A 57,038-nucleotide genomic window follows, 5' to 3' on the forward strand; every position below is an offset into this window, starting at 1 on the left:
GTTGTCCTTGTCGATCAAATTGCCGCCGTGCGCCCACAGCGCCCAGTGCACCCAGCCATTGGCGTCGCCCGAGGCATGGCCGAGCGCCATGCCGCCCGGGGTGCCGTTCTTGTTCATGGCCTTGAAGAACTCGGACATTCCCGCGAGATCCTTCGGGAACTCCTTGAAGCCGGCCTTTTCAGCCGCCGAGACGCGGTAGTTGATGAGACCGCCGGTGGCCGCCACGGGAATGCCGATCCACTTGCCGTCGAGCATGCCATAGGCCTTGCCCGAGTCGGTCCAGCCGCCGCACTTCTTGCCGAGGTAATCGGCGACGTCGGTCATGTCGACGCACTTGTTGGAGAACAGGAAGGGCAGCGTGTAGAGGCCCCACACCATGTCGAGCCCCTGCCCCGTATTGGCCGCGACCGAGGCCTTGGGCTGGACGTCGTCATAGGATTCGTTGGAGACGTTGATGGTGACGTTGTTGGCCTTCTGGAAGGCGTCGACGATCTTCATGAAGGCCACGTCCTCGGCCTCGACGAAGCGCTTCCAGCGCATCATGTTGATCTTGGCGCCGGGCTCGGGCTTGAAGGGCGAGGTCTGCGCCCAGGCCTTGGCGTAGCCGAGCAGGTCCTCGGCCGACATGGTCGCGGCAGCCGCCAGCAAGGTCGCGCCGCCCTTGAGCAGAGACCGTCGATCGGTGGGGAAATGAGCCATCTGAAGTTTTCTCCCGTTGAGTATTTTGCTTGTTTTGTTTGTTGTGTCGTTGCGTCGAGCGGCCGGCTCAAATCCTCCGGCCGCTATCCTTGTCGAACAGATGCGCCGCCGACGCGCGCGGGCGCAAATGGATCTTCTCGCCGGGATTGACCTCGTGGCGATCGCGGAACACCGCGATGATGTCCTGGGTGCCGATGCGGGCGACGATCTGCGTCTCCGAACCGGTCGGCTCGACCACGACGACCTCGGCTTCGATGCCGTCGCTGGCGAGCTCGAGATGCTCGGGCCGCACGCCGTAGACGACGGGGCGGCCGTCGGAGGCAGCCGGCGCGGTGAGGATCGGCAGCCGGGCGCCGTTCTCGGTCTCGACATAGACCGAGCCGTTGGACTTGAGGTGGCCGTTGAGGAAGTTCATCGCCGGCGAGCCGATGAATCCGGCCACGAACTGGTTGTCCGGCTTGTCGTACAGATCGAGCGGCGAGCCCATCTGCTCGACGATGCCGTCATGCATCACGACGATCTTGTCGGCCATCGTCATGGCCTCGATCTGGTCGTGGGTGACGTAGACGGTGGTGGTCTTGAGACGCTGATGCAGCTCCTTGATCTCGGTGCGCATCGCGACGCGCAGCTTGGCGTCGAGGTTCGACAACGGCTCGTCGAACAGGAACACCTGCGGATCGCGCACGATGGCGCGGCCCATCGCGACGCGCTGGCGCTGGCCACCGGAGAGCTGGCGCGGATAGCGGTCGAGCAGCGGCGTCAGCGCCAGGATCTCGGCGGCGCGCGCGACGCCCTTCTTGATGTCCTCCGGCCGTGCGCCGCGCAGCTTCAGCGAGAAGCCCATGTTGTCGGCGACCGTCATATGCGGATATAGCGCGTAGTTCTGGAACACCATCGCGATGTCGCGCTCTTTCGGCTGCACGTTGTTGACGACGCGCTCGCCGATCGAGATGGTTCCGGCGGTGATGTTCTCGAGCCCTGCGAGCATGCGCAGCAGCGTCGACTTGCCGCAGCCGGACGGCCCGACCAGCACGACGAACTCGCCATCCTCGATCGGAATCGTCACGCCGTGCAGCACTTCGAATCCGCCGAATGATTTGCGCACGTCGCGAATTTGCACCGACGACATCAATTTCCTCCTCAAAGACCGACAGCATTGGCTGCTTGCCGGCGGCATTCTGACCGTTGTTCTCGGCCGTTTGATCAGGCCGCTTGTCGTTTTGTAGTCCTGGTCGTGCAGTCTTGTTTTTGATGGTCTTGTTGGCTCTGGTCGTTCCGACCGGCTCCGAAACAGGGCCAGTGCGGCCGACATTGTCCGCAGTTCAGTTCGCTTCCGCAATGCCTCGCTTAGCAACCGCGTGATAGCGCTGTCAATATCGCTTGTGTACCAGACCGCCTATGCTATGAGCGAGGCATGGGACGGAAACGCATCGAGCCGGGCAAAGTCCGGCTGACCGAAGTTGCGGCACTGGCGGGCGTCAGCCCGATCACGGTGTCACGCTTCTTCCGTAATCCCGACACGGTCTCGGCCGGCCGCCGCACGAGGATCGAGAGTGCCGCCAAGGAGCTCGGCTATGTGCCGAACCTCGCCGCGCGCGCTCTCGCATCGCAGCGCACCGAAGTGATCGGCGTGCTGATACCCTCCCTCACCAACAACGTGTTCTCCGACGTGCTGCGGGGCATCTATGATGCGTTCGAAGGCAGCCGCTACAGCATCCAGCTCGCCAACACCCGCTACAGCGTGTTGCAGGAGGAGCGCCTGCTGCGGTTGTTCCTGATGCAGAAGCCGGCCGGCCTGATCGTGACCGGTCTCGACCAGACGGCGGAGAGCCGGTCGATCATCCAGGCAGCGGACTGTCCCGTCGTGCAGATCATGGAGCTCGGCGCCAACCCGATCGACATGATGATCGGATTTTCGCACGTCGATGCCTGTTTTGCAGCCATTTCACACCTTCTCGCGCAGGGCTGCCGTCGCATCGGCTTCATCGGCGCCCGCATGGACCCAAGGGTGCAGCGCAGGCTGCAGGGCTATCAGAACGCGATGAAGGAGGCCGGCTTGTTCGACCCGCGTCTCATCGTCACGGCGCCTGTTCCGACCTCGACCACAATGGGCGGCAGCCTGTTCTCCGATCTGCTGATGAAGGCGCCGGATCTCGACGCCGTGTTCTGCGCCAACGACGATCTCGCGCTCGGCGTGCTGTTCGAATGCCAGCGCCGGCACATTGCGGTACCCGAGCAGATCGCGATCGTCGGCTTCAACGACATGGAATTCATGGCCGCGGCGGTTCCGACGCTCACCAGCGTGCGTACCAATCGCTACGAGATGGGTCGGCGTGCGGCGACGATGATCATGGACGCCGTCGAAGGCCGTCCCGTGGCGCAGCGCGTCGTCGATCTCGGCTTCGAGGTGATCGAACGGCAGAGCTCGACCTTGCAGCGCGCCGCCGCAAGTCCGCAGCCCGCGTCGGGGCGCGCTTCCGGAACAAAATGGTAGCGCAACCAAAAGCCATGAACTAGAACCACTCGAACCAACGACGACTTGAACGAAAGACGTAGGCGATCTTCGACAGCGGGCCGATGGCGCGCAGACGACGGACCGGCCTCGCCACGTTTGCACTGCGGGAGAAAACACATGACGAACTCGAACGGGCATGCCGGCAACGGCGCTGACAAAAGCCGCAAGCTGCGCTCGCAGGCGTGGTTCAACGATCCGCACAATCCGGGCATGACCGCGCTCTATCTCGAGCGCTATCTGAATTACGGCCTGACCCGGGCTGAGCTGCAGTCGGGCAAGCCGATCATCGGCATTGCCCAGACCGGCAACGATCTCTCGCCCTGCAACCGCCACCACATCGAGCTGGCGCACCGCGTCCGCGAGGGCATCCGCGCCGCCGGCGGCATCGCGATGGAATTTCCGACCCATCCGATCCAGGAGACCGGCAAGCGCCCGACGGCCGCGCTCGACCGCAACCTCGCTTATCTCGGCCTGGTCGAAATCCTGTTCGGCTATCCGCTCGACGGCGTGGTGCTGACGACCGGCTGCGACAAGACGACGCCGGCCTGCCTGATGGCCGCGGCAACCGTGAACATCCCCGCCATCGTGCTGTCGGGCGGCCCGATGCTGAACGGCTGGCACGAGGGGCAGCGCACCGGCTCCGGCACCGTGGTGTGGAAGTCGCGCGAGCGGCTCGCCGCCGGCGAGATCGGCTATGAGGAGTTCATGGAGATCGTCGCCTCCTCGGCGCCGTCGGTTGGCCATTGCAACACCATGGGCACGGCGTCGACGATGAATGCGCTGGCCGAGGCGCTCGGCATGTCCCTGCCCGGCTGCGCCGCGATCCCCGCGCCCTATCGCGAGCGCGGCCAGATCGCCTACGAGACCGGAACGCGCATCGTCGACATGGTGTGGGAAGACCTGAAGCCATCCGACATCCTGACACGCAAGGCGTTCGAGAACTGCATCGTCGCCAACTCCGCGATCGGCGGCTCGACCAACGCGCCGATCCATATCAACGCGCTGGCGCGCCATGTCGGCGTCGAGCTCGACATCGACGACTGGCAGAAGGTCGGCCACGACGTGCCGCTGCTCGTCAACATGCAGCCGGCCGGCTTCTATCTCGGCGAGGAATTCCATCGCGCCGGCGGCGTGCCGGCCGTGATCGGCGAGTTGATGCGGCACAAGCGCATCCACGAGGACGTCATCACCGTCAACGGCCGCAGCATGGGTGAGAATTGCCGCGAGGCAGCGAAGCCCGACGGCGACGTGATCTGGTCCTACGACAAGCCGCTGGTGAAGGATGCCGGCTTCCTGGTGCTGCGCGGCAACCTGTTCGATTCCGCGATCATGAAGACCAGCGTGATCTCCAAGGAGTTCCGCAACCGCTATCTCAGCAATCCGAAGGACCCGAACGCCTTCGAGGGCCGCGCCATCGTGTTCGAGGGGCCTGAGGACTATCACGACCGCATCGATGATGAGCAGCTTGCGATCGACGAGCACTGCGTGCTGTTCATCCGCGGCGCCGGTCCGATCGGCTATCCCGGCGGTGCCGAGGTCGTGAACATGCAGCCGCCGGCGGCGCTGATCAAGCGCGGCATCCTGTCCCTGCCCTGCATTGGCGACGGCCGGCAGTCCGGCACCTCGGGCTCACCGTCGATTCTCAATGCGTCGCCGGAGGCCGCCGCCGATGGCGGGCTCGCAATCCTCAAGACCGGCGATCGCGTGCGCATCGACCTCAACAAGGGCTCGGCCAATATCCTGATCTCGGACGAGGAGCTTGCGAAGCGGCGCGCCGAGCTGAAGGCCAAGGGCGGCTTCCCGCACCCCGCCAACCAGACGCCATGGCAGGAGCTCTATCGCAACACCGTCGGCCAGCAGGCCACCGGCGCCTGCATGGAGCTTGCCACGCGCTATCACAACATCGCCGGCACCGTGGGTGTGGCAAGGCATAATCACTAGACCCAACTGCCGTCATTCCGGGGCGCGCGAAGCGCGAGCCCGGAATCCATACTCCCGATCGTGGTTATGGATTCCGGGCCCATCGCTTCGCGATGTCCCGGAATGACGATAACTAAGAAGTCAATTCCCAAGGGAGACTCCATGTCCGACCGTCTCAAGGGCAAGCGCGCCTTCGTCACTGCCGCCGCTGCCGGCATCGGCCGCGCCTGTGCCATTGCCTTCGCGCGTCAAGGCGCCACCGTGTTCGCCACCGACATCGATGAGAACGGCCTGAACACGCTGAAGAGCGAAGGCATTGCCGAGGTCGCGACGCTCGACGTGCGCAACACCGCGGCCGTGAACGCGATGGCCGAGCGGGTCGGCAAGGTCGAGATCCTGCTCAATGCCGCCGGCTTCGTGCATAACGGCACAATCCTCGACTGCTCCGACGACGACTGGGATTTCTCGTTCGATCTGAACGTCAAGTCGATGCATCGCACGATCCGCGCCTTCCTGCCGAAGATGCTCGATCAGGGCGGCGGCGCCATCGTCAACATCGCCTCCGCCGCGGGCGTGTTCAAGGCGGCACCGAACCGCTACGTCTACGGTGCGACCAAGGCGGCCGTGGCGGCGCTGACGCGCTCGGTCGCAGCCGATTTCGTCGGCAAGAAGATCCGCTGCAACTGCATCTGCCCGGGCACGATCGAAACGCCCTCGATGCTGGGACGCGCGGCCTCGGCCGGCCCGAACGGGCTGGAGATGTTCATCTCGCGCCAGCCGATGGGCCGGCTCGGCACGGCGGAGGAGATCGCCCATCTCGCGGTCTATCTTGCCAGCGACGAGAGCGCGTTCACGACCGGCGTCGCGCATACCATCGACGGCGGCTGGACGCTGTAGTTCTGCTCCGTCATTCCGGGGCAGCCCGCAGGGCTGAACCCGGAATCTCGAGATTCCGGGTTCGCGCTGCGCGCGCTCCGGAATGACGACAACAAAGATCGACCGGGGAAACATCATGAACCACATCGACCTTACCAACCGCTGCGCCGTGGTCACCGGCGGCGCGCAAGGTTTTGGCCGCGCCATCACCGAGCGCTTCAAGTCGTCGGGCGCGAAGGTCGCGATCTGGGATCACGACATCGCGCTGGCGGAGAAGACCGCGCAGGCGATCGGTCCGGAGGTGCTGGCGCTGCAGGTCGACGTCACCGACACCCAAGCGGTCGAAGGCGCCCGTGACGCGACGCTGGCCGCGTTCGGCAGCATCGACATCCTGGTCAACAATGCCGGCATCGCCGGCATCAACAAGACGGTGTGGGAGACCGATCTCGAGGAATGGCGCAAGGTGCTGCGCATCAATCTCGACGGTCCCTTCATCTGCGCCAAGGCAATCGTGCCGGTGATGCTGAAGCAGGGCTATGGCCGCATCGTCAACATCGCCTCGATCGCCGGCAAGGAGGGCAACCCGAACGCTGCGCACTACTCGGCGTCCAAAGCTGGCCTGATCGCGCTGACAAAGTCGCTCGGCAAGGAGCTGGCGCAGCACAACATCACGGTCAATGCGGTGACGCCCGCCGCGGCGAAGACTGCCATCTTCGACCAGATGACGGAAGCGCACATCAACTTCATGCTGTCGAAGATCCCGAAAGGCCGCTTCGTGCTGGTGGAAGAGCTCGCCGCGCTGGTGTCGTGGCTCGCCTCGGAAGAGTGCTCGTTCTCGACCGGCGCCGTATTCGACATTTCCGGCGGCCGCGCGACTTATTAGTTTGGTACGTCCCTTGTGTAGGGTGGGCAAAGGCGCCGTCGCAGACGGCGACGTGCCCACCATCGGCTTTCGCCCATAAGGACGGTGGGCACAGCGCGCGGGAGATTTTGCGAGAACACAGGCATGACTGCCTCGCGCCTTTGCCCACCCTACACGTCTCGCTGACGACACGGATTTCTGACCCATGGAGCTTGCCTGATGACCCACCACGGCGGCTGCTTCTGCGGCGCGGTGCGCTTCCGATGCACCGGCGAGCCGATCAACGTGCGCGTCTGCCACTGCCGCAACTGCCAGCGGGCGACGGGTGCGCCGTTCTTCGCCCGCGCGCTGTTCGCGCACGACGCGCTGACGATCACCGGCGAAACCGCGCGCTTCCCCTCCTCCGACGCGCTCGATCGCATGTTCTGCCCGCGCTGCGGCGTCAGGCTGTTCTCATGGCGCAAGACGCGCCCGGTTGTCGGCGTGGCCCTGGCCTGCTTCGACGACCGCAACGCCTTTGCCCCGACCGAGCACATCTGGGTCTCGGAAAAGATGGATTGGGTGCAGCTCAGCGACGGCCTGCCGCAATTTCCGGAGAATCCCGCGTAGCATCGGGGAACCATCGTGCCTATGTAAGGCGGTAACGCGTCCGGAACCCCGATCCTTGAACATCTCGCTCTACGGCATCTCCGTCTGGATCCTGCCGATCATCATCGCCATCACCTTTCATGAGGCTGCTCACGCCTTCGTCGCCTGGCGGTTCGGCGACGACACCGCGTTGCGACTCGGTCGCGTCAGCTTCAACCCGCTCAAGCACATCGATCCGTTCGGCACCGTCCTGCTGCCGGGCATGCTGCTGCTGTCCGGCTCGCCGTTCCTGTTCGGCTACGCCAAGCCGGTGCCGGTCGATTTTCGCAATCTGAAGCCGCTGCGCGCCGGCATGGTGATGGTGGCGCTGGCCGGACCGGCCACCAACATCGCGCTGGCGCTGGCGGCCGGACTGGCGTTCCACGCCCTGCCGCTGGTTCCACCGGAGGCGGCGCGGTGGGTGGCCAGCAATCTGTGGAATATTTTCTCGTTCAACATCCTGCTTGCCGTGTTCAACATGCTCCCGATACCGCCGCTCGATGGCGGCCGGGTCGCGGTGGGCGTGCTGCCGGCGGCGCTGGCGCGGCCGCTTGCCCGGCTCGAGCCGTATGGCATGCTGATTCTGATCGGATGTCTGATCCTCCTGCCGCTGGCGGGTTCCCAATTTGGTCTCAATCTTGATCTCGTGTCGGGGCTGCTCCGCGCCACGACCGATTCTCTGAAGCAGCTGCTTCTGCTATTGACGGGTAATGTCTAGATCTACCCGTCAGGGATGGTAACGAACGAGCCCCGAGGCACTCTTGGTCAAAGCCGCTGATATGATGATCGCACGCCGCGCCGACACCCGCGCCCGTGCCGATTTCGCGACCTGGAAGATGATCGCCAAGCTGAACGGCGCCTCCGGCCTGCCGCCGGCGGCGCAGGACTTCCTGGCAAGCTACAAGGCCCGCCTCGGCGACATGCCGGAGGACGAGGCGACCGAGGCCACCATCCGCGAGATGTACAAGGCCTATTATGCCGAGATGGGCGGCGGCGGCGCCCCGCCCGAGGTCAAGCCGGTCGCCGCCGAGCCGGTGACCGGCAATGTCACCGCCTTCCGCAAGCTGCCGCCGAAGAAGGCGGCGCAAAGCGGGACGACCGCTCCGCGCAAGCTGCCGGTTGCGCTGATCTTCGCCGCGCTCTGCGTGTTCTATGTCGGAGTCAGGCTGTATTGGCAGTGAGGTCAGCCGAACCCCACCCGCTCATTTCGGCGGGTTGAACTTGACCGGCAGGATGAAGGAGAACTCGTCGTCGGTGAGGCCCGCGGGAGGCTTTGGCACGGGATCCGAACGGCGGACCATGCTGAGGGCGGCCTGATCGAACTCCGGATCGCCGGACGTTTCCTTGACGTCCACCGAGACGACACGGCCGAGCCGATTGAGCACGAGCGCCAGCTTGAGCTGGGCAGCGGCCTTCTTTCCGGATGGATACTTCTTGTGCAGTTCGAAATAGGCGCTGATCTTGCGGCCCCAATTGGCCGTCAGCCTTTGCACGTCCTTGCCGATACCGGCATTCGGCGCTTTGGTCTTCTCGGCTTCAGGAACCTTCTCGTCCAGGGCCTTGCGCGCGCTGTCTTCGGAGGCTTCCTGCGCCTCCGACGCCTGTGTCTGGACCGTCGCGACTTTCTGCTCCTCGGTCGGCTTCTTCACGTCAGAGGTCGTGACCTCGCGGTCGGCCTCCTCGGTCGTGGTCGGGACATCCTTCTGCAGATCGGTCTGCTCGACCTCGGCCTTCTGCTCCTGCATCTGCGGAGCGGCGGTCTGCGCCACCGAGTCCTGTCCGACCGGAACCTCGTCGTCCTCGACCTTCGGCGAGCCCATATCGATGTCGATGACCTCGGCGCCCGCCGCGCCGAGGCCGCCGGCGTCCTCATCGTCGTTCAGATGCGTCAGCGCCAGCGCGGCCCCGCCGACATGCAGGATCAGCGCGCCCATGATCGCCAGAAACCAGAGACGGCGCGAGGGGGAGTGCCCGATGTCGAGGTCGCTCATCACAAGCCGGCGCTCCTCACGGCTGCGCGGGCTGGGCCGGCGGCACCTGCACGGCCGCGGCAGGCGGCGCTTCCAGCGCCACCAGCTTGATCTTGGTGTAACCGCCGGCGCGCAGCAGTTCCAGGACGCCCATCAGCTCGCCATAGGGCACCAGCTTGTCAGCGCGCAGGAAGATCGGCCGGTCCTTCGGCTGATCGGTCATGGCATCGAGCTCGCGCACGAGATCGACGCGCTTGACCAGATTTTCCCCGATCGCCAGCGACAGGTCCGGCTTGATCGAGACGTAGGTCGGCTTGTCCGGCTTCTTCTGCGGCGTGGCGCTCGAGGACGGCAGGTCGATCGGCAGGTCGACGGTCGAGAGCGGCGCGGCCACCATGAAGATGATCAGCAGCACCAGGATGACGTCGATGAACGGCGTCACGTTGATGTCATGGGTCTCGTCGAAATCGTCGTCGAGATCGCCTTCGGCGAGCGAGACGGCCATCCTCGGCTACTCCGCCGCCCGGACGTGAAGGCCGGTATGGCTGCGATCGAGATCGCGCGACAGCAATCGTCCGGTGGTGCCGGAGGCGCGGTTGACGAGCTCGAGATAGCCCTTCGTGACCCGCGAGAAGTGATTGTAGATGATCACGGCCGGAATCGCCGCGGCAAGACCGATCGCGGTCGCCAGCAGCGCTTCCGCGATGCCCGGCGCGACCACCGCGAGGTTGGTGGTCTGCGATTTGGAAATGCCGATGAAGCTGTTCATGATGCCCCAGACGGTACCGAACAGTCCGACGAAGGGCGAGATCGCGCCGACGGTGGCGAGCAGGCCCATGCCGGTGCGGACCCTGCGCGCTTCGGCGCGAACGATTTCGGTGAAGCTCGAGGCTGCGCGCTCCTTGATGCCCTCGTCACTGCCGAGCCCGGCCGACAGCCGTGCCTCTGATATCGCCGCCTGCAGCAGCAATGCCGCGACGGTCTTGCCTTGACCAAGCGCAAGATGGGCCTCGGCCAGCGACTTCGCCCCGGTCAGCTTGCGCAGCGCGCCGACCAGCCGTCGGCGCAGGACGGAGAATTCGAGGCTCTTGGCGATCAGGATCGTCCAGCTTGCGATCGAGGCCAGCGCCAGCATGATCATGACCGCTTTGACGACGATGTCGGCCTTGAGAAACATGCCGAACGGCGACAGCTCGTCCAGCCCGGTGGTCACCGACTTGCCACCGCGGGCGCCGGTCTCGATGCCCACCGGGGCGGCAGCCGTTGGGGCGACCTGTCCCGACGCGGGAGGGGCCATCGTCAGGGCTGTGCCCGGCGCCGGCGCGGACAGATCGGTCGAGACCGCCGGGGCGGACCTGGCCGGCTCCTGCTGCGCATGTGCAGGTAGCCCCGCAGCAACAGACAGACATGACAGGACGATTGCAAACCTAACGAGGAACGATGTCATCATATCTCGGCCCATTAGACCTCGGCCCATTGCCGGATCAGATTGTGATAGATGCCGGTCAGCTTGACAGCATCGGGATCGTCCCTCCCGAGGCGGTCAGCCAAGCTCTGGATCGCCGCGTCCAGATCGAAGATCATGCTCCGGACGTGGGCATCCCGTATCATGCTCTGCATCCAGAAAAAAGAGGCGACCCGGGCGCCGCGCGTGACCGGCGTGACCATGTGAAGGCTCGATGACGGATACAGCACCGCGTGCCCCGCGGGCAACTTGACTTCGTGCGAGCCGTAGGTGTCCTCGATCACAAGCTCGCCACCGTCATAGCTGTCGGGCTCGGCCAGGAACAAGGTCATCGACAGATCGGTGCGGATGCGCAGGCCGGTCAGCGGATCGCCGCGCACGGCATTGTCGACATGGATGCCGAAATGGTCGCCGCGCGAGGCGGTGTAGCGGTTGAACAGAGGCGGAAAGATCTGCAGCGGGATCGCCGCCGACAGGAAGCGCGGATTCTTCGTCAGTGCCGTGATGATGCGCTTGCCCAGCACCCGCGCCGCCTCGCCGTCGGGCGGCAACTGCTCGTTGCGCTTGACCATGGCCGACTGCGCCCCGGCCGTCGAGCGGCCGTCCTCCCACTCCGCCTCATCCATGACGCGGCGGAAGTCGGCGACCTCGTCTTTCGACAGAACGTCCGGGATGCAGATCAGCATGATCAGAACTTCGCAGTGGTGACGATGTAAAAGGCGCGCCCCGGGGCCACGGCGACGAACGGCACCGCGCTCCGATACAGCGTGTCGTAGTACAGCTTGTTGGTCAGGTTCTGGGCATAGAGCTTCATGGTCCAGTTCGCGTCGAGCTTCTTCTCGACGAAGGCGTCGAAGCGCCAGTAGCTCGGCAGCTCGTTGCCGGTGTTGGCCGCGAAGGTGCCGCCATAGACCTTGGAGCGGTAGACCGCCTGCCCGCCGATCTCCCAGCCATTGTCGAGCTTGTACTTCGACAGCATGCTGAACGACTGATGCGCGATGTTGGCGAGCTGCAGGCCGATGTTGGAGGCGACGCCGCTCTGCGTGACCTTCGACTGCATCAGCACCAGGCCGCCGAAGATGCTCCAGCGATCGGTGAGCTTGCCTTCCGCCTCGATGTCGATGCCCTGGATGCGGTAGGCCGCGCCCGAGGTGAGCAGGCCGCCGACGGTCTCGCGGGCATTGTCCTTGGTGGTCTGGAACAGCGCGGCTGAGACCAGCAGATGGCGGTCGACCAGCTCCCATTTGGTGCCGAGCTCGGCCGCCTTGTTGCGCTCCGGTCCGAGCAGGACCGCGGTGTTGGCGGGCACGCCGCCGTAATCGGTGCCGGTGGCGTCGAGTTCGGAGCCGAACGGATTGGCCGAGGTCGCATAGGCCGCGTAGATGCTGCCGATCGGCATCGGCTTGTAGACCAGGCCGACATTGTAGTTGACCAGGTCGGCGTTCATCTTGAGGTATTTCGGCGAATTGGTCGACGAGCTCATATTGTAGCCGTCATAGCGCACCCCACCGTTCAGGATGACCGTGTCCTGCCAGTTGGCCGTGTCCATGACGTAGACGCTGTTGGTGTTGACGCCGTAGCGCGTCGGGTTGCCGATCAGCGACGGCGTATTGCTGAATGGGATGTAGGTGTATTGCGGCGAGTACACGTTGACGCCGGTAACCGCGCCCGAGCTGGTCGAGCCGCCGCCGAACAATTCGGACGAGAGTCCGGTGTAGCGATCGATCGAGATGTTCTCGTTCGAGAACTCGGTGCCGAGCACCGCGGTGTGCTTGACGCCGCCGGTATCGAGCTTGAACGTCGCATCGTTCTGGTTGGCCCACACGTCCACCGTCTGGTATCGGCTCTGTGCGCTCGCCGTCGTGGTCCAGAGCAGCGGATTCGGGCTGGTCGTGTTGGGGCCCTGCGGCAACGTGCCGATATAGTTGAGAAGCGAGTGCTCGCCGCGGAACTTGCTGCTGAGGGTGATCGCCTCGTTGACCTTGTACTCGGCTGCGGCAGTGCCGAAATCCTGCCGCGCGGTCTGGAAGTCGCGATTGAGGAAGCCATACCAAGTGCCGCGCGGAATGCCTGCCGAGGTCACGGGGACGTTGCCCTGCTTGTAGTAGGGCACGCCGAAATCCGGATAACCCGACAGATCGGTATGGACATAGTTCGTCGTGATCTTGAGATCGTCGATCGGCGTCCACTTGGTCGAGAGGAAGGCGCCCCAGCGGTCATCGGTGACGAAGTTGCGCCCCGCCACATTGGAGTCCTGGAACAGGCCGCCGGTGCGCACCGAGAAGGTCGGCGAGATCACCTGGTTCACGTCGAGCGTGACGCGCTTCTGCTGGTCGGTGCCGAACTCGGTATCCATCCGCTTGAAGTTCGTATCGCCAGCCTGCTTGGTGACGATGTTGATGGCACCGCCGGCGGTGCCGCGGCCGGCATAGGACGAGGCCGGACCGCGCAGGATCTCGATCTGCTCGGTGAAGAAGTTCTCGCGGATCGACACCGCGGGATCGCGGATGCCGTCGATGAAGACGTCGTTGCGGGCATCGAAGCCGCGAATGAAGAAGCGGTCGCCGAACGCATTGCCGCCCTCGCCCGAGCCGAGCGTGACGCCGGCGGTCGAACGGCCGATCTCCTTGAGCGCGGTGACGTGCTTGTCGGCAAGCACTTCCTTGCTCATCACGGTGATCGTCTTCGGCGTGTTCAGGAGCGGCTCGGGAAACTTGCCCGACGCCTGCACGCGGTTGACCTTGTAGGGCTCGGCTGCGTCCGCGTAGGGGTTGGCGTCCGGCGCGGACAGTCCGCCTGCGTTCGGGAACGCCACCGCGGCCTGCTGCGCCGCCTGCTGACGGGCCGCCGCGCGGCGCAGGGCATTGCGCGCGCGGACCTGCTCGGCGGTCGGCTTGGAGGACGTCGGCTTGGCCCGCGCGATCGGCGCATCGACGTTGACGGGCGGCAGGTCGGACGCCGGTTGCGCCTCGGCCGACGACATCGATGCCACCGCCATCAGCCCGGCCACCGCCGACACCTTGGTGACGGAGGGCCCCTCTCCGCGTCCGTCATTGAACCTCATCGCTGCGACCCCACGCAGCGAACGCGGTGCTATCACCTGTCCCATTTTATTTTCACGCGCCCCAGATCTTCATTCCACATCGCTTACGCGGATCATTCGCAGTGCGACGATGTGTCGTTGGTATCGGGCGCGTTTCAGGGGGTCAATTTGAGGAGCCCTAATTTGGCCTTGAATAGTTCCAGATCAAAACAATTCTAAAAACGCTCAACTAACAACATGCGGAACTTGAAATCGTTCTAAACAGCGCGATTTGACTCGCGCTGTCGTCGAATCAGCACTGCGCCGGGCGTAACCCCCGGCGCAGGTCAGTTCGACGAGCCAGCCGGCTCGTCGGGGCTCGGCGGCTTCATCAGCGAGAACAGCTCGTCCACGGTCTGCACCGCGATCTGGCGCACGCGATCGGAATCATCGATCCCCGCGATCCGCACGCCCTTGACGACGGCCCTGATCTCATCGCGAAAATCGGTCAGGAAGCGCAACGGATCGCGCTGCTCGTTGGCGACGCGCGCGATCAGGCCAGTGACCAGGATCTGGCACGCGAGCATCTTTCCATTCAGTTCTTCCATCGTGAGCTCCCCATTCGCTATCGTCGCACGGCGCATCGTCAGCGACACAGCCTCGCTCCGGTTGAATCCTGCCGCGGCCCGACGGCGCCATGACGGCGGCGGGACCCATCGGCTTCTAATCAGCTCCCATCGGGCGCGACAAGACGGCGAGAATAGGTCGGAGTGCGGCATTCGCACGAGAGACCCGCGCGGCCGGCGAATGGTCCGGCGCGGCGCGCCAGCCGACGATGGCGGCAGAGGATCGCCGCAGACCGCCCTGCTCTCGCGCAGGCCACGCCGCGGCAACGGCAAGCTTCCCCGCCATTTTTCGCACTCAAGATGTTTTATTATACGACGCAACTCAAGATGGGATCAGAACGGTCTGCGCCGCGGCTCGGCTATTTGAGCGCCACCTCGGCTTTCGGATCGGATAGCGTCTTGATCCGATCCTTCAGGTCCCTGAGCGTGGACAGGCTGGTGGCTACGGCCTCGTCCGGAATGTCGTGCAGAACGTCGCCGGCGATCGCATCGCGCAGCTCGTCGAGATCATCGACGAGCTCTCGTCCCGCGGCGGTGAGATGGAGACGGTTCGCGCGGCGATCCCTCGGATCGTGCCGGCGCTCCAGCAGCCCCTGCTCGACCAGCCTGTCGAGCAGACGCACCAGCGAAATCGGCTGCAGTTCCAGCACTTCTGCGAGATCGACCTGTGACATCCCCTCATGCGCGCGCAGCCGAAACAGCACCACCCATTGGGCGCGGGTGGTGCCGCGCTGTTTGGCACGATGATCAATATAGTTGCGCAGGATGCGCGAGCTTTCGACAAGCTGCGCAACGAGCTGACGTCTCATATCCAGCGACATGGCTGTGAACTCCCTTGCGCTTCCTCGAAGCTTGCCGATTGTTTAGGTTTGTCCACGCGCTCGTGTGTTTACACATTAATTGCGTGCGTACTATATCTGGCATGCTGGGAATGGTTTTAAAGACCGGTTATCCTGTTCGTCTCAGCATATGGGCCAGCATGAAGACATCACGAACCCTCGGTTGGATCCTGCTTGTCGCGGCTCTCGGCGGCGCCGGCTATTACGGCTGGCAGCGTCATCAGGGCGCCGAGGCAGCGAAGAAGACCGCTGAGCAGACATCGGCCCGACCGCAGGCGGTTCGGGTCTCGACCGTGCCGGTCGAGAAGACGGACTTCCCGGTCTTCCTCACCGGCCTGGGGACCGTGCAAGGCTTCAACACCGTCCAGGTCCGCACCCGCGTCGACGGCCAGATCGACAAGATCGCCTTCACCGAAGGCCAGCTTGTGAAAGAGGGCGACCTGCTGGTCGAGATCGACCCGAGGCCGTTCCAGGCCGCGCTCGACCAGGCCAAGGCCAAGCGGGCGCAGGACGAGGCCAATCTCAACAACGCCAATCTCGATTTGCAGCGCACCACCAAGCTCGGCGAGTTCGCGACCCGGCAGCAGCAGGACACCCAGCGCGCCACCGTCGCACAGCTCACGGCACAGATCGCCGCCGACGACGCCGCGATCGCCAATGCCCAGACCCAGCTCAGCTACACCCAGGTCAAGGCGCCGATCTCCGGGGTCGCCGGCCTCCGCCAGGTCGACATCGGCAATATCGTCAACGCCTCGAGCCAGACCGGCATGGTCTCGATCGCGCAGATCGAGCCGATCGCGGTGATCTTCACCGCGCCGGAGGAGCAGTTGCCCTACATCAACGAGGCGCAGAAGACCGCTCCCTTGAAGGTGATCGCGTTCACCACCGACGGCAGGAAGCAGCTCGCCGAGGGCAAGCTGATGGTCGTGAACAACCAGGTCGACACGTCGAGTGGAACGATCCGGCTGAAGGCGGTGTTCGACAACAAGGACCACGTGCTGTGGCCCGGACAGTCGGTCTCGACGCGGCTGCTGGTGCGGACGCTGAAGGATGCCACGGTGGTTCCCGACGACGCCGTCCAGCATTCGACCAACGGGCTGTATTCCTACACGGTGAGCCCGGACAGCAAGGCCGAGCTGCGCAAGGTGAAGGTCGGCGTTTCGCTCGATGGCCGTACCGTCGTCGAAGAGGGGTTGACCCCCGGCCAGCAGGTGATCACCGGCGGTCAATTCAAAGTTCAGCCAGGCTCGGTCGTGACCACCGCGGTGGCCAGCTCGGAGCCGGCGCCAGCTAAGGTCCGGCAGGAATGAACGGCGGCATCTCGGCACCCTTCATCAAATACCCCATCGGCACCTCGCTGCTGATGGCAGGTATCCTGTTCATCGGCCTGGTCGCCTACCCCCTGCTGCCGGTCGCACCGCTGCCGCAGGTCGACTTCCCGACCATCCAGGTGACCGCCAATCTGCCGGGCGCCAGCCCTGAGACCATGGCGACCTCGGTCGCCCAGCCGCTGGAGCGGCAATTCGCACAGATCCCCGGCATCGCCCAGATGACATCGACCAGTTACCTGGGCACCGCATCGGTCACGATCCAGTTCGACCTGAACCGCAACATCGACGGCGCCGCCAACGACGTCCAGGGCGCCATCAACGCTGCCTCGGGCCAGTTGCCCAAGACCCTGCCGTCGCCGCCGACCTACCGCAAGGTCAACCCGGCGGACGCGCCGATCCTGATCTTGTCCGCCACGTCCGAGACGCTGCCGCTGACGACGGTCTCCGACTCCGTCGATGCGCAGCTCGCGCAGCAGATCAGCCAGATCTCGGGTGTTGCCCAGGTGATCATCGGCGGCCAGCAGAAGCCGTCGATCCGTATCCAGATCGACCCGGCCAAGCTGGTCGCCAAGGGCCTCTCGATGGAGGACGTGCGCAGCCAGATCGCGATCACCACGGTCGACAGCCCGAAGGGCAACATCGATGGCGAGCGTCGGGCCTACACCATCTACGCCAATGACCAGCTCACCGAATCGAAGGACTGGAACGACGTCATCATCGCCTACCGCAATGGCGGTCCGTTGCGCGTCCGTGACATTGGCCGGGCGGTGACCGGGCCGGAGGATGCCAAGCAGGCCGCCTGGGCCAACGGCAAGCGCGGCGTGTTCCTGGTGGTCTTCAAGCAGCCTGGCGCCAACGTCATCGAAACCGTCGACAAGATCAAGGCGACGCTGCCGCGCCTTGTTGCGGCGATCCCGCCGGCCATCAAGGTCGAGCTGATGTCGGATCGCACGACGACCATCCGTGCCGCGGTCGAGGACGTCCAGTTCACGCTGCTCCTGACCATCTTTCTCGTGGTCATGGTCATCTTCATCTTCCTGCGCAGCTTCTGGGCCACGGTGATCCCGACGATCACCGTGCCGCTCGCGCTGCTCGGCGCCTGCGCGATGATGTGGGGGGTCGGCTATTCACTGGACAACCTCTCGCTGATGGCGCTGACGATCGCGGTCGGCTTCGTCGTCGACGACGCCATCGTCATGCTCGAGAACATCTCTCGCTATGTCGAGGAAGGCGAGTCCCCGATGGCTGCCGCCTACAAGGGGGCCAAGGAGATCGGCTTCACCATTGTCTCGATCTCGATCTCGCTGGTCGCCGTGCTGATCCCGCTCCTGCTGATGGGCGGCATCATTGGGCGCCTGTTCCGCGAATTCGCGGTCGTGCTGGCGATGACGATCTTCGTCTCGATGTTCGTCTCGCTGACGTTGACGCCGATGATGGCCTCGCGTTTCCTGCGCGGCGGCCACCAGGCTCATGGCAAATTCTACCAATGGAGCGAGCGCGGCTTCGAGGCGCTGCTCAGGGCCTACGAGAAGGGATTGGACATCGCACTGCGCTGGCGCTTCGCCACGCTGATGGTGTTCTTCGCCTCGCTCGGCCTGTCGATCTACCTGTTCGTGCTGATCCCCAAGGGTTTCTTCCCGCAGCAGGACAACGGCCTGATCACCGCCGCGTCGGAGGCGTCGCAGGACATCTCCTTCAAGGCGATGCAGTCGCGCCAGGAGGCGCTGGCCAAGATCGTGCAGGATGATCCGGGCGTAGCCAGCGTCGCAATGGCGATCGGCGGTTCCGGCCGCGCCGGCAATACCGGCAATCTGTTCATCACTTTGAAGCCGCGTGACGAGCGTGATGCATCGGCGCAGCAGATCATCGCACGCCTGAGGCCGCAGCTCGAGAAGGTCGAGGGAGCCCGGCTCTACATGCAGGCCGCGCAGGACGTCCGCCTCGGCGGCCGGCCGTCCCGAACCCAGTTCGAGTTCACGCTGCAGGACTCCAATCTCGCCGAGCTCAACGAGTGGGCGCCGAAGATCTTGGAGAAGATGCGCTCGCTGCCGCAGCTGCGCGACGTCGCCACCGACCAGCAGGCCGACGGCACCACCGTGCAGCTCACGATCAACCGCGACACCGCCTCGCGGTACGGCATCTCGCCGCAGCTGATCGACGACACGCTGTATGACGCGTTCGGCCAGCGCCAGGTCGCGCAGTACTTCACCCAGCTCAACTCCTACCGCGTGATCCTGGAGATCCTGCCTGAACTGCAGGGCAATATCGACACGCTCAACAAGCTCTACGTGAAATCGCCGACCACCGGCGACCAGGTGCCGCTCTCGACCTTCGCCAGTTGGACCAACGTGCCGGTGCGGCCGCTGTCGATCAGCCACCAGGGTCAGTTTCCGTCGATCACGATCAGCTTCAACCTCGCCCAGGGCGTCGCGCTCGGCCAAGCCACCGATGCGGTGCAGCGCGCGATGGTCGAGCTCGGCGCGCCGGCAACCTTGAACTCGAGCTTTCAGGGCACTGCGCAGGCGTTCCAGCAGTCGCTGTCGACCGTGCCGCTCTTGATCCTCGCCGCCCTCGTCGTGGTCTATCTGATCCTCGGCATCCTCTACGAGAGCTACATTCACCCGATCACGATTCTCTCGACGCTGCCCTCGGCCGGCGTCGGCGCGCTCGCGATCCTGATGGCGTTCGGCTACGATTTCAGCCTGATTGCGCTGATCGGCGTCATTCTGCTGATCGGCATCGTGAAGAAGAACGGCATCATGATGGTCGACTTCGCCATCGCCGCCGAACGTGACCAGCATCTGCCGCCCGAGCAGTCGATCCGCCAGGCCGCCCTGCTGCGCTTCCGTCCGATCATGATGACGACGATGGCAGCCCTGCTCGGCGGCGTGCCCCTGATGCTCGGCAACGGCACCGGCTCGGAGATCCGCCAGCCGCTCGGCTATGCGATGGTCGGCGGCCTGATCGTCAGCCAGATGCTGACGCTGTTCACCACGCCGGTCGTCTATCTCTATCTCGACAAGGTCAACAACGCCTTCGCGCGCTGGGGCCGTACGCACATCGACCACGAGCCCGAGACCGCGGCCGCAGGTCCGGTCAAGGAAGCGGCGGAATAGTCCGCCGCTTGTCGTCGCCTACTGCCGCGCCATCTCGGCGGTGGCGACGCCCTCGCCGTCCAGACTCTGTTCGTCCTGCATCGTCACGGTCACGTGGGAGAGCCGTCCGGTGAACGCAAACGGCGCCGCATAGTCCGACACCGGGCTGCCGCGGTCATGGCCGATGTCGAGCCCCGACCAGGAGATCAGCGTGTGGAAGGCGAGCTGCGTCGTCAGCGCGCCGGCCTCCTCGCCGTCGATCAGCAACGTGTACCGGCTCATGCCGGTGCGCGCGCCCTTGGCGGGCTCGGTCTGCCGCCTGAGACGTTCGACGCGGACACCCAGGCGATGCGATCCCGCCGGCACCGGGCGTGTCGAGCTGATGATCTCGTGCCGGCCGCCGATGTTGAGATCGTGCACGAGATGACCATCCTTGACGTAGAGGCTGTAGCCCGACGTCGCATCGCCATGGGCGATGAGCACGCCGGATGCGCCCTCTGCATCGATCTCGACGTGGGCCTCGATCAGATAGTCGCGACTGCGCACGTCGGGCGCGACGTCGGTCGGCACATGGCCCATGCCGGCGTGGAACGTAAAGCGCGTGCGCGCGCCGTGGAAACGCGCCGCGTTCTCGGCAAAGCGCGGACCGAAGCGATCGTCGAGCGGCAGCACCTGGTGCGCCTCCGCCTGCTCCCACCACAGCTTCACCAGTGCCGCGAGCCGCTCCGGCTCGGCGGCGGCGAGATCATGCGTCTCGGAGAAATCCTGCGTGAGATGAAACAGCTCCCATCTATCGTTGTCGAACGGCGTGCCCGACGGGTGAAAGGCCACCGCCTTCCAGCCGTCGTGCCAGAGGCCGCGATGGCCGAACATCTCGAAATACTGCGCGACCTGCTTCGACGGTGCCGCCGGATCGGTGATCGAGGCGGCGAAGCTCACGCCCTCGAGCGGCATCTGCGGCACACCCGCGATCGTGGCCGGCGCATCGATGCCGATCAGGTCGAGCAGGGTCGGCACGAGGTCGCAGGCATGGACGAACTGGTGGCGGACTTCGCCGCGCGCCGCGATGCGCTGCGGCCAGGAGACGATGAAGGGATCGCGGATGCCGCCGCCATGGGTGTTCTGCTTGTAGCGGCGCAGCGGCGTGTTCGACGCCATCGCCCAGCCATGCGGGAAGTTCGAGTGCGTATCCGGCCCGCCGATGTCGTCGATCCGCGCGAGCTTCTCGGCGATCGGCTCCGGCTTGAAGTTGAACGGTCCCATCGCGTTGACGAAGCCGAGCGGCCCGCCCTCCTGGCTGGCGCCATTGTCCGACATGACGATCACGAGCGTATTGTCGCGCTGGCCGGTCTTGTCGAGAAAAGCGAGCAGCCGGGCCAGATGCTGGTCGGCATGATCGAGCATACCGGCGAAGGCCGATTGCAGCCGGGTGAAGACGCGCCGCTCATCCTCGGAATGGGCCTCCCAGGGCTTCACGCCATCATTGCGCGGCGGCAGGTCCGTGCTCTCCGGCACCAGCCCCATCGCCTTCTGCCGCGCCAGCCGCTGCGCGCGCTCGGCGTCCCAGCCATGGGCGAAGACCGCGTCGTAGCTCTCGATGATGTCGTGCGGCGCCTGATGCGGCGCGTGGCAGGCGCCGAGCGCGAGCCAGGTCAACCATGGCAGCTCGGGCCGGTCGGCCGTGTGGTCGGCGATGAAGCAGATCGCCTGATCGACCAGGTCGGCAGTCAGGTGATAGCCGTCGGCGTAGCTGCCGGGCGGGCTGACATGGGTGTTGTCGAGCACCAGCTCCGGCGCATATTGATCGGTCTCGGCGTCGAGGAAGCCATAGAAGCGGTCGAAGCCGCGCCCCAGCGGCCAGCCGTCGAACGGCCCGGTCGCGCCGCTCTCGGTCAAGGGCGTGACGTGCCATTTGCCGACCATGTAGTTGCGATAGGCATGGGCGCGCAGCATCTCGGCCAGCGTCCCCGCCTCGCGCGCGATCTTGCCGCGATAGCCGGGATAGCCCGAGTCGAAATTGGCAAGGCAGCCGACGCCGACTGAATGATGGTTGCGACCGGTCAGGAGTGCCGCCCGTGTGGTCGAGCACATCGCTGTGGTGTGGAAGCCCGAATAGCGCAGGCCCTGCGCGGCCAGCCCGTCGATCGCGGGGGTGCGGATCCGCGAGCCGTAGCAGCCGAAATCGGAGAAGCCGACATCGTCGAACAGCACCACCAGGATGTTGGGCGCGCCCTTCGGCGGCTGCTGCGGCGCCGGCCACCAGGGTCTGGAGCCTGCGATGGTCCTGCCGATCCTACCGCCGAATGCGGGCTCGCTCATGCCTCGTCCTCCCTCTCGCTCGCGTCCCGGCTGCGCCTCGCAGCCCGTACGAGTTTATCGTTGTGATTGCTCTGGGATCCGCGACGCCCCGGGGCTGGGTGGCACGGCCAGGCTTGCCTCGGATCATAATCATAATTATTATTATTATTCCAGATGGAGCCAGCGACATGCCGCAGCGGATCGCGCCGGACCACCTGCCCGGCGTGACCCCGTCGCGGCAGCAGCGCAGCCGCGAGACGACGCTTGCCCTGCTGATGGCCGGCGAGGAGCTGCTGCGCACGCGCAGCCTCGCGGAGCTGTCGATCAGCGACCTCTGTGCGCATATCGGGGCAACGGTCGGCGCCTTCTACAGCCGGTTCGACAGCAAGGAGGCCTACTTCAACGCCCTGCTCGCGCTCACTTTGGCGGACGGGCGGAAACAGCTCTTGAGACTCCCGCCGCCCGATCCCGTCCGCGCGGGCGACCCGCAATGCCACCTGCTGGTGCGCGGCACCGTGCTGTGGATGCGCCGTCACAAGGGCGTGCTACGCGCAGCGCTCGTGCGCAGCGAGCCCGGACCGAACCACTGGAGCGGCTTCAAGGAGCTGGCACAGGCACTGTCGGAGCGCGCGGCGCTGCTCCTGCTGCCTGCGGGCCGGCGCGCCGGCCCGGCCTCGCGCACGCGGTCGCGAACAGCGGAGGCGCGAAAGACGGTCGCGTTCGGCGTCCAGGTCGTGCTCGGCACCCTGGTGAACGCCGTCCTCAACGATCCCGGCCCGCTGTCGATCGACGATGACGAGATCGGGGAACGGCTCGGCGCCTGCCTGGTCCTGCTGCTGCGCGCCGGCCCGGACGGCGCGCCGCGAAAGCCGCAGGCCGCGAGAGGCAAGCGCTAGACCCTGCCGGCCCGGTGGCGCGGCGGGGCGGCAGAGCACGTTGGAAATCCGTCATCCAGCGGCTTGCCAAAGCCTGAGACATGCGGGTAGAAGGACCCGTCGTCGCCGCCCTGCTTTGCCGGCCGGCGCGCAAAACGGTGCCAGACAGTCCGGCAATTGCTTGAAACTGCAGGGCATTCCGTTGGGGAATGGTGTAACGGTAGCACAACAGACTCTGACTCTGTTTGTCTTGGTTCGAATCCAGGTTCCCCAGCCAGCTTGACCACTGCCGCGACGGCCTGAAAGCACGACAGCCTCATCCTCGTGATCTGAGAAGTATCGGGGTCGTTTTGCCTCGGGATCCATCCCCAGGCGCGGACACGCTGCGGCGTCCACCACCCCTTCGGCACGCGTCCCGCGCGTTAACGTCTGCTCATTGCGAATCGGCGATGACGGAACAACCATTGCGAGCAATGGACCGGTTCTGTGGAGGAAAACACTTTGCAAAGCAGCGTCGGCTCCCGTGCCTTCCAGAACGCAAGGCTGCAAAAGCGGGCCAAGAAACAGGCGGACGTGCTGTTGCCAGCGGCGGTCAAGGCCTACCGCGAAGGCCGGCATCCGGAGGCTCAGGCCCTGTGCCAGCAGATCCTGCAGGACCTGCCGCAGCATTTCGGGGCCCTGCATCTGCTCGGCGTCTCCGAACGGGACTGCGGCCGGTTCGACCAAGCCGTGCGCGTCCTGGCACGGGCGACCGAGGTCGACCCGCGCTCGGCCGAAGCCCAGTCCGATCTCGGCCTGTCGCTGTTCCGGCTCGGCCGCTATGACGAGGCTCGCACCCGTTACGAACGCGCCATCGGACTCCAGCCGAACTTCCCGACCGCGCTCACCAATCTCGGCAACACGCTGATGAGCCTGTCGCGTTTCGAGGAGGCGATCACCGCGCACGACCGGGCCATCGCGCTGAAGCCCGGCTATGGCGACGCGCACGCCAATCGCGGGATGGCGCTGCTGCTCACGGGCCGGTACGAAGACGCCGGTCAGAGCTTCGATCGCGCGCTCGCGCTGCAGCCGCGGCTGCTGACGGCCCTGTTCGGCAAGGGCCTGGTCAGCATGAACCTGCGGAACTTCGATACTGCAGTGGCCGCGCTGACGTCGGCACTGGCGATCAATCCGACTGCGGCCCCTGCCCTCGCCCAGCGCGGGCGAGCCTATCAGGAGCAGGGCAAGTTCGCCGAGGCGGAAGCCGATTTTGACGCGGCATTGGCCCTCGAACCGCTGCTGGAAGACGCCCTGCGCGGCAAGGCCACGGTTTCGCTCGTCCGCGGCAACATCGCCCTGGCGACCTCGCTCATCGACAAGATGCTGGCGCAGAACCCGAAGCAGGAGAGCGCCTGGACCCTGCTCGGGGTCTGCTCCGCGATGCAAGGCGACATCGCCACGGCGATTGCGGATTACGACCGCGCGCTCGCGATCAATCCGGACTACGAGGACGCGATCACCAAGAAGATCTTCGCGCTGGATTTCCTGCCCGACGTCGGGGTCGAACGTCTCCAGGCAGAACGGAGACACTGGTGGGAGGCGATCGGCTCGCGGTTGCCGCGTCTGCCGCTCGGCGAGCGGAATCTGGACCCGGACCGGCGCCTTGTCGTCGGCTACGTGTCGTCCGATTTCCGTGAGCATTCGGCCGCTCTCGGCTTCCTGCCGATCCTTCGCCATCACGATCGCGCCAAATTCGAAATCGTTGCCTATTCGTGTTCACCGACGAGGGACGCCAAGACCGAGCTGTGTCGTTCGCTGGTCGATCGCTGGGTCGAGGCCTGGCAGTTGACCGACGACAAGCTCGACGAGCAGATCCGGGCCGACAAGATCGACATCCTCGTCGACCTCTCGGGACATTCCGCCGGCCACCGGCTCACGCTGTTTGCGCGCAAGCCTGCCCCGATCCAGGTCTCGGCCGTCGGCAGCGTCACTGGCACCGGATTGCCCGTGATGGATTATCTGCTGGCCGATGCGGTGACGATTCCGGCCGCGGTCCGGCATCTGTTTGCCGAAAAGATCTACGATCTGCCGTCGCTGATCACGATCGAACCGCCGCCTCCAATTCCGCCGTCGCCGCTGCCGATGCTTCGCAACGGACACGTCACCTTCGGCTCGTTCAATCGCGCCGACAAGTTTTCGGAGCCGACTCTGGCTCTATGGTCGAAGCTGATGGCTGCGACGCCGGGCTCGATGATCGTCGTCAAGAACCATGCGATGAACGATCCCCTGCTGCGCGACGGCTTGATCGCCCGCTTCGTCGCCCACGGCATCGCCGCGGAACGCGTCCGTTGCGTCGGAAAGACGTCGCGCGAGGAGCATCTTGCGACGTTCGCCGATATCGACATCGCACTCGATCCGTTCCCGCAAAATGGCGGCATCTCGACGTGGGAGGCGCTGCAGATGGGCGTGCCTGTCGTCACCAAGCTTGGCAGCACCCCCTCGGCACGGGCGGGCGGCGCGATCGTCAAGGCAGTCGGCCTCGACGCGTGGGTCGCCGATGACGACGAAGGCTATCTCGCGACAACGCTGAAATTCTGCTCGCGGCCCGGCGAGCTTGCCGCGCTCCGGGCCGAGCTGCCCGCCAGGGTGTTGAATTCAGCCGCCGGAAACGGCGCGCTCTACACGCAGCATGTAGAACAGGGATACCGGACGTTCTGGCATGACTATTGCGCACGAGCGACGACCGGCTAGCGCTTGAATCAGATCTCGTCCGGCCGGCACAGCGTCGCGCCCGTGCGCCGTTCGACCCATGCCGACGCTTGCGATGCGTCGACGACGCAGTCCCGCCGGTCCATCGTCGGCTCGCCGGGACGATCCTTCCAGCGTGCGCCCGATCACGGAATTAACCCGTCATTCACCACGATCCTCATCCGGCCGGAACGATGCAATTTGCTTCAAATTGTCTGGCCAGGGAGACGGGACATGACCAAGCTGATGGACCTCGACGATCAGATCGAGCGGGCCGAGCGGCTCGAGCGGAGCATCACCGACGCGCTGACGATCGAGCGGCTGCGCCAATTCGCGGCCGGGTGCCGGCGCGAGCGCGAGCGGCTGTCGCAGCACCAGCAGCGCGCGGCCTGAGCAGGCGCGACGACCTGCAACGCAGCCGTGGTCAACGGGCTGCCCGCGACGGAGCTCGGCGAGCGCACGCTGTCACGAGCAGGTCGTCACCATGTTGGTGCAGAGCTGCCGGGTCCAGCCGATGCCCTTCTTGACGCGGATCTTGGCGAAGTCGCCAAAGCAGCCGAGCAGCTCGACCGACTGGTCACCGCTCGCATGCGGGTCGAGCTTCGCGCTCGACGTGGCGTGATCGCGGTAGATCGCCGCGCCGTTCTGCAGGCCGCCGGCGCCGACGATGCTCCGATGCAGGAAGCCCCTGCCCTGAAAGATCACGGTCTCCTTGCCCTGATCGACGTCGTTCAGCATGGCCCGGTCGATCTCGAACCAGTCGCCCTGCTGCGCGACGAGATGCACGACGATCCAGCCATCGCTGGTCGGATTTTTCAGGACCTTGACGATGCTGCCGCCAGGCTCGGCACGGACATTGGCACCATTCGGATCGCGGTCGGTGACGTCGGCCTCGACGTTGCAGGCTTCGCGATGCGGCGCCTGCGCAGTGGCAATGCCCGGCGCGATGAGCATCGCGGTCAGCAGCAGAATTCTCGTCAGCATTGAACGGTCACCGGCCTCCGATCCGTCCCGCATTGGTCGCGCGGCCGACGCGGCGGTTCAACACCGAGCATTCAACACCGAGCAAATGGCGGCGACCAGCCGAGCTCACGGCGACCGCCGATCAGATCTATCCCGAGGACATCATCGAGGTGCTCCGGCATCCGGAGGTCTGGTGAGAGGCGCTACAGCCGACCGCCCGCGAGTGCGGCGGCGCGCGGCCGGCCGACGTCGTCGAGCACATGCGGCATCGGCGAGACCGGAAACACCGCGTTGATCTGGCCCGTCCCCGATGACGGGAAGAACGGCGTCACCACCTCGACGCCGCGGTCGTAGTGGTTCCAGCCGAGCGCGCCGAGCAGCATGGCCGTATCGTGCATGAAGCCCTCGCCATGGCCCTTGCTGGCATATTCCGGCAACATGTCGCAGAAATCCGGCCACTCGCCGTGCTCCCACATCTGGATCACCTCGTGGTCGAGCCGCTCCAGGAACGGGCTGAACATCCGGTCGCGATACTCGTCGGCGGTGCCGTTCTGGGCAAAGCGATGGCTCAGCGAGCCCGAGGCGAAGAAGGCCACCGTGCCGTCGTAATGATCCTCGACCGCGCGGCGGAAGGCCCAGCCGAGCTTGGCGCTGTCGGCGAGATAATGCGAGGTGCACAGCGCCGAGACGGAGACGACCTTGAAGTGGCGGTCGGGGTTCATGTAGCGCATCGGCACCAAGGTGCCGTATTCCAGCGCCAGCGACGTCGCATCGTGGGCCATGGTGGCAACGCCATGGGCGTTGGCGCCCTCGGCGAGGATGTGGCCCAGCTCCGGGTTGCCGTCGTATTCATAGGTCATGTTGGCGATGAAGTGCGGCAGCTCGTTCGAGGTGTAGAGCCCCTCGAAATGCGGCGCGCAATTGATGTGGTAGCCGGCATTGACCAGCCAATGGGTGTCGAACACGACGATGGTGTCGACGCCGGCCTCGCGGCAGCGCCGGCCGATCTCGATATGACCGTCGATCGCCGACTGTCGCTTGCCCTTGGCCGGACCATCCAGCTCGCTGAGATACATCGACGGCACGTGCGTGATCTTGGCCGCCAGTGCGAGCTTGCCCATCCTCTCGTCTCCCTTCCGGTCGTTCCCCGGCCGGCATCGCCGACCGTTTGCTTGGAAGGCAGATTACCCCTGCAGCTCCGCGAAAAAAAGGGCCGCACGCGCGGCCCTTCCTTGGTGTCCGATCCATCGTCTGTCCCATGATCATGGGACGGACAGCCACGAGATGCGGTCACGCCGCCTTGATGTCGATGGTCTTGGCGGCCTTCTGTACCTCGGGCTTCTTCGGCAGGGTGACCTTGAGCACGCCCTGCTTGAACACGGCCTCGATCTTGTCGGTGTCGACGCCGTCGGGGATCTGGAAGGAGCGTTCGAACGAGCCGAAGCTGCGCTCACGGACGTAATAGTCCTTCTTCTTCTCCTCCTTGTCCTCCTGCTTCTCGCCCTTGATCGAGAGCACGCCGCTCGCAACCTTCACCTCGACGTTCTTCTCGTCGAGGCCGGGCAGCTCAGCGGTGACCTCGTAGGCATTGTCGTGCTCGGCGACGTCGACCGCCGGCGCCACGGCAAAGGACCGTGCGCGGGCCAGGCCCGGCAGTTGGTCGAACAGCGACGGCGTGCGCCAGATCCCGCCGTGGAAGTCCTCGAACACGCGATCGATCTCGCGGCGCAGGTTCTCGAACGGCCGCCATCCCTGCATGGATGGCGCACCTGCCTTCTCGGTGTTGACGGGCAGCTTGGTAGGTTCAGCCATAACATCATCCTCCTGCTTCACGCGAGGATCGGGTCCGCAACGGCATGGGCGCGACCGATTTCGTTGATCGGCCGGCATCCGCTCCCTCGCGCTTGACGGGAAAAATATAGCCGGCACGCCCGGGTTCCAGATTGATTGCGATCAAATCGCTGAGCGGCTGGAGGTTCGGATCGGCGCGGCAGCCCCTCCAGGTTTCTTTCGGCGCCGGGGCCTCCACAGCCGAAGAGCCGTTCAGGAAGAGCCTTGGAGATGGTGAACCGGACGTTAACCCGAACGGTTCGCGCGACGCTTGAGGAAAGGATTGAGAAAGCCTTACAGTGCAAGGCCTTAGGTCCCATTGAGGAGGTGCGATCGCAACGCCCCGCGCGACCCTCCGACCACCGGGCTGGGCGGGCGGCACAGTCACAAACGTTGCCCGCTTAACAAATTTTCCAGTCCCAGCAGAGAAGGTGTCAATTCAACAATTCACCACAGGTTTCATGACCGTGACATCCTTCGGACGCGTGATCTCGGTGCGGGGCTCCCAGGCCCGCGTCGGCATTCTGTCGACACAGCAGATGAACGTCTCCGATATCCGCGCGACAGTCGGCCGTTTCATCAGCATTCGCTGCCCGAGCGCCACGATCATTGCGATCATCACCGAGGTGACCAGCGAGGACCTCTCGCGTGCCAACGAATACGTCGCGACGGCTTCGGTAGACCTGCTCGGCGAGATTCTCGGACCGGCCGAGCGGCCCAAGTTCCAGCGCGGCGTCACCCACTACCCGACCATCGGCGACGCCGTCGACATGATCACGAGCGAGGAGCTGCGCACGATCTACACGCCGACCTCCGGCGACCACATCGACATCGGCGCGCTGCAGCAGGACACCTCCGTGCGCGCCTGCGTCAATGTCGAGGAAATGCTGTCGAAGCACTTCGCCGTGCTCGGTTCGACCGGCGTCGGCAAATCGACCGGCGTGTCGCTGCTGCTCAACGAGATCCTGAAGGCGCGGCCGAACCTGCGCATCTTCCTGCTCGACGTCCACAACGAATATGGCCGCTGCTTTGGTGAAAAGGCGCTGGTGCTGAACCCGCGCAACCTGAAGCTGCCGTTTTGGCTGTTCAATTTCGAGGAGATCGTCGACGTCCTCTTCGGCGGCCGGCCGGGCGTGCCGGAAGAGCTCGACATCCTGGCCGAAGTGATCCCGCTGGCGAAGGGCATCTACACCCAATACCAGAACACGGACCGCATCGGGCTCAAGCGCATCGACCCGAAGACCGTCGGCTACACCGTCGATACGCCGGTGCCCTACCGCCTCGTCGACCTGATCAACCTGATCGACGAGCGCATGGGCAAGCTCGAGAACCGCTCCTCGCGCATCATCTATCACAAGCTGATCTCGCGGATCGAGACGGTACGCAACGATCCGCGCTACGCCTTCATGTTCGACAACGCCAATGTCGGCGGTGACACCATGGCCGAGGTCATCAGCCACCTGTTCCGCCTGCCGGCCAACGGCCGGCCGATGACGGTCATGCAGCTCGCCGGCTTCCCGGCCGAGGTGGTCGATTCCGTGGTCTCGGTCGTGTGCCGCATGGCGTTCGATTTCGGCCTGTGGAGCGACGGCGTCTCGCCGCTGCTGTTCGTCTGCGAGGAAGCGCACCGTTACGCCTCGGCCGACCGCTCGATCGGCTTCGGCCCGACCCGCAAGGCGATCTCGCGCATCGCCAAGGAAGGCCGGAAATACGGCGTCTATCTCGGCCTGATCACCCAGCGGCCGGCCGAGCTCGACGCCACCATCATCTCCCAGTGCAACACGCTGTTCACGATGCGGCTCGCCAACGAGCGCGACCAGTCGCTGCTGCGTTCGGCGGTGTCGGATGCCGCCGCCAACCTGCTCTCCTTCGTTCCCTCGCTCGGCACCCGCGAGGTGCTGGCGTTCGGCGAAGGCGTCGCGCTGCCGACCCGGCTGCGCTTCAAGGAGGTGCCGCTGCATCAATTGCCGCGCAGCGAGGCGACGATCGCGACCGTCCGCTCGGTCAATGCCGGACACGACATGCATTTCGTCAGTGCGGTGCTGGAGCGCTGGCGCGGAGCGACCTCGAGCCGGGACGCGTCGAGCGGCGACAGCGGCGCCGGCAACCTCGGAGATCGCGGCAGCCTGTCCGCCTCGCTGGACGCGCCAATGCTGCAGCCATCGATGGGTCTCGACCCGGACCGCTTCTCCCTGCTGAAGAAGCCGCTGCGCTAAAGCCGGCGGCGGCCCCTCTTTAATCCCGACCGACGACGGCTGCCGAGGAGGCGTTGCGGGCGCTCCACCACTGGCGGGTGATGGACCGAGCTGGACCGTTGCGCCTGCGCCGCGATCGACTAAGGTTCGCCCCCTGCCACGCATGCCGGACCCGTTGCCATGACCCAGCCCGCCATCAGCCGCTTCCCCGTCCCCGCAATCAATGCGCTGCCGGACGACATCCGCACCCGCCTGCTCGGCGTGCAGGAGAAGAGCGGCTTCGTGCCCAACGTGTTCCTGACACTTGCGCACCGGCCGGACGAGTTCCGCGCGTTCTTTGCGTATCACGACGCGCTGATGGAGAAGGACGGCGGGCTGACCAAGGCCGAGCGCGAGATGATCGTGGTCGCGACCTCGAGCGCCAACCAGTGCCAGTATTGCGTGATCGCGCACGGCGCGATCCTGCGCATCCGCGCCAAGAATCCCCTGATCGCCGACCAGATCGCGATCAACTACCGCAAGGCCGACATCACGCCACGGCAGCGGGCGATGCTCGATTTCGCGATGAAGGTGGCGCTCGAGGCGCAAACGGTCGGGGATGCCGATTTCAAGGCGCTGGCCGGCCACGGCTTCGGCGACGACGACATTTGGGACATCGCCGCGATCGCGGCGTTCTTCGCGCTGTCGAACCGGATCGCGAATGTCACGGGCATGCGGCCCAACGACGAGTTCTACCTGATGGGGCGGCTGCCGAAGACCAAGTGAGACGATCAGTCGTCCGACGCCGGCCCGCACCAGCCCGGCAGATAGACCGCGTCGTGGCTCTTTGCGGCCGCCAGCGCGTGCTCCATGGCGGCGGCGAAATGGGTCTCGACCGTCTTGCGCTTGACCTTGCGGCGCAGGAAGTCGGCCCATAGGAACTCGCTGAACGGCGTCGTGTCCTTGGCGAAGCCTCCGGCGCGGCGCAGCTCGCCGGCCAGGCTGCGGAACGGATCGTCCTTCAGATTCGCGACGGACTTCGGCAGATCCTTGAAATGCCGCCGCTCGCCCTTGGCGTCGTAAGGATAGACCCAGCGCTTGTTGTCCATCACGCCCCAGAACGCCTCGCGATCGACCATCGAGAGGTCGCCGATCACCGTGACCAGCACGTCCTTGACGCCCTCGTCATGGAGCGCGCGGGCGAGGTGATGGTGGTCGACGACGTAGTGCCGCTCATCGGGACCAAGCACCACCGGGATCATGTGCTTGCCGAGCAGCTCGGCCTGCTTCTTCTTCGACTTGTGCTCGCGCCAGCGCTCGCGTTTCTCCTTCACCTCGCGCATGCCCACGGTCATCTGCGTCGGGCGCAGCGACAGGATCGGCACGGGATGAAGCAGCGGCTCGCGGGTATTGGCCATGGCTGGGCTCCGGGGGATGATCAGCATTATGCCACGCCTGCCGAGCCGTTCCAGCGCATCTGCCCGTAGCTGCGACGCCGTTCGGACCGGCCGCGGCAGGTTCCAATCACCCGCGGAGCGGGCGCCGATTGGATGCATTCGAGGAGCGAGATGCTTTGCTGATGCAGCTCAATTATGGCAAAGTTTCTTTGTGAGAGGTCGGGCCTGCGTGCTAGAACGGACCATCGGAGTCGAGGCATGAAGTCCCAGCGCCCCATTGCAGCGGAGGAAGAGCATCGCGTGGTGCCGTTCCGGCCGCGCAGCAGTCCGGTGCGGCGCGTCACCGAGGGCGGCAGTCCGCCGATTCAGCTGCATCGGGGCGAGCGACCGACACTCGATCTCTCCCGGTATGAGCAGCCCCGCGAGGAGCCCGATGACTTCCGTCACCGCATCCTGGCCAACATCGCCGCCATCGCCTTCACGGTCGCGTTGACCGCGATCGGCATCTGGCTGGCGATGAGCATTGCCGACCTGCGCAAGACCCAGGACTGCCTGCTGACCGGACGGCGCGACTGCGCCCGCATCATCACCGAGACCTACACGCCCTGATCCCCCTGCTGGACGCGGCTGCCGCGGCCGACGAGGCATCACAATCCCGCCACAACCGCCGTGTCCGGCTCCATTGAACTCACCGCGTCGCTCCGATATACGGGCACACGACTCCCGGGCGACGGGGGTAGAAGGGCTCGCATCAGACGGCCCCGGGGGCGCGGTGTCCTCCCGTCGCCACCTACCGGATTAGCTCCAAAATATCAAAGGCTTAGTGATGTCCTCAACATTCGATCAGGTCGCCACGATCATCGCTGAAACCTGCGACATCCCGCGCGACACGATCACGCCGGATAGCCATGCCATCGACGATCTGGGCATCGACAGCCTCGATTTCCTCGACATCGCATTTGCGATCGACAAGGCCTTCGGGATCAAGCTGCCGCTCGAGAAGTGGACGCAGGAAGTCAACGACGGCAAAGCCAGCACCGAGCAGTATTTCGTGCTGAAGAACCTGTGCGCCCGCATCGACGAGCTGGTCGCCGCCAAGGGCGCGTGAGCGCCCGCCATGCAGATCGAATACTTCCTGCTCATCGACCGCATTCTCGATCTCCGGCTGGACGAGAAGACCATCACCGTCGAAGCCAAGGTCCCCACCGAAAGCACGATCTTCGAAGGACATTTCCCGGGCTATCCGATCATGCCCGGCGTTCTCCTGATCGAATCGATGGCGCAGACATCGGGCTGGCTGCTGCTCGCGCTGATGAAGTTCGAGCGGATGCCGTTCCTTGCCGCAGTCAAGGAGGCCAAGATGCGCGGCTTCGTGTCGCCGGGCGAGGTGCTGACCGTCGAGGCCAACGTGCTGCACGAGGGCTCCGGTTACGCCATGACCGAAGCGCGCGTGAAGGTCGGTGGCAAACTGCGTTCGAATGCGACCATCACTTTCAGTCACGTCCCCTTCCCCAATCCGGAGCTGCGCGGGCACATGGACGCCGTCGCCGAGCGCGTCGGCTTTCCGCAACAGGTCCTGCAGCGATGAGTGAGACGACAGCCGTGACCTCCGAACCCGTCGAAGTCTGGATCACCGGTATCGGTCTTGCGACCTCGCTTGGCGAGGGACTCGATGCGAACTGGGACGCCCTCAACTCCGGCCGGATCAACGTCGATGAGCAGGGTTTCGCGCCCTACATCGTGCATCCCTGGGCCAAGGTGAATCTGGAAGCGCAGATCCCCAAGAAGGAACAGCGCCAGATGGAGGCGTGGCAGCGCATCGGCACCTACGCCGCGGGCCTCGCGCTGGATTCGGCCGGCCTCAAGGGCAACAAGGACATCCTGTCCCGGATGGACATGATCGTGGCCGCCGGCGGCGGCGAGCGCGACATCTCCGTCGACACCGCCATTCTCAACGCCGAAGCGCAGGGCAATTGCACGCCCGGTTTCCTGAACGACCGGCTGATGAGCGATCTGCGCCCCACGCTGTTCCTGGCGCAGCTGTCCAACCTGCTCGCCGGCAACATCGCGATCTCGCACGGCGTCTGCGGCACCTCGCGCACCTTCATGGGCGAGGAGGTCGCGGGCGTCGACGCGTTCAAGATCGCGCTGGCGCGCATCGCCGGCGGCCAGAGCGACATCGCACTGGTCGGAGGCTCGCACAATGGCGAGCGCAAGGACCTGCTCGTGCTCTACGAGTTCGGCGACTACAATCTGAAGAACGAGTTCAAGCCGGTCTGGGCCCGCAAGGACCATCCGGGATTTGCGCTCGGCTCGGCCGGCGCCTTCCTGGTGCTGGAATCCAAGCCGCATGCCGAGGCCCGCGGCGCCAAGCCGCTGGCGCGGCTGAGCAAGGTCGTGGCCGACCGCGCCCGCCGCAAGGAGGCTGGCGCCGTGACCGGAACGCTCGACCGGCTGTGGTCGGCGCTTGACGTTCGGGAAGCGCCGGGCGCCATCATCACCGGCGCCACCGGGGCCGAGCCCGTGACCTCGGAGGAACGCGCGTTCCTCGACCACCACAAATCGTTCGCGGTCAGGTCGAGCGGGACCCGCTTCGGTCATTCGATGGAAGCGCAATTCGCCCTCGGCCTGGCGCTCGCGGCGCTCTCGATCTCGCGGGGAGCCCTGTTCGCTCCGGGCGATTCGTCGGGCATCGAAACCGACATGAAGGAGGCTCCGACCCAAATCGTCGTGGTCGGCGCCGGCCATTACCGCGGCGAAGGCATGGCCTTGGTCGAAGCAGTCAAGTGAACGCGGCACGGCCGACCGAGACGCGACGGGGAACATCATGAGTGCACGCGACAAGTTTGGACGCCCCATCGTGGTCGTGACCGGGATGGGCATCGTCACCTCGCTCGGGGCGGGCAAGTCGGACAATTGGAAAAAGCTCGTTGCCGGCGAGTCCGGCATCCGCACCATCACGCGCTTCCCGATCGACGGCTTGAAGACGACGATGGCCGGCACGGTCGACTTCGTGCCCGTGGCTCCGTTTACCTCGACGGGCCTCTCCGAGCGGCTCGGCCACATGGCCGTCGAGGAAGCGATCGCGCAGGCCGGCATCGGCTCCAAGGGCGACTTCCCGGGTCCGCTGTTTCTTGCGGTTGCGCCGGTCGAAATCGAGTGGCCGCAGCGGCTGGAGCTCGCCCATGAGGTGGGCGGCACGCAGTTCACCTATGACGACCTTCTGAAGGTCTGCGGCGGCGGCAAGTTCGTCAACTATCATCATCGCTTCCTGTTCGGCTCGGTGGCGGATTCGCTGTCCGATACGTTCGGCACCAAGGGCTCGCCGATCTCGCTGTCGACCGCCTGCGCCTCCGGCGCCACCGCGATCCAGCTCGGCGTCGAAGCCATCCGGCGCGGCGAGACCGACGTGGCGCTGTGCGCAGCCACCGAAGGCTCGGTCAATCCGGAAGGCCTCGTGCGCTTCTCGCTGCTGTCGGCGCTGTCGACGCAGAACGATCCGCCGCAGGCCGCGTCCAAGCCGTTCTCCAAGAATCGCGATGGCTTCGTGATGGCCGAAGGCGCCGGCGCGCTGGTGCTGGAGAGCTACGATGCGGCCGTGGCGCGTGGCGCAAAAATCCTCGGTGTCGTCGCCGGCTGCGGCGAGCTGACGGACTCGTTCCACCGCACCCGCTCCTCGCCGGACGGCAAGCCGATCATCGGCTGCATCCGCAAGGCGCTGGCCGATGCCGGCATGGCGCCGGAGCAGATCGACCACATCAACGCCCACGGCACCGCGACGCCCGAGAACGACAAGATGGAATATGTCGGCGTCTCCGCCGTGTTCGGCGAGCACACCGGCAGGATTCCGGTGTCGTCGAACAAGTCGATGGTCGGCCACACCATCTCGGCGGCCGGCGCGGTCGAGGCGATCATCTCGCTGCTCACGCTCGAGCATCAGCTGATCCCGCCGACCATCAACTACGACATTCCGGATCCCGCGATCCTGTTCGACGTCGTCGGCAACAAGGCGCGCGAGGCGCGCGTCACCACCGTGATGTCGAACTCGTTCGGCTTCGGCGGCCAGAACGCCTCGCTGATCCTGACCCGCGAACCTGCCTGATCCGCCTGTCGTATCGATGAGTCTCATTCCCCTCCGGACCAAGCTCGTCATCCGCCAGAAGGTGAAGTCGCTCGGGTCCTCGGCCGTCGGCGCGCTGACGGTCGGCATGCTCAAGACGACGCGCTATTTCGATCCGCAGAAGACCGCTGACCGCTTCGCACGCATCGCGCAGTGGATCGGCCCGAAGCTTCGCGAGCAGCGCATCGGCCGCGACAATCTCACCAAGGCTTTCCCGGAAAAGTCGCCCGAGGAGATCGAGCAGATCCTTGCCGGCGTCTGGGACAATCTCGGCCGTGTCGGCGCCGAGTTCGCCCATCTCGACAAGATCTGGGATTTCGACGAGGAGCATCCCGAGCGCAGCCGCATCGAGCTGTCGCCGCGGACCCATGAGCTGTTCCATCAGCTCCGTCTCGACGGCAAGCCCGCCCTGATCTTCGCGAGCCACCTCGCCAATTGGGAGATGCCGGCGCTCGCCGCCGTCGCCCACAAGCTCGATACCGCGATCCTCTACCGCCGCCCCAACATCGCTGCCGCCGACCGCATCATCCAGGAGATGCGGCAGGTCAAGATGGGCACGCTGATCCCGGCTGGCCGCGACGCACCGCTGCGGCTTGCCGAGGCACTGAAGGCCGGCCAGCACGTCGCGATGCTGGTCGATCAGTACCTGACCGGCGGCGTCGAGGTGACGTTCTTCGGCCGCAAGACCCGCGCCAACCCGATGCTGGCGCGCCTGCTCCGCCAGGTCGAATGCCCCGTGCACGGCGTGCGCATCATCCGCCTCCCCGGCAATCGCTTCCGCGCCGAAGTATCGGAGGAAGTGAAGCCGGTACGGACGGCCGACGGTCAGATCGACATCCAGGGCACGACGCAGGCGGTCACCGACGTCGTCGAGAGTTGGGTCCGCGAATATCCCGAGCAATGGCTCTGGCTGCACCGGCGCTGGCGGTAGTCGGCGCCCGGGCAAATTCCACCACGAGGAAGTGGGACTGCAGCATCTTCTACCGCTGACGGGCCATTCGAAGAAAACTCTTACCTCTTCCATCGCCGCTCGCTACCTTTGCCGCGTATCCGACGGCTGTTCGGAAGCTCCAGGGAGGACAAGCGCGAATGTTTTCGCACGTGATGATCGGCACCAACGACCTCGACAAGGCCAAGGCCTTCTACGACAAGCTGCTGGGGACGCTGGGCGTGCGCCCCGCCAGGGTCGACGGCCACCGCATTTTCTACATCACACCGACCGGCATCTTCTCGGTGTCGAAGCCGATCAACGGCCAGCCCGCGACCCCTGCCAATGGCGGCACCATCGGCTTTGCCTGCAGCTCGCCCGAACAGGCCGACGCCTGGCATGCGGCGGGGCTCGAAGCCGGCGGCACCACCTGCGAAAACCCGCCTGGTGTTCGTGAAGGTTCGGCCGGCAAGCTGTATCTCGCCTACCTGCGCGACCTCGACGGCAACAAGCTCTGCGCGATGCACCGGATGACGTGATCGATCTCAACCGATTTGTCAGATCAAACCAAGCGATCAAGTCTCGGCATTCCGGGGCGATGCGCAGCATCGAACCCGGAATCTCGAGATTCCGGGTCTGGTGCTTGCGCACCATCCCGGAATGGTGCTTGCGCACCATCCCGGAATGACGGGAGTCATCACCTGCCCGTCTTCACCTTGGTCCAGAGCCGGTTGATGATCCGCTGCGTCGCCGGCTCACGGGCGGTGATGACGAACAGCTTCTTCAAGGTCGCGTCGTCCGGATAGATGTTCTTGTCGCCAAGGATCTTTGGGTCGATCAGCTTCTGGCTGGCCAGGTTGCCGTTGGCATAGGACAGGAAGTCCGAGTTCTTGGCGGCGACCTCCGGGCGGTAGAGGTAGTTGATCAGCGCATACGCCTCAGCCACGTGCGGGGCGTCGGCGGGAATCGCAAAATTGTCGAAGAACATCTGCGCCCCCTCTTTCGGGATCGCATAGCCGATCTCGACGCCGTTCTTCGCTTCCTCGGCACGGCTCCTCGCCTGCATGATATCGCCGGACCAACCGACGACGAGGCAGATCTCGCCGGTGGCGAGCGCGCTCAGATATTCCGACGAATGAAACTTGCGCACCGATGGCGCGACCTTGCCGACCACCTCGGCCGCCTTCTCCAGGTCGGCCTGCCTGGTCGAGTTCGGGTCGATGCCGAGATAGCTCAGCGCCGCCGGAAAGATGTCGTCGGCGGAATCCAGCATGTGGACTCCGCAATCCTTGAACTTGGCGAGGTTCTCCGGCTTGAACACCATGTCCCAGCTGTCGATGCGCGCGCCGGGACCCAGGATCTTCTCGACCGCCTTGACGTTGTAGCCGATCCCGGTCGTGCCCCACATGTAGTTGACGGCGAACTGATTGCCGGGATCGTAGGTGGCGAGACGCTCGGTCACGACAGGCCAGGCATTGGCGAGATTCGGCAGCTTCGACTTGTCGAGCGGCTGGAAGATTTTTGCCTTGATCTGGCGCTGTAGGAAGTACGCGGTCGGCACCACGACGTCGTAGCCGGATTTGCCGGCGAGCAGCCGCGTCTCCAGGGTCTCGTTGGCGTCGAACGTGTCGTAGACCACCTTGATGCCGGTCTCCTTGGTGAAGTCGTCAAGGACACCGGGCGCCATGTAGTTCGACCAGTTGTAGAAGTTGACGACGCGCTCCTCGGCGCGCCCCGCCGTTACGGAAAGCGTCAACGCCGCGACGGCCAGCGCCAGCGCCGAACCCATGCAGCCGCGCGTCATCACTTGTCTCCTAGCGCCGGTGGATGGCGTCCGACAGGCGCTCCAGCGCCGTATCCAGGGTTGCGTCCTTCTTGGCAAAGCAGAACCGCACCACGGAGGTCACGGCGTCCGTCTCGTAGAACGCCGACACCGGGATGGCGGCCACCTTGTAGTCGTGGACGATGCGGCGGCAGAACTGCTCGTCGGTCTCGTTGAGGCCGAGCGGCGAAAGGTCGACGGTCAGGAAGTAGGTTCCCTGCGCCTTCAGCACGGGAAAGCCAAGGCTTTCGAGACCGGCCGTGAGCCGGTCGCGGCTGCGCGCGAGCTCGCTGCGCATGTTGACGAAATAGTCGTCCGACTTGCCGAGGCCGTAGGCGACCGCGACCTGCAGGTTCGGCGCGGTCGTGAAGGTCAGGAATTGATGCACCTTGGCGGCCACGCGCAACAGATGCGGCGCGGCGCAGACGAAGCCGATCTTCCAGCCCGTCAACGAGAAGATCTTGCCTGCCGAGCCGACCTTGATGGTGCGGTCGCGCATCCCGGGAATCGCGATCAGCGGAATGTGCGCGCGGCCGTCGAACACGACGTGCTCCCACACCTCGTCGCAGATCGCGACCGCGTCGAACTCCTGGCAGAAGCGTGCCAACAGCTCGAGGTCCTCGCGCGGGTAGACCACCGCGGCCGGGTTGAGCGGGTTGTTGAACAGCACCGCCTTGGTCTTTGGCGAGAACGCCTGCCGCAGCATCTCCTCCGAGAGCCGCCAATGCGGCGGCTCGAGGCGGACGAGGCGCGGAATGCCGCCGGCCTGGCGGATGATCGGCAGATAGGAATCATAGACCGGCTGAAAGCAGATCACCTCGTCGCCCGGCTCGACCACCGACAGGATCGCCGACGTCAGCGCTTCGGTGCCGCCGGAGGTGACCATGACCTCGCTCATCGGATCGAGATCGAGCTTGTGCCAGTGCTTGTAGTGCGCGGCGATGGCCTGGCGCAGCTCCGGCAGGCCCATCATCGACGGATACTGATTGTAGCCGTTGAGGACCGCGTCGGCTGCGGCGCGGCGGATATCCTCCGGACCCGGATCGTCGGGAAAGCCCTGCCCCAGATTGATGGCGTCGTTGTCGCGCGCGAGCTGCGACATCTGCTCGAAAATGGTGACGGGCAGGTCGGCGAAGACCTTGTTCTGCGAGATCATGATCGCCTGTCAGCCGCCGGTCCTGGTCGGCAGGCCGGCCGCCTTCCAGCCAAGCATACCGCCCTGGAGATGCTTGTCGTAGGGCAGCCCGGCGGCCTGCGCGGCGAGCGATGCCGTCACCGAGCGCTTGCCAGAGCGGCAGGCGAACACGACGTCCTTGCCTTGGGGATCCGGGATCAGCTTCGGGTCGAAGCCCGACAGCGGAACGACGACGCCGTCGGGATAGGCTTCCGCGGAAACTTCATTCGGCTCGCGCACGTCAACCAGAAGAATTCGCCCTTCCGCGATCCCCTGGGCCACGTCCTGCGGGGTCAAATCGTGCACAACAGCCACGCCCATCCTCCAAGCCTTCAGCGGGGCCGTATCGGCCCTGATCCGGCCGCCAAACTCACCCCAGACGCTGCGAAAATCAAGCGCTTCGGCACGCTGACGGGATGGGTCTCGAGCTCAGATCGTGACCTGGGTGCCGACCTCCACCACCCGCCCGCTCGGGATCTGGAAATAGTCGGTCGCATCGTTGGCGGAGCGGCTCATCGAGATGAACAGGTGATCCTGCCAGCGCGGCATGCCCGAGTGCGCAGCCGGCTTCAGCGCACGGCGCGACAGGAAGAACGAGGTCGACATGATGTCGAACTGCCAGCCGAGCTTGCGCGCGATCGCCAGGGCGCGCGGCACGTTGGGCGATTCCATGAAGCCGAAGCGCAACGTCACCTTGGAAAACGTCGGACTGATCTGCTCGAGGCGAACGCGTTCGGACGGCTCGATGCGCGGCGTCGGCGCGGTCTCGATCGTTAGGATCACGTTCTTTTCGTGCAGCACCTTGTAGTGCTTGAGGCTGTGCATCAGCGCGGTCGGCGCGCTCAAGGGATCGCTGGTCAGGAACACGGCCGTGCCGGCCACCCGCTGCGGCGGACGCTTCTCAAGCATGGTCACGAGATCGGCGAGCGGGAATTCGAGCTTGCGGGACTTGTCGAACAAGAGCCGGCTGCCGCGCCGCCACGTGTACATCAGCGTCATCACGAAGCCGCCCAGCGCCAGCGGCACCCAGCCGCCTTCGAACACCTTCAGGAGGTTCGCCGCCAGGAAGGTCAGGTCCAGGAACAGGAACGGCGCAATCAGCGCGGCGGCCGCGAACGGCGACCACCGCCAGACCTTCCAGATCACGACGAAGCCCATCATGGCCGTCACGACCATGGTGCCGGTGACCGAGATGCCGTAGGCCGAGGCCAGCGCGCTGGACGACTTGAACATCAGCACGAGCAGCATGACCGAGATCAGCAGCAGCTTGTTGATGCGCGGAATGTAGATCTGGCCCGAATGCGCCTCGGAGGTGTGACGGATCTCGAAGCGCGGCAGCAGGCCGAGCTGGATCGCCTGCCGGGTCAGCGAATAGGCACCGGTGATGACGGCCTGGCTCGCGATGACGGTCGCCATGGTGGCGAGCGCGACCATCGGGATCAGCGCCCAATCCGGGAACATCAGGAAGAACGGGTTCTCGATCGCCTTCGCGTCGGCGATCACCAGCGCCCCCTGCCCCAGATAGTTCAGCGCCAGCGACGGCAGCACGATGAACAGCCAGGCGGTCTGGATCGGCCGCTTGCCGAAATGGCCGAGGTCGGCATACAGCGCCTCGGCGCCGGTGACGGCCAGGAACACCGCGCCGAGCGTGATGAAGCCGATGATCCCGTGATGCAGCATGAAGGTCACGGCATGCAGCGGGTTGATCGCCCACAGCACCTCCGGATGGTGCAGGATCGGGGGCAACGCCGCGATCCCGATCACCAGGAACCAGATCAGCATGATCGGGCCGAAGAACGCCGCCACCTTGGCCGTGCCGCGCACCTGGACCGCGAACAGCATGACCAGGATGATGACCGTGAGCGGCACGACGTAGGGATCGAACGCCGCCGTCACCAGCTTGATGCCCTCGATCGCCGACAGGACGGACAGGGCCGGCGTGATCACCGCGTCGCCATAGAACAGCGCGCCGCTGACGATACCGAGCAGAACGATGACGCTGGCGCCGCGCGTGACCGCGCGCTGGGCGAGCGCCATCAGCGCCAGCGTTCCGCCCTCGCCGTGGTTGTCGGCGCGCAGCAGGATCACGACGTATTTGAGGGTCACGACGACGATGAGAGCCCACAGGATGAGCGAGATCACCCCCATCACGGCGTGAGGCGCAGGTTCGCCGCTGCTGCTCGCAGCCATGACCGCTTCGCGCAACGCGTACAGCGGGCTGGTGCCGATGTCGCCATAGACGACACCGATGCTTCCCAGTGTCAGCGCCGCAAAGCTCGCCGTGGAGTGTGCGTTGCCATGCCCGTTGGTCGCCGGCGCTTCCGCGGGCGTAGCTGCGACGTCGACTGTCATGGGGTAGCCCCCTCGAGGACTCGTTAATGCTTCACTGCACAACGCGGCAGAGCGCGCGGCTTATAGCGGCAGCGCGTTGCGACGGACCTGTCGGGAATGCGCCTCAGCCATGCATTTAGGCATACATGAGACATCAGGGAAGACCAACCGATCAAATCGTTACCTGGGTACCGACCTCGACGACCCGGCCCGTGGGAATCTGGAAATAGTCCGTGGCGTCGTTGGCCGACCGGCTCAGACCAATGAAGAGATGGTCCTGCCAGGTCGGCATGCCCGACTGGGACGATGGCTTCAACGAGCGGCGCGAGACGAAGAACGACGTGGACATGATGTCGAACTGCCAGCCGAGCTTGCGCGCCACCGCGAGCGCGCGCGGCACGTTCGGGGATTCCATGAATCCGAAGCGCAGCCGCACCTTGGAAAACTTCTCGCTGATCTTCTCCATGCGCACGCGCTCCGAGACATCGACCCGCGGCGTCTGTGCGGTCTCGATGGTCAGGATCACGTTGTGCTCGTGCAGCACCTTGTTGTGCTTGAGATTGTGCAGCAATGCGGTCGGCACCGAGGTCGGATCGCTCGTGAGAAACACCGCCGTGCCCTTGACGATGTGAGGAGGCCTCTTCTCCAGGCTGGTGATCAGGTCACCCAGCGGAACCTCGATCTTGCGCGTCTTGAGCACCAAGATCGCCGAACCACGCCGCCAGGTCCAGATCGTCACGACCATCGCGGCACCGAACAGCAGCGGAACCCAGGCTCCTTCGAGGAGCTTCAGCAGGTTGGCGCTGAAGAAGGTCATATCGACGATGACGAAGGGAGCGATCACGGCAGCCGCCACGGCCGCACGCAAGTTCCACAGCTTCCAGATCACCACGAAGCCCATGATGCCGTCGGCGACCATGGTGGTGGACACTGCGATGCCGTAGGCGGAGGCGAGATTGCTCGAGGTCCGGAACAGCAGGACCAGCAGCAGCACGCCGATCAGCAGCAGCCGGTTGACCCGCGGCAGATAGATCTGGCCGGCATGGCTCTCCGACGTGTAGCGCACCTCGAAACGCGGCAGCAGGCCGAGCTGGACCGCCTGGCTGACCAGCGAATAGGCGCCCGTGATCACGGCCTGGCTCGCGATGACAGTGGCGGCGGTGGCCAGCACCACCAGCGGCAGCAGCAACAGTTCAGGCACCATCCGGTAGAACGAATTCTCGATCGCGGCGGGATCGGACAGCACCAGGGCGCCCTGCCCGAAATAGTTGATCAGCAGCGCCGGAAGCACGAAGAACAGCCAGGCCGACTGGATCGGCTTGCGGCCGAAATGACCGAGATCTGCGTAGAGCGCCTCGCCGCCGGTGACCGCGAGGAACACCGCGCCCAGGGTGACCAGGCCGATCGTGCCGTGCGAGAGCAGGAACTGCACCGCATAATAGGGATTGATGGCCGCGAGCACGGAGGGGTCGTCGCGGATGTGGACCAGTCCCATCACGGCGAGGGCGGTGAACCACGTGACCATGACCGGGCCGAAGGCGGAGGCGACGCGCGCCGTCCCCTTGCTCTGGACCGCGAACAGCACGACTAGGATGAACACGGTCAGCGGCACGACATAATGCTCGAGCGCAGGCGCGGCGAGCTTGAGGCCTTCGACCGCCGACAACACCGAGATCGCCGGCGTGATCATCGAGTCTCCGATGAACATCGAAGCGCCGATCACGCCCAGCGACATCAGGAACAGGCTGCGCCGACCCAAAGCCCGCTGTCCGAGCGCCATCAGCGACAGCGTTCCGCCCTCGCCGTTATTGTCGGCGCGGAGCAGCAGCAGGACGTATTTGGCTGTCACCACGATGAACAGCGACCAGAGGATCAGCGAGAGCACGCCGAGCACGATGATCCGCGACACCGGGTGCCCCTGAGCAGCGCCGTGCGCGGCCTCGCGAAAGGCGTAGAGGGGCGAGGTGCCGATGTCTCCGAACACCACGCCGATGCTGCCTAGCGTCAGCCCCCAGAACCCCGACGTGCTCGCGGCGTCCTGTCCTTCGGTCGATGTCGCGCTGGCCGTCATGTGCTCGGAACGCATCTTCCCTGTTTGGCCCGGCGCGTGTGAACGTAGACCGTTCGCAGGTCAAGTCTCTACCGTAAGCAGACCTATGTTCCCAGCCCGCAACCAAACGGCACGGCTGACACAGATGTCGCATGCCGCATCGCGGCAAGTGCCTTTAGCCCAAGCACCCTGAGGCAGATGTCGGATCTGCCTCAGGCGAATCAAGTGCCTGCTGATGCTCCTCGTTGCCGTTCGCAGTCGCCCGTGCGGCAATATGATGCGGGAAGCGAAGCGTCCCGGCTACGGCTTCAGATCGGGCGGCAATGGCGGGTCTTCCCGCATCAAGGTGATCGTCACGCGGCGGTTGGCGGCCAGCGAGGGATCGTCCGGGAACAGTGGCTGGCTATCCGCCTTGCCGGAGACCGCGTAGATGTGGCTCGCCGGCAGCCCTTCCCGCTCCAGGATCTGGCGTACAGCATTGGCGCGGTCCGCCGACAGGTCGAAACCACCATAATCGCTCCGGGCGGGAACGAAGCCGGCGGCCGTGTGCCCGGTGATCTGGACCCGAAGCGGTGTCGCCTTGAGCGGTGCGGCCAGCTTCTCGATCAGGCGTCGCGTGCGGTCGAAGGGCACCTTCGAGCCATCCGCGAACATCGACCGCCCGTCCTGGTCGACGATCTCCAGGTTGAGCCCCTGCTTGGTCTCTTCGAACATGATGTGCTTGGAGATCTCGGTCATCTCCGGCATGTCCTGCAGCGCCTGACGCAGCGAGGCGGACGCCAGCGCGAACTGGCGATCGATCTTCAGCTTGGCGCCATTGGTATGCTGGCGCTCCTCCTGCTCGGGGCTCGGCTCGCGCGCGGTCTCTTCCGGCGAGATGTGGGCGGCGTTCTTGAGCTTCGGCCGGGTCGGCAGGCCGTCGGATTCCACGATGCCCGAATAGCGCGACTCGGACTGTACGCCGAAGGCGTCGCGCATCGAGCCTGCGACGACTTTCAGCTTGTTGTTGTCCATGGTCGAGAACGCGACCAGCATCACGAAGAAGCTGACCAGAAGTCCCATCAGGTCGGCAAAGGTCACGAACCAGCCGTGACCGCCGCCATGCGCATCGCCCCTCTTCTTCTTGGCCATTGCCTACCCCACCCCGGATCGCCCCGCCGCAGCCGATCAGGCCGGCACGGGCTCGCCTTCGGCGTGGCGATGCTTCTCAGGCAGATAGGCCAGGAGCATTTCGCGGACCAGGGCGGGGCTCTTGGAGTCGCGGATCATCAGGATTCCGTCGATGATCAGCGTCCGGTTGGTTTCCTCGTCCAGCAGCTTGCCATGCAGCTTGTCGGCGATCGGCAGACAGATCAGGTTCGACACCAACGCGCCGTACAGGGTCGCGAGCAGCGCGGTCGCCATGAACGGGCCGAGCTTCGAGGGATCGGTCATGTTGGCGAACATCTGCACCATGCCGATCAGCGTGCCGACCATGCCGAACGCCGGGGCGCAGTCGCCGATGGCGCGATAGATCTTGCTGCCTTCGTCCAGGTGCATCAGAAAATTGTCGCGGTCACGCTCGAGATTGTCGCGGATGAATTCGAGGTCGTAGCCGTCGGCCACGTAGCGGATTCCCTTGGCGAGGAACGGCTCGTCGGTCTCGACCTTTTCCAGGCCGACCGGGCCCTGCTTGCGCGCGATCTCGGCAATGCGGGCGAGCTCGTCGACGAGCTCGCGGGCCGACAGGCGGCTCATGGTGAAAGCGTACTTCATTCCAAGCGGAACGCCGTGCAGCATGACGCCCAGCGGGAAGCGAATCATGGTGGCTGCGATCGAACCGCCGAAGATGATGATTGCGGCGTGCTCGCTGACGAACATCTCGAGATCGCCGCCCAGAAGCATCATCGTCGCGATGACGATCACGCCAGCCACGAGCCCCGCACTCGTCATAATATCCATGAGTCAACTCCACCCGCGTACGCAAACCACGACCCTGCCGGACCGACGCGGTGCTTCTGGACCGCATGTCACGAGACTAGATGTCCGCCATTAAGGACGAGTTACTGAATTCGGTAGGCATAATGAAACGTAAACAGCAGCGCCGCAGACCATGCCGACCTCGCTCAAGCGGCTGAGGATCCGGACTTGAGCAGGTTCGCCGCGGCGAAGACGGCCGACTGATCGAATGATCGCTGCATCTTGTGGACCATCTCCAGCATCTGCGCCGGCTCCATCGTCGCCGATCCCACCTCGAGTTCGCGCGACAGGCGCGACAGCGCCGAGAAACCGAACGTCGCCGACGAGCTCTTGATCGAATGCGCCTCACGCCTCAGTTCGAGGCGATCCTCGAACTTGGCCGCAAGCGTGCCGAACTTTCCGGATGTATCGTCGAGGAACGTGCGCAGGACCTCCAGCGCATCCTCTTCGCCGAGCTCGGAGACCAGGATCTGATAGACGGATTCGTCGAATTGCACCCAGTCGGTCATGCGACAAGCCTTTCCTTGTGTGTGGCAGCGGCCGCGCGAAGCAGAGCGGCATTCAGTCGATCGCGCGTGACCGGCTTGGTCACGAAGTCGTTCATGCCGGCGTCCGTGCAAGCCAGATGATCCTGGCTGGTGGCGTTGGCCGTCAGGGCAACAATGTAGATGTCCTGGGCGGGCGGCGGCAGCGAGCGGATCATCCGCGTCGCCGTCAGCCCGTCCATCTCGGGCATCATCATGTCCATCAGCACGAGATCGTAGGCCTGCCTCTGCACGGCCGCGATCGCCTGGGTTCCGTTCTCGACGATGTCGTAGCGGTGACCGAGCTTGTCCAGGAGCTTCTTGATGACGAACTGATTGGTCAGATTGTCCTCGGCAACGAGGATCTTCAGCGGCTCGAGGCTGCCCGGACGTTCCTCGGCGATCGTCTCGCCGGCCGGCACGATGGTCGCCTCGGGCGCGCTCACCTGCTCGACGTCCGGCTGCGTCTGGACCTGGATCGAGAAGGTGAAGGTGCTACCCTCCCCCACCTTGCTCTGCACCGTGATGTCGCCGCCCATGCAGGTGACGAGGCGCTTGCAGATCGCGAGCCCCAGGCCGGTGCCCCCGAAGCGGCGCGAGATGGAATTGTCGACCTGCGAGAACTGCTTGAACAGCCGGCTGACGGCGTCTGCGGGAATGCCGACGCCGGTATCGGCGACCGAGAACACCAGCGTCAGGTGCGACCCGGCAAGGTTCTCGGCGCGGACATCGATATGGACGCCGCCCGATTCGGTGAATTTGAGCGCATTGCCGACCAGGTTGAACAGCACCTGGCGCAATCGCGCGGGATCGCCGACCACGTAGTTCGGCACTTCCGGCGCGATCGAGGTGGTCAGCTGCAGACCCTTTTCCTTGGCGCGTGACACCAGCAGCTCGGCGGTCGCCGTCACCGACCGGTGCAGGTCGAACTCGATGTGCTCGATCTCCAGACGATCGGCATCGAGCTTAGAGAAATCGAGGACGTCGTTGAGCAGCTGCAACAGGTAGTCGGCCGACTCGCGCAAGGTGGTCGCGATCTTGCGCTGCTCCGGCGCGAGGTCCGCCGACAGCAAGAGATCGGCAAGGCCGATGACGCCGTTCATCGGCGTGCGTATCTCATGGCTCATCATCGCCAGGAATTCGGAGCGCGCCCGCGTACCTGCCTCGGCGGCATCACGTGAGGCGGCAAGCCCCGCCTGATAGCGCGCAATCAGGATCGTGATGATGCCGATGACCACCGTCAGCAACGCTCCGACCAGCAGATCACGATCGCGGTTGAGCTTGAAGGCGCTGAAGATCTCCTCGGAGGCCTGACCGACGATGACCACCAGCGCCAAATCCTTGATGCGCTGGAACGAGTAGATGCGCGTGACGCCGTCGATCAGACTTTTGAAGGTGTAGAAGCCGCTGCTTCTGTGCTGAATGGCGCTCATCACCGGACTGCCGGCGAGCGAGGATCCCACGCCCCCCGGACCGGCCGAGGCCCGTGCGCGCACGATGCCGTCGAGACCGAGGAGTGTGACATTGCCCTTCTTGCCGAGATCGACCGAATTGTAGAAGCTCGACAGATATTCGGGGTCGAGCGAGACCACCACGACGCCGCCGAACGAACCGTCCGGCATGATGATGCGGCGGGTCAACTGGATCGACCATTTGTTGGAGACACGGCCGAAGATCGGCTTGCTGATGAAGAGAAAATCATCCTTGCCGTCGGCATGAACGCGGAAGTGCTCGCGGTCGCGCAGGTCGAGGCCCCGCATCTTCGGATCGATGTTGCTGGACAGCATGATGCCGTCCTTGCCGATCACGACGACCTGAAACGAGAAGTCGGACAAGAACTGGCTGTTCTTCGACCATAGCGACATGTCGAAGTTGTGCGGGTCCCTGGCATAGGAGTCGCGGACGTAGAGCAAGGTCTGATCTGCCGCGCGGATCGAGCGGATGATCTGCTCCTCGAACGCGCGGGCCAGATTGGCGCCGTTCTTCAGCGCCGACTGCTCGGTGCGCGTATACTCTTCGGAGATCGTGTAGAAGATGCCGGCCCACACCAGGGCGATCGCCGAGAGGCCGATCGCGGCGCTGCCGAAATGTCCGATCAGCCGAACCATCTTGTCGACGGTCCGGTCGAGCCGCCCGAACAACGGCCCGGATTTCGATATCAGCCTGCGCATGTCCTTCGCCCTCGGGCGACATGCCTATCGGGACAGGCTAGCCATCAGGTAAAGCTTGATGGATAAAATCTTCTCAACGAGCGACGGCCGCTTAACCTTCGGCGAATTCCGGCCTGTTTGCGGGTAATTCGTCACCGTGTGCGATATTTTCGGCGGAAGGTCAGCCGTCACCCCGTAGTCATCCGGATGCGGTTGCAGCGTCGCAGTTCGGCGAGCGCCCTGCGCAAGGCCGGCGGGCCGCACCGCCGCGCGGTACGGCTCGCCCATTGGGACCGGAGCGAAGCGGCGCTCAATGAATCTCCGCCGACCGCTTCAAGGCGGCCTTGAGCTTCTCGAGCGAGAAATCCGCAGACCGCGCAATCTCCAGGATCGGCGTTTCACGGCGCGCGCACAACTCGGCCGCCTCGGGAAGCTTCGCCGCGATGTCGGCCGGGATGACGATCGCACCATGGCGATCGGAGTGGATCAGGTCGTCCGAGCGCACGGTCATCCCGGCGACGCGGACCTCGCCGCCGAAGCTCTCGGCATGCACCCACGCATGCGACGGACCGATCGAGCCCGCCAGTGCCTGGAAGCCGGCAGCCCATTGCGGGATGTCGCGGATCGATCCATCGGTGATCACGCCGAGGCAGCCGAGCGCCTTGTGGACGTTGCTCTGTACCTCGCCCCAGAATGCGCCGTAGCCGATGTCGGGGCCGTCGATATCCTGGATCACGACGATGCGGGGACCATGACCGGTGCCGACATATTCGTAGTAGTCGGTGCGCCGCCTCGCCTGCTCCTCCGCCGGCAATCCCGATTTGACGACGGACCGGATCGTCGCCGTCCGCGCGTAGCCGACCATGGGCGGCAGATCGGGAAACGGACACACCAGCGGCTTGGTCGTGTAGCCGATCAGGCGCCGCTCGGGCGCCACGATCTCCATCGCGTTGCAGATGGTCGGCGTATCGTAGCGCGCGAGCGCCTCGAGGACGGAAGCAGCGAGGGGCGCGGCGGCAGTGCTTGTCACGGGCGTTTTCTCCGGATGATGCGGACGGCATTCGCGGCCGTCCTTGGCCATCCGGTATAACTGAGGCACCCAAGCCGGCAAAGCGGGCGCCGGGTCTTGGGCCCTGCGCTCAGTGCAGCCGTTCCGGCGGCCGCTGCCCCTGCTCCACCGCTGGCGCGCCGGTCGGCGCAAAAGCCGTCGTGGATGAAGACGAGGCGTGCGACGCTGCAGCCGCGGCACCAAGGACCGCAGCGTGCCGCGCCGCCTGGTGCCGATACAGCCGCCAGCCGAACGGAAGGCTCAGGATGTAGAGGATCGATCCGGCCGACAGGATGTGCCAGGGATAGACCACCAGCAGCGCCACGAAGAACACCACCGAGGCGAACACCGGCAGCACGAGTTCGGGCGAGACGCGCATCCGCGTGGTCTTGCCGGAGAACACCGGCAGCCGCGACACCATCAGGAAGGCGATCAGCAGGGTGTAGAACGCCGTCACCAGCGCCGGCGGCCTCGGCAGGTCCAGGAACGCCAGATAGACGGGCAGCAGCACGGTGATGGCGCCGAGCGGTGCCGGCACGCCGGTGAAGAAATTGGCGGCGAAGGGCGGCTTGTTGGGATCGTCGATGCTGGCATTGAAGCGCGCCAGCCGCAGGCCGCCGCTGATGGCGTACATCATGGCGGCGATCCAGCCGCCGTCGCGCAGCTCATGGAGCTGCCAGAAATACAGGATCAGGCCCGGCGCCACGCCGAAATTGACGAAATCGGCCAGGCTGTCGAGCTCGGCGCCGAACTTCGACTGGCCCTTGATCATGCGGGCGATGCGGCCATCGATGCCGTCCAGGAAGGCGGCAAAGACGATGGCGCCGACCGCGAGCTCCATCCGTCCCTCGGTCGACAGCCGGATCGCGGTCAGGCCGGCGCAGATCGCCAGCAGGGTGATCATGTTCGGCACCAGCAGCCGCACCGGGATCGGGCGGAAACGGCGGCGGCGCAGTTCGGGAGAGTTCACGTCGAAGCTCATGATCACACCACGTGTGGTTTGGCCGGAACCTTGTGCCTGAACACAGCTCAAGGTCCCCTTAATGGGTCACCAGCGGGCAGCGACGGTTCACTGGCTCCGGAACGTCAGGCCGGGCACGGGGACGTCGAAATCGGCCAGGATCGTCTCGCCGGCAATGGCCGTCTGCCCCTCCGAGACCAGAACCTCCGTGCCGTCGGGGAGATAGACGTCGAGCCGCGAGCCGAAGCGGATCAGGCCGAAGCGCTCGCCAGCCCCAATGGTCTGCCCCTCGCGCACGAACGACACGATCCGGCGCGCCACGAGGCCTGCGATCTGGACCACGCCGATGCGGCCATGCGGCGTCGAGATCGCGAGCGAGTTGCGCTCGTTGTCCTCGCTCGCCTTGTCGAGCTCGGCATTGATGAAGGCGCCCGGACGGTAGGCGATCTTCTCGATCCGGCCGGCCACCGGGCTGCGGTTCACATGCACGTTGAACACGCTCATGAAGATCGAGACCCGCAGCAGCGGCCGGTCGCCGAGGCCAAGCTCGGCCGGCGGCAGGGCGCGCGTGATCATGGAGATGCGCCCGTCGGCCGGCGCCACCACCAGCCCTTCCCGCTGCGGCGTGACCCGGATCGGGTCGCGGAAGAACAGCGCGCACCAGACGGTGAGCAGCGTGCCGATCCAGCCGAGCGGGGTGAATATCCAGAACAGGATCAGGCTGACGAGGGCAAATCCCCCGATGAAAGGATAACCTTCCGGGTGGATCGGCGGGATCTGAGCGCGGATGGAATTGCTGATCGACATGGCCTGCTTCGTTGAGTGTTGTCGCTCTGACCTCAGAGCGGACCGCCGCCTTGACTAGGTCGATGGCCGGCGAAGGTCAAAATGAATCCTTAATGCATTCTTGAGTTCAGATCAGGGCGGTTCGCGGCATCATTCGGCGGCACTCGCCACCTGTCCGGTCCGATCGGGCCCGGCCGCGTCCGGCTCGCTCCGATCCGGCGGATTGCGGTTCGGCGCCCCCGCATCGTCGCCGATCTGCGCCAGTTTTTCGCGCGCCTCCTCAGCCTCGCGCTGCCGGTTCCACATGCCGGCATACAGCCCGCCTTTGGCCAGCAGCTCGGCATGAGTGCCGCGCTCGGCAATTCGCCCCCGGTCGAGCACGATGATCTCGTCGGCCGCCACGATGGTCGAAAGCCGGTGCGCGATCACGAGCGAGGTACGATTGCGCGACACACCATCGAGCGCCTCCTGGATCTCGTGCTCGGTATGGCTGTCCAGCGCCGAGGTCGCCTCGTCCAGCACGAGGATCGGCGGCCCCTTCAGGATGGTGCGGGCAATCGCAACGCGCTGCTTCTCGCCACCGGAGAGCTTGAGGCCGCGCTCGCCCACCTGGGTCTCGTAGCCCTTCGGCGCCATCCGGATCAGCCCGTCGATCTGGGCCAGCCTCGCCGCCTCCTCGACGGCGGCGTCGTCCGCATCCCAGCGTCCGTAGCGGATGTTGTAGCGGATGGTGTCATTGAACAGCACGGTATCCTGCGGGACCATCCCGATCTGGGCGCGCAGCGACACCTGGGTAACGTCGCGGATGTCCTGGCCGTCGATCAAGATGCGTCCGCCGGAGACGTCGTAGAGCCGAAACAGCAGCCGCGAGATGGTCGACTTGCCAGCACCGGACGGCCCCACGATCGCGACCGTCTTGCCCGCCGGCACCTCGAAGCTCAGCCCCTGCAGGATCGGCCGCTCCGGCTCATAGGCGAAGCGGACATCGTCGAAGCGGACATTGCCCGAGGTGACCACCAAAGGCGTCGCTCCGGCCGCGTCCTTCACCTCGGCATCGCGCGTGAGCACGCCGAACATCTTCTCGATGTCGATGATCGCCTGCTTGATCTCGCGATAGACCATGCCCATGAAGTTCAGCGGCTGGTAGAGCTGGATCATCATGCTGTTGATCATGACGAAGTCGCCGACCGTGTTGCGTCCCTGACGCACGCCCTGGGCGCACATCAGCATGGCCACCGTCAGCCCGATCGTGAAGATCACGGCCTGCCCGGCGTTGAGCACCGCGAGCGAGGTATAGGTCTTCACGCTGGCCCGCTCGTAGCGCTCCATGGAACGGTCATAACGCTCGGCCTCCCGCGCCTCGGCGCCGAAATACTTCACTGTCTCGTAGTTGAGCAGCGAGTCGATGGCCTTGGTATTGGCATCCGTATCCGAGTCGTTCATGCGGCGCCGGATCTCGATGCGCCACTCGGTCGCAATGTAGGTGTAGTAGAGATAGGCCGCGACCATGGTGAGCGTGACCAGAACGTAGCGCCAGTCGAACTGCCACAGCAGCACCGCCGTCAGCAGCGAGACCTCGACGATGGTCGGGATCAGCTGCAGGATCACCATGCGCACGATGGTCTCGATCGCGTTGCGGCCGCGCTCGAGCACGCGGGTCAGGCCGCCGGTCTTGCGCTCGAGGTGAAAGCGCAGCGATAATTCATGCATGTGGACGAAGGTGATGGTCGCGAGCTTGCGCACGGCATGCATGGCGACGCGGGCAAAAATACCGTCGCGCCACTGCGTCAGCACCGCCATCAGCACCCGAATCCCGCCGTAGCTTGCCGTCATGACGATCGGCGAGGCCACCAGCCAGAACGCCCAGTTATCGGGCGCGATCGGCGCGGTATTGGCGCCGGTCAACGCGTCGATCGCCCATTTGAAGGTGAAGGGCAGGACCAGCGTCGCGACCTTGGCCGCGATCAGCAGCACCACCGACCATAGCACGCGCATCTTCAGGTCGGCGCGATCGCTCGGCCAGATGAAGGGCCACAAGTGGCGCAGCGTGCCGGCCAGCGTTCCCTGCTCGAGGGACGAAGGCTGGTTGGCGGCTGGTTCGGAGGAGGAATCGGGCGGCATCAAACGTTCTGGAGCAGCGAGTGTTTTGGCATGTTGTGATGCCGGGCGTTGCCTGCGTCATATAGAGTGTCCGGGCGCCGGATGCACCGGTACGTCGACGGAATCCGTTGCCGCGGCGCAGTATTTGCATACTTGTTTTCGGACAAATGGACCCATTCAGCCTGCATCAATCCGTGAAAGTCCGCGAATCCACGTCCTCCGCCCTCGTCTTGACGCCTTTCAACTGCAGTGTCACACCGCTCCAATGACTGAAATCCGCACCGTTTGCGTCTATTGCGGCTCCGGCCCGGGGACGAATCCCAGCTTCATCGAATCGGCGAAAGCACTCGGCAAGGCGCTTGCCGAGAACGGCGTCAGGCTCGTCTATGGCGGCGGCTCCATCGGCATGATGGGCGCGGTTGCCAAGGCCGTGCTCGACCATGGCGGCGACGTCACCGGCATCATTCCGGACTTCCTGGTGAAGAAGGAAGTCATGATGCCGCTCAAGGATCTCATCATCACGCCCGACATGCACGAGCGCAAACGGCTGATGTTCGAGCACTCCGACGCGTTCGTGGCGCTGCCCGGCGGCATCGGCACGCTCGAGGAGCTCGTCGAGCAGCTGACCTGGAAGCAGCTCGGACGCCACGCCAAGCCGGTGCTGATGGCCAATATCGACGGCTTCTGGGAACCGCTGTTCGGGCTGCTCGCGCACATGCGCGAGACCGAGTTCATCCGCCCCGGCTTCCAGATCGAGCTGCTCAGGGCCGAACGCGTCGAGGACATCCTGCCGCGCCTGCGCGAGGCCGCCGCCCGCGTCGCCAAGGAAGAGACCGAGATGGCGCCTGAGATCGCCAAACGGCTCTGAGCCCCTACTCGCTCGGGAATGTGACCGCCTCGATCCGGTTGCCATCGGGATCAAGCACAAAGGCCGCATAATAGCGCACGCGATCATGCGGCCGCAGTCCTGGCGCACCGTCGGAAACTCCGCCCGCCTCCAACGCCGCCGCGTGAAGCGCATCGACCTCCGCCGTGCTCCTGGCTCGCAGGCACACATGAGAGCCGGTGTCGGCCGGCACGCGCGCCATGGCGGGGCGTAGATTGATCCAGAATTCCGGATAGGCCTTCCCGAAGCCGATGGTCGTGGGACGCTCGATCAGCCGCGTCAGCCCGAGCGGCGCCAGCGCACGCTCATAGAACCGCGCGCTGCGGACGAGATCGCTGACACCGACGGAGACGTGGTCGATCATGCGTTTGCTCCTGGCCTCTCCAGGTCATTGCGAAGAGCGAAGCGACGAAGCAATCCAGAATCGCGCATTCAGGCCTGGATTGCTTCGCTTCGCTCGCAACGACGGATGCATCATCTCACCCCTTCGCGCCGGACTTCACCAGCTTGTAGAATACCGAATCCATCAGCGCCTGGAACGAGGCGTCGATGATGTTCGGCGAGACGCCGACCGTGGTCCAGCGCTCTCCCTTTTCGTCCTCGCTCTCGATCAGCACGCGCGTGACCGCCTCGGTGCCGCCATTGAGGATACGGACGCGGTAGTCGATCAGCTTGAGGCCGTCGATGAAGCCCTGGTACTTGCCGAGATCCTTGCGCAAGGCGACGTCGAGCGCATTGACCGGGCCGTTGCCTTCCGCCGCCGAGATCAGCCGCTCGCCAGCGACGTCCACCTTGACCACGGCCAGCGCCACCGTGACGCGTTCACCGAGCGCGTTGTAGCGCTGCTCGACATTGACGTCGAACTGCTCGACCCGGAAATACTCCGGCACCGAGCCCAGCGTACGCCGCGCCAGCAGCTCGAACGAGGCGTCGGCGGACTCGTAGGCGTAGCCCGCGGCCTCGCGCTCCTTCAGCTCCTCGACGAGGCGCGTCAACTTCGGATCGCTCTTGCTGAAGGGAATGCCGCCGCGCTCCAGCGCCGCGATGACGTTGGATCGTCCGGCCTGGTCGGAGACCAGCACCTTGCGATGATTGCCGACGCGCTCGGGCAGGACGTGCTCATAGGTCTGCGGATCCTTCAGCACGGCCGACGCATGAATACCGGTCTTGGTGACGAAGGCGCTCTCGCCGACATAAGGCGCGTGCCGGTTCGGCGCACGGTTCAGCATGTCGTCGAGCGTGCGCGAGACCTTCATCAGGCCGGCGAGCTGCCGGTCCGATACGGCGATCTCGAACCGATCCGAGAACTCCGTCTTCAGCTTCAAGGTCGGGATCAGTGAGCACAGATTGGCATTGCCGCAGCGCTCACCGAGTCCGTTCAAGGTGCCCTGGATCTGCCGCACGCCAGCGCGGACCGCGGCAAGCGAGTTCGCCACCGCCTGCTCGGTGTCGTTATGGGCGTGGATGCCGAGGTGATCGCCCGGCACGTGCTTGGCGACCTCGCCGACGATCAGCTCGATCTCGTGCGGCATGGTGCCGCCATTGGTGTCGCACAGCACGACCCAGCGCGCGCCGGCCTCATAGGCCGCGCGGGTGCAGGCCAGCGCGAACTCCGCATTCTCCTTGTAGCCGTCGAAGAAATGCTCGCAGTCGAGCATCACCTCGCGCCCCGCAGCCTTCGCGGCCGTCACGCTGTCGCGGATCGAGGCGAGATTCTCCTCGTTGGTGGTCTCCAGCGCGACGCGCACCTGGTAGGCGGATGACTTCGCGACGAAGCAGATCGCGTCCGCCTTGGCCTCCAGCAGCGCCGCCACGCCCGGATCGTTGGACACCGAGCGTCCCGCCCGGCGCGTCATCCCGAAGGCGGTGAAGCGGGCGTGGCCGAGCTTCGGCTTGGCGGCGAAGAACTCGGTGTCGAGCGGGTTGGCGCCGGGATAACCGCCCTCGACATAGTCGATGCCGAGATCGTCGAGCATGCGCGCGATGGCCTGCTTGTCGGCCAGCGTGAAATCGACACCGTTGGTCTGCGCGCCATCACGCAGGGTGGTGTCGAACAGATAAAGCCGTTCCCTGCTTGTGCCTGCCCTG

Annotated in this window: 52 protein-coding genes and 1 tRNA gene (2 of these 53 only partly in view); 24 read left to right on the plus strand and 29 right to left on the minus strand. The window is 65.1% G+C overall.

All coding sequences use genetic code 11. The features are described from left to right. On the minus strand, positions 1–699 hold the 5' portion of the coding sequence (locus QW861_RS03215; protein WP_315714457.1) for an ABC transporter substrate-binding protein. 624 nt of this gene lie to the left of the window's left edge; the window shows 699 of its 1,323 coding nt (coding positions 1–699); the start codon lies at positions 697–699; the stop codon falls past the left edge of the window. Between the two features lie 67 nt (positions 700–766). Then, positions 767–1,828 carry a sn-glycerol-3-phosphate ABC transporter ATP-binding protein UgpC gene (locus QW861_RS03220; protein WP_315714458.1) on the minus strand — a complete coding sequence of 354 codons (1,062 nt, stop codon included), beginning with the start codon at positions 1,826–1,828 and terminating at the stop codon, positions 767–769. 285 nt (positions 1,829–2,113) lie between these two features. On the opposite strand from QW861_RS03220, the gene QW861_RS03225 reads away from it, so the two are divergent. The 7 genes from QW861_RS03225 (at position 2,114) to QW861_RS03255 (ending at position 8,680) form a co-directional block, all read left to right on the plus strand. Next, positions 2,114–3,193, plus strand: coding sequence for a LacI family DNA-binding transcriptional regulator (locus tag QW861_RS03225; protein WP_315827387.1), 1,080 nt, complete (start codon positions 2,114–2,116; stop codon positions 3,191–3,193). Between the two features lie 138 nt (positions 3,194–3,331). Next, on the plus strand, positions 3,332–5,155 hold the full coding sequence (locus QW861_RS03230) for an IlvD/Edd family dehydratase (protein WP_316192709.1): 1,824 nt from the start codon (positions 3,332–3,334) through the stop codon (positions 5,153–5,155). A gap of 141 nt (positions 5,156–5,296) precedes the next feature. Further along, a complete protein-coding gene (locus QW861_RS03235; protein WP_315714462.1) occupies positions 5,297–6,031 on the plus strand; it encodes an SDR family oxidoreductase in 735 nt (244 codons plus the stop codon). Between the two features lie 115 nt (positions 6,032–6,146). After that, positions 6,147–6,893, plus strand: coding sequence for an SDR family NAD(P)-dependent oxidoreductase (locus QW861_RS03240; protein ID WP_316164597.1), 747 nt, complete (start codon positions 6,147–6,149; stop codon positions 6,891–6,893). A 198-nt stretch (positions 6,894–7,091) separates the two neighbouring features. Further along, positions 7,092–7,481: a GFA family protein gene (locus tag QW861_RS03245; protein WP_316192710.1), complete on the plus strand. Its 390-nt coding sequence runs from the start codon at positions 7,092–7,094 to the stop codon at positions 7,479–7,481. A 55-nt stretch (positions 7,482–7,536) separates the two neighbouring features. After that, positions 7,537–8,217 carry a site-2 protease family protein gene (locus QW861_RS03250; RefSeq protein ID WP_315714465.1) on the plus strand — a complete coding sequence of 227 codons (681 nt, stop codon included), beginning with the start codon at positions 7,537–7,539 and terminating at the stop codon, positions 8,215–8,217. Between the two features lie 61 nt (positions 8,218–8,278). Beyond that, entirely contained in the window at positions 8,279–8,680 is a 402-nt protein-coding gene (locus QW861_RS03255) for a hypothetical protein (RefSeq protein WP_316192784.1), read from the plus strand. 21 nt (positions 8,681–8,701) lie between these two features. Here QW861_RS03255 and QW861_RS03260 read toward each other — a convergent pair whose 3' ends face one another. From QW861_RS03260 to QW861_RS03290, 7 genes are all read right to left on the minus strand, one after another. Next, complete coding sequence (locus QW861_RS03260) at positions 8,702–9,490, minus strand: TonB family protein (protein WP_315714466.1); 789 nt, start codon at positions 9,488–9,490, stop codon at positions 8,702–8,704. 16 nt (positions 9,491–9,506) lie between these two features. Then, on the minus strand, positions 9,507–9,974 hold the full coding sequence (gene exbD / locus QW861_RS03265) for a TonB system transport protein ExbD (RefSeq protein WP_316192711.1): 468 nt from the start codon (positions 9,972–9,974) through the stop codon (positions 9,507–9,509). A gap of 6 nt (positions 9,975–9,980) precedes the next feature. Further along, positions 9,981–10,919 (minus strand): tonB-system energizer ExbB, encoded by a 939-nt coding sequence (exbB, locus tag QW861_RS03270; RefSeq protein WP_316192712.1) that lies wholly within the window; start codon positions 10,917–10,919, stop codon positions 9,981–9,983. Positions 10,920–10,930: 11 nt separating this feature from the next. Continuing rightward, on the minus strand, positions 10,931–11,620 hold the full coding sequence (locus QW861_RS03275) for a Fe2+-dependent dioxygenase (RefSeq protein WP_316192713.1): 690 nt from the start codon (positions 11,618–11,620) through the stop codon (positions 10,931–10,933). A 2-nt stretch (positions 11,621–11,622) separates the two neighbouring features. Continuing rightward, entirely contained in the window at positions 11,623–14,043 is a 2,421-nt protein-coding gene (locus tag QW861_RS03280) for a TonB-dependent receptor (protein ID WP_316192714.1), read from the minus strand. 260 nt (positions 14,044–14,303) lie between these two features. Further along, positions 14,304–14,564 carry a hypothetical protein gene (locus QW861_RS03285; protein WP_315749715.1) on the minus strand — a complete coding sequence of 87 codons (261 nt, stop codon included), beginning with the start codon at positions 14,562–14,564 and terminating at the stop codon, positions 14,304–14,306. Positions 14,565–14,941: 377 nt separating this feature from the next. Beyond that, on the minus strand, positions 14,942–15,403 hold the full coding sequence (locus QW861_RS03290) for a MarR family transcriptional regulator (protein WP_315749714.1): 462 nt from the start codon (positions 15,401–15,403) through the stop codon (positions 14,942–14,944). 158 nt (positions 15,404–15,561) lie between these two features. Here QW861_RS03290 and QW861_RS03295 point away from each other — a divergent pair, with 158 nt between their 5' ends. Both QW861_RS03295 and QW861_RS03300 read left to right on the plus strand, forming a co-directional pair. Next, a complete protein-coding gene (locus tag QW861_RS03295) occupies positions 15,562–16,731 on the plus strand; it encodes an efflux RND transporter periplasmic adaptor subunit (RefSeq protein ID WP_315714473.1) in 1,170 nt (389 codons plus the stop codon). Continuing rightward, a complete protein-coding gene (locus tag QW861_RS03300; RefSeq protein WP_315749712.1) occupies positions 16,728–19,868 on the plus strand; it encodes a multidrug efflux RND transporter permease subunit in 3,141 nt (1,046 codons plus the stop codon). The genes QW861_RS03295 and QW861_RS03300 overlap by 4 nt, the downstream gene beginning before the upstream one ends. Positions 19,869–19,886: 18 nt before the next feature. Here the strand turns inward: QW861_RS03300 and QW861_RS03305 are convergent, their stop codons facing one another. Beyond that, entirely contained in the window at positions 19,887–22,166 is a 2,280-nt protein-coding gene (locus QW861_RS03305; RefSeq protein WP_316192715.1) for an arylsulfatase, read from the minus strand. A gap of 167 nt (positions 22,167–22,333) precedes the next feature. On the opposite strand from QW861_RS03305, the gene QW861_RS03310 reads away from it, so the two are divergent. The 4 genes from QW861_RS03310 (at position 22,334) to QW861_RS03325 (ending at position 26,140) form a co-directional block, all read left to right on the plus strand. After that, positions 22,334–23,041, plus strand: a complete 708-nt coding sequence (locus QW861_RS03310) for a TetR/AcrR family transcriptional regulator (protein ID WP_316192716.1) — start codon at positions 22,334–22,336, stop codon at positions 23,039–23,041. 182 nt (positions 23,042–23,223) lie between these two features. After that, positions 23,224–23,297 (plus strand) — tRNA-Gln (locus tag QW861_RS03315). A gap of 224 nt (positions 23,298–23,521) precedes the next feature. Then, entirely contained in the window at positions 23,522–25,750 is a 2,229-nt protein-coding gene (locus QW861_RS03320; protein ID WP_316192717.1) for a tetratricopeptide repeat protein, read from the plus strand. Between the two features lie 231 nt (positions 25,751–25,981). After that, entirely contained in the window at positions 25,982–26,140 is a 159-nt protein-coding gene (locus QW861_RS03325; protein ID WP_315714481.1) for a hypothetical protein, read from the plus strand. Positions 26,141–26,212: 72 nt separating this feature from the next. Here QW861_RS03325 and QW861_RS03330 read toward each other — a convergent pair whose 3' ends face one another. Then, complete coding sequence (locus QW861_RS03330; RefSeq protein ID WP_315749704.1) at positions 26,213–26,731, minus strand: hypothetical protein; 519 nt, start codon at positions 26,729–26,731, stop codon at positions 26,213–26,215. Positions 26,732–26,763: 32 nt separating this feature from the next. On the opposite strand from QW861_RS03330, the gene QW861_RS03335 reads away from it, so the two are divergent. Beyond that, positions 26,764–26,907 (plus strand): hypothetical protein, encoded by a 144-nt coding sequence (locus QW861_RS03335; RefSeq protein WP_315714483.1) that lies wholly within the window; start codon positions 26,764–26,766, stop codon positions 26,905–26,907. Between the two features lie 6 nt (positions 26,908–26,913). On the opposite strand, the gene hpaD is transcribed toward QW861_RS03335, so the two are convergent. After that, positions 26,914–27,831 carry a 3,4-dihydroxyphenylacetate 2,3-dioxygenase gene (hpaD, locus tag QW861_RS03340; protein WP_315714484.1) on the minus strand — a complete coding sequence of 306 codons (918 nt, stop codon included), beginning with the start codon at positions 27,829–27,831 and terminating at the stop codon, positions 26,914–26,916. A 169-nt stretch (positions 27,832–28,000) separates the two neighbouring features. Continuing rightward, on the minus strand, positions 28,001–28,522 hold the full coding sequence (locus tag QW861_RS03345; protein ID WP_315714485.1) for an Hsp20/alpha crystallin family protein: 522 nt from the start codon (positions 28,520–28,522) through the stop codon (positions 28,001–28,003). A gap of 479 nt (positions 28,523–29,001) precedes the next feature. Between QW861_RS03345 and QW861_RS03350 the strand changes: the two genes are divergently transcribed. Beyond that, positions 29,002–30,756: an ATP-binding protein gene (locus tag QW861_RS03350; protein WP_315749702.1), complete on the plus strand. Its 1,755-nt coding sequence runs from the start codon at positions 29,002–29,004 to the stop codon at positions 30,754–30,756. A 159-nt stretch (positions 30,757–30,915) separates the two neighbouring features. Further along, the gene (locus tag QW861_RS03355; protein WP_315749700.1) at positions 30,916–31,500 is read left to right on the plus strand and encodes a peroxidase-related enzyme; all 585 of its coding nucleotides are present in this window, start codon (positions 30,916–30,918) and stop codon (positions 31,498–31,500) included. Positions 31,501–31,505: 5 nt separating this feature from the next. On the opposite strand, the gene QW861_RS03360 is transcribed toward QW861_RS03355, so the two are convergent. After that, on the minus strand, positions 31,506–32,132 hold the full coding sequence (locus QW861_RS03360; RefSeq protein ID WP_315714488.1) for a ParB-like protein: 627 nt from the start codon (positions 32,130–32,132) through the stop codon (positions 31,506–31,508). 237 nt (positions 32,133–32,369) lie between these two features. Here QW861_RS03360 and QW861_RS03365 point away from each other — a divergent pair, with 237 nt between their 5' ends. From QW861_RS03365 to QW861_RS03395, 7 genes are all read left to right on the plus strand, one after another. Further along, positions 32,370–32,720 (plus strand): hypothetical protein, encoded by a 351-nt coding sequence (locus tag QW861_RS03365; protein WP_315714489.1) that lies wholly within the window; start codon positions 32,370–32,372, stop codon positions 32,718–32,720. A gap of 217 nt (positions 32,721–32,937) precedes the next feature. Beyond that, positions 32,938–33,219, plus strand: a complete 282-nt coding sequence (locus QW861_RS03370; protein WP_006609130.1) for an acyl carrier protein — start codon at positions 32,938–32,940, stop codon at positions 33,217–33,219. A 9-nt stretch (positions 33,220–33,228) separates the two neighbouring features. Beyond that, positions 33,229–33,699, plus strand: coding sequence for a 3-hydroxyacyl-ACP dehydratase FabZ family protein (locus QW861_RS03375; RefSeq protein WP_315714490.1), 471 nt, complete (start codon positions 33,229–33,231; stop codon positions 33,697–33,699). Then, positions 33,696–34,901 (plus strand): beta-ketoacyl-ACP synthase, encoded by a 1,206-nt coding sequence (locus tag QW861_RS03380; RefSeq protein ID WP_316192718.1) that lies wholly within the window; start codon positions 33,696–33,698, stop codon positions 34,899–34,901. The genes QW861_RS03375 and QW861_RS03380 overlap by 4 nt, the downstream gene beginning before the upstream one ends. Before the next feature lie 37 nt (positions 34,902–34,938). Beyond that, positions 34,939–36,213 (plus strand): beta-ketoacyl-ACP synthase, encoded by a 1,275-nt coding sequence (locus tag QW861_RS03385; RefSeq protein WP_409998744.1) that lies wholly within the window; start codon positions 34,939–34,941, stop codon positions 36,211–36,213. 16 nt (positions 36,214–36,229) lie between these two features. After that, complete coding sequence (locus QW861_RS03390; protein WP_316192719.1) at positions 36,230–37,162, plus strand: lipid A biosynthesis lauroyl acyltransferase; 933 nt, start codon at positions 36,230–36,232, stop codon at positions 37,160–37,162. 158 nt (positions 37,163–37,320) lie between these two features. Continuing rightward, entirely contained in the window at positions 37,321–37,698 is a 378-nt protein-coding gene (locus QW861_RS03395) for a VOC family protein (RefSeq protein WP_315714493.1), read from the plus strand. A gap of 158 nt (positions 37,699–37,856) precedes the next feature. Here the strand turns inward: QW861_RS03395 and QW861_RS03400 are convergent, their stop codons facing one another. The 13 genes from QW861_RS03400 to QW861_RS03460 all read right to left on the minus strand — a co-directional run bounded on the left by QW861_RS03400 (position 37,857) and on the right by QW861_RS03460 (position 54,085). Further along, positions 37,857–38,963 carry a polyamine ABC transporter substrate-binding protein gene (locus QW861_RS03400; RefSeq protein WP_409998612.1) on the minus strand — a complete coding sequence of 369 codons (1,107 nt, stop codon included), beginning with the start codon at positions 38,961–38,963 and terminating at the stop codon, positions 37,857–37,859. Between the two features lie 10 nt (positions 38,964–38,973). After that, entirely contained in the window at positions 38,974–40,137 is a 1,164-nt protein-coding gene (locus QW861_RS03405) for an aminotransferase (protein ID WP_315714495.1), read from the minus strand. Positions 40,138–40,146: 9 nt separating this feature from the next. Continuing rightward, entirely contained in the window at positions 40,147–40,476 is a 330-nt protein-coding gene (locus QW861_RS03410; protein WP_315714496.1) for a rhodanese-like domain-containing protein, read from the minus strand. A 108-nt stretch (positions 40,477–40,584) separates the two neighbouring features. Continuing rightward, a complete protein-coding gene (locus QW861_RS03415; protein WP_315749695.1) occupies positions 40,585–42,507 on the minus strand; it encodes a potassium transporter Kup in 1,923 nt (640 codons plus the stop codon). A 151-nt stretch (positions 42,508–42,658) separates the two neighbouring features. Then, positions 42,659–44,557, minus strand: a complete 1,899-nt coding sequence (locus QW861_RS03420; protein ID WP_316192785.1) for a potassium transporter Kup — start codon at positions 44,555–44,557, stop codon at positions 42,659–42,661. A 279-nt stretch (positions 44,558–44,836) separates the two neighbouring features. After that, complete coding sequence (locus QW861_RS03425) at positions 44,837–45,667, minus strand: flagellar motor protein MotB (RefSeq protein ID WP_316192720.1); 831 nt, start codon at positions 45,665–45,667, stop codon at positions 44,837–44,839. A 36-nt stretch (positions 45,668–45,703) separates the two neighbouring features. Beyond that, complete coding sequence (locus QW861_RS03430; protein WP_315714499.1) at positions 45,704–46,477, minus strand: motility protein A; 774 nt, start codon at positions 46,475–46,477, stop codon at positions 45,704–45,706. Positions 46,478–46,641: 164 nt separating this feature from the next. Further along, positions 46,642–47,004 carry an Hpt domain-containing protein gene (locus QW861_RS03435; RefSeq protein WP_315749694.1) on the minus strand — a complete coding sequence of 121 codons (363 nt, stop codon included), beginning with the start codon at positions 47,002–47,004 and terminating at the stop codon, positions 46,642–46,644. Next, complete coding sequence (locus tag QW861_RS03440) at positions 47,001–49,190, minus strand: hybrid sensor histidine kinase/response regulator (RefSeq protein ID WP_316192721.1); 2,190 nt, start codon at positions 49,188–49,190, stop codon at positions 47,001–47,003. The genes QW861_RS03435 and QW861_RS03440 overlap by 4 nt, the downstream gene beginning before the upstream one ends. Positions 49,191–49,479: 289 nt before the next feature. Further along, complete coding sequence (locus QW861_RS03445) at positions 49,480–50,199, minus strand: RraA family protein (protein ID WP_316192722.1); 720 nt, start codon at positions 50,197–50,199, stop codon at positions 49,480–49,482. A 109-nt stretch (positions 50,200–50,308) separates the two neighbouring features. Beyond that, on the minus strand, positions 50,309–51,199 hold the full coding sequence (locus QW861_RS03450) for a phosphatidylcholine/phosphatidylserine synthase (protein ID WP_315714503.1): 891 nt from the start codon (positions 51,197–51,199) through the stop codon (positions 50,309–50,311). Positions 51,200–51,286: 87 nt separating this feature from the next. Continuing rightward, positions 51,287–52,021: a phosphatidylserine decarboxylase gene (locus QW861_RS03455; RefSeq protein ID WP_315714965.1), complete on the minus strand. Its 735-nt coding sequence runs from the start codon at positions 52,019–52,021 to the stop codon at positions 51,287–51,289. A gap of 93 nt (positions 52,022–52,114) precedes the next feature. Then, positions 52,115–54,085 carry an ABC transporter ATP-binding protein/permease gene (locus tag QW861_RS03460; RefSeq protein ID WP_315749689.1) on the minus strand — a complete coding sequence of 657 codons (1,971 nt, stop codon included), beginning with the start codon at positions 54,083–54,085 and terminating at the stop codon, positions 52,115–52,117. A 244-nt stretch (positions 54,086–54,329) separates the two neighbouring features. On the opposite strand from QW861_RS03460, the gene QW861_RS03465 reads away from it, so the two are divergent. Further along, positions 54,330–54,932: a TIGR00730 family Rossman fold protein gene (locus QW861_RS03465; protein ID WP_315749687.1), complete on the plus strand. Its 603-nt coding sequence runs from the start codon at positions 54,330–54,332 to the stop codon at positions 54,930–54,932. A gap of 4 nt (positions 54,933–54,936) precedes the next feature. Here the strand turns inward: QW861_RS03465 and QW861_RS03470 are convergent, their stop codons facing one another. Both QW861_RS03470 and cimA read right to left on the minus strand, forming a co-directional pair. After that, complete coding sequence (locus QW861_RS03470) at positions 54,937–55,314, minus strand: VOC family protein (protein ID WP_315749685.1); 378 nt, start codon at positions 55,312–55,314, stop codon at positions 54,937–54,939. 115 nt (positions 55,315–55,429) lie between these two features. Beyond that, positions 55,430–57,038: the 3' portion of a citramalate synthase gene (cimA, locus tag QW861_RS03475; RefSeq protein ID WP_315749684.1), read on the minus strand. Its footprint extends 5 nt past the window's final position; the window shows 1,609 of its 1,614 coding nt (coding positions 6–1,614); the start codon falls outside the window, past its right edge; the stop codon is at positions 55,430–55,432.

Origin of the sequence: Bradyrhizobium sp. SZCCHNRI1029, assembly GCF_032487555.1 — a bacterium.
In the GTDB taxonomy this organism is placed as follows: domain Bacteria; phylum Pseudomonadota; class Alphaproteobacteria; order Rhizobiales; family Xanthobacteraceae; genus Bradyrhizobium.

What these genes read in the sequence shown, in the direction of transcription:
- QW861_RS03220 (WP_315714458.1), bottom strand. Translation starts at nt 1,828, where the DNA reads ATGTCGTCGGTGCAAATTCGCGACGTGCGCAAATCATTCGGCGGATTC.
- QW861_RS03225 (WP_315827387.1), top strand. Translation starts at nt 2,114, where the DNA reads ATGGGACGGAAACGCATCGAGCCGGGCAAAGTCCGGCTGACCGAAGTT.
- QW861_RS03230 (WP_316192709.1), top strand. Translation starts at nt 3,332, where the DNA reads ATGACGAACTCGAACGGGCATGCCGGCAACGGCGCTGACAAAAGCCGC.
- QW861_RS03235 (WP_315714462.1), top strand. Translation starts at nt 5,297, where the DNA reads ATGTCCGACCGTCTCAAGGGCAAGCGCGCCTTCGTCACTGCCGCCGCT.
- QW861_RS03240 (WP_316164597.1), top strand. Translation starts at nt 6,147, where the DNA reads ATGAACCACATCGACCTTACCAACCGCTGCGCCGTGGTCACCGGCGGC.
- QW861_RS03245 (WP_316192710.1), top strand. Translation starts at nt 7,092, where the DNA reads ATGACCCACCACGGCGGCTGCTTCTGCGGCGCGGTGCGCTTCCGATGC.
- QW861_RS03255 (WP_316192784.1), top strand. Translation starts at nt 8,279, where the DNA reads ATGATGATCGCACGCCGCGCCGACACCCGCGCCCGTGCCGATTTCGCG.
- QW861_RS03260 (WP_315714466.1), bottom strand. Translation starts at nt 9,490, where the DNA reads ATGAGCGACCTCGACATCGGGCACTCCCCCTCGCGCCGTCTCTGGTTT.
- exbD (WP_316192711.1), bottom strand. Translation starts at nt 9,974, where the DNA reads ATGGCCGTCTCGCTCGCCGAAGGCGATCTCGACGACGATTTCGACGAG.
- exbB (WP_316192712.1), bottom strand. Translation starts at nt 10,919, where the DNA reads ATGATGACATCGTTCCTCGTTAGGTTTGCAATCGTCCTGTCATGTCTG.
- QW861_RS03275 (WP_316192713.1), bottom strand. Translation starts at nt 11,620, where the DNA reads ATGCTGATCTGCATCCCGGACGTTCTGTCGAAAGACGAGGTCGCCGAC.
- QW861_RS03280 (WP_316192714.1), bottom strand. Translation starts at nt 14,043, where the DNA reads ATGGGACAGGTGATAGCACCGCGTTCGCTGCGTGGGGTCGCAGCGATG.
- QW861_RS03285 (WP_315749715.1), bottom strand. Translation starts at nt 14,564, where the DNA reads ATGGAAGAACTGAATGGAAAGATGCTCGCGTGCCAGATCCTGGTCACT.
- QW861_RS03290 (WP_315749714.1), bottom strand. Translation starts at nt 15,403, where the DNA reads ATGTCGCTGGATATGAGACGTCAGCTCGTTGCGCAGCTTGTCGAAAGC.
- QW861_RS03295 (WP_315714473.1), top strand. Translation starts at nt 15,562, where the DNA reads ATGAAGACATCACGAACCCTCGGTTGGATCCTGCTTGTCGCGGCTCTC.
- QW861_RS03300 (WP_315749712.1), top strand. Translation starts at nt 16,728, where the DNA reads ATGAACGGCGGCATCTCGGCACCCTTCATCAAATACCCCATCGGCACC.
- QW861_RS03305 (WP_316192715.1), bottom strand. Translation starts at nt 22,166, where the DNA reads ATGAGCGAGCCCGCATTCGGCGGTAGGATCGGCAGGACCATCGCAGGC.
- QW861_RS03310 (WP_316192716.1), top strand. Translation starts at nt 22,334, where the DNA reads ATGCCGCAGCGGATCGCGCCGGACCACCTGCCCGGCGTGACCCCGTCG.
- QW861_RS03325 (WP_315714481.1), top strand. Translation starts at nt 25,982, where the DNA reads ATGACCAAGCTGATGGACCTCGACGATCAGATCGAGCGGGCCGAGCGG.
- QW861_RS03330 (WP_315749704.1), bottom strand. Translation starts at nt 26,731, where the DNA reads ATGCTGACGAGAATTCTGCTGCTGACCGCGATGCTCATCGCGCCGGGC.
- hpaD (WP_315714484.1), bottom strand. Translation starts at nt 27,831, where the DNA reads ATGGGCAAGCTCGCACTGGCGGCCAAGATCACGCACGTGCCGTCGATG.
- QW861_RS03345 (WP_315714485.1), bottom strand. Translation starts at nt 28,522, where the DNA reads ATGGCTGAACCTACCAAGCTGCCCGTCAACACCGAGAAGGCAGGTGCG.
- QW861_RS03350 (WP_315749702.1), top strand. Translation starts at nt 29,002, where the DNA reads ATGACCGTGACATCCTTCGGACGCGTGATCTCGGTGCGGGGCTCCCAG.
- QW861_RS03355 (WP_315749700.1), top strand. Translation starts at nt 30,916, where the DNA reads ATGACCCAGCCCGCCATCAGCCGCTTCCCCGTCCCCGCAATCAATGCG.
- QW861_RS03360 (WP_315714488.1), bottom strand. Translation starts at nt 32,132, where the DNA reads ATGGCCAATACCCGCGAGCCGCTGCTTCATCCCGTGCCGATCCTGTCG.
- QW861_RS03365 (WP_315714489.1), top strand. Translation starts at nt 32,370, where the DNA reads ATGAAGTCCCAGCGCCCCATTGCAGCGGAGGAAGAGCATCGCGTGGTG.
- QW861_RS03370 (WP_006609130.1), top strand. Translation starts at nt 32,938, where the DNA reads ATGTCCTCAACATTCGATCAGGTCGCCACGATCATCGCTGAAACCTGC.
- QW861_RS03375 (WP_315714490.1), top strand. Translation starts at nt 33,229, where the DNA reads ATGCAGATCGAATACTTCCTGCTCATCGACCGCATTCTCGATCTCCGG.
- QW861_RS03380 (WP_316192718.1), top strand. Translation starts at nt 33,696, where the DNA reads ATGAGTGAGACGACAGCCGTGACCTCCGAACCCGTCGAAGTCTGGATC.
- QW861_RS03385 (WP_409998744.1), top strand. Translation starts at nt 34,939, where the DNA reads ATGAGTGCACGCGACAAGTTTGGACGCCCCATCGTGGTCGTGACCGGG.
- QW861_RS03390 (WP_316192719.1), top strand. Translation starts at nt 36,230, where the DNA reads ATGAGTCTCATTCCCCTCCGGACCAAGCTCGTCATCCGCCAGAAGGTG.
- QW861_RS03395 (WP_315714493.1), top strand. Translation starts at nt 37,321, where the DNA reads ATGTTTTCGCACGTGATGATCGGCACCAACGACCTCGACAAGGCCAAG.
- QW861_RS03400 (WP_409998612.1), bottom strand. Translation starts at nt 38,963, where the DNA reads ATGACGCGCGGCTGCATGGGTTCGGCGCTGGCGCTGGCCGTCGCGGCG.
- QW861_RS03405 (WP_315714495.1), bottom strand. Translation starts at nt 40,137, where the DNA reads ATGATCTCGCAGAACAAGGTCTTCGCCGACCTGCCCGTCACCATTTTC.
- QW861_RS03410 (WP_315714496.1), bottom strand. Translation starts at nt 40,476, where the DNA reads ATGGGCGTGGCTGTTGTGCACGATTTGACCCCGCAGGACGTGGCCCAG.
- QW861_RS03415 (WP_315749695.1), bottom strand. Translation starts at nt 42,507, where the DNA reads ATGACAGTCGACGTCGCAGCTACGCCCGCGGAAGCGCCGGCGACCAAC.
- QW861_RS03420 (WP_316192785.1), bottom strand. Translation starts at nt 44,557, where the DNA reads ATGACGGCCAGCGCGACATCGACCGAAGGACAGGACGCCGCGAGCACG.
- QW861_RS03425 (WP_316192720.1), bottom strand. Translation starts at nt 45,667, where the DNA reads ATGGCCAAGAAGAAGAGGGGCGATGCGCATGGCGGCGGTCACGGCTGG.
- QW861_RS03430 (WP_315714499.1), bottom strand. Translation starts at nt 46,477, where the DNA reads ATGGATATTATGACGAGTGCGGGGCTCGTGGCTGGCGTGATCGTCATC.
- QW861_RS03435 (WP_315749694.1), bottom strand. Translation starts at nt 47,004, where the DNA reads ATGACCGACTGGGTGCAATTCGACGAATCCGTCTATCAGATCCTGGTC.
- QW861_RS03440 (WP_316192721.1), bottom strand. Translation starts at nt 49,190, where the DNA reads ATGCGCAGGCTGATATCGAAATCCGGGCCGTTGTTCGGGCGGCTCGAC.
- QW861_RS03450 (WP_315714503.1), bottom strand. Translation starts at nt 51,199, where the DNA reads ATGAGCTTCGACGTGAACTCTCCCGAACTGCGCCGCCGCCGTTTCCGC.
- QW861_RS03460 (WP_315749689.1), bottom strand. Translation starts at nt 54,085, where the DNA reads ATGCCGCCCGATTCCTCCTCCGAACCAGCCGCCAACCAGCCTTCGTCC.
- QW861_RS03465 (WP_315749687.1), top strand. Translation starts at nt 54,330, where the DNA reads ATGACTGAAATCCGCACCGTTTGCGTCTATTGCGGCTCCGGCCCGGGG.
- QW861_RS03470 (WP_315749685.1), bottom strand. Translation starts at nt 55,314, where the DNA reads ATGATCGACCACGTCTCCGTCGGTGTCAGCGATCTCGTCCGCAGCGCG.